The organism is Pseudomonas sp. ZL2, from assembly GCF_054788455.1.
In genome coordinates this window covers 1-57046 of the sequence record NZ_JBGOGX010000013.1, presented here as the reverse complement: position 1 = coordinate 57046, position 57046 = coordinate 1, and the positions used below count along the sequence as shown (strand labels likewise).

At 63.1% G+C, this 57046-nt stretch carries 51 protein-coding genes (1 of these 51 cut by a window edge); 31 read left to right on the top strand and 20 right to left on the bottom strand.

Annotated features, from left to right (window positions below; genetic code table 11):
* On the bottom strand, window positions 1–181 hold the 5' portion of the coding sequence (locus tag ABM562_RS12225; protein ID WP_115087029.1) for a histone deacetylase family protein. Its footprint begins 854 nt before the window's first position; only the first 181 of its 1035 coding nucleotides appear in the window; its start codon is at window positions 179–181; the stop codon falls past the left edge of the window.
* 119 nt (window positions 182–300) lie between these two features.
* On the opposite strand from ABM562_RS12225, the gene ABM562_RS12220 reads away from it, so the two are divergent.
* Together ABM562_RS12220 and ABM562_RS12215 are read left to right on the top strand one after the other, a co-directional pair.
* Window positions 301–822, top strand: coding sequence for an Lrp/AsnC family transcriptional regulator (locus ABM562_RS12220; protein WP_134062090.1), 522 nt, complete (start codon window positions 301–303; stop codon window positions 820–822).
* Between the two features lie 66 nt (window positions 823–888).
* On the top strand, window positions 889–1752 hold the full coding sequence (locus tag ABM562_RS12215) for a LysR family transcriptional regulator (protein ID WP_045196624.1): 864 nt from the start codon (window positions 889–891) through the stop codon (window positions 1750–1752).
* Here the strand turns inward: ABM562_RS12215 and ABM562_RS12210 are convergent.
* The 3 genes from ABM562_RS12210 to ABM562_RS12200 form a co-directional block, all read right to left on the bottom strand.
* Window positions 1726–2886: an HPP family protein gene (locus tag ABM562_RS12210; RefSeq protein ID WP_115087031.1), complete on the bottom strand. Its 1161-nt coding sequence runs from the start codon at window positions 2884–2886 to the stop codon at window positions 1726–1728. The two genes, ABM562_RS12215 and ABM562_RS12210, sit on opposite strands and share 27 nt — an antisense overlap.
* Window positions 2887–3224: 338 nt before the next feature.
* A complete protein-coding gene (locus ABM562_RS12205; RefSeq protein WP_233673674.1) occupies window positions 3225–4148 on the bottom strand; it encodes a hypothetical protein in 924 nt (307 codons plus the stop codon).
* Between the two features lie 292 nt (window positions 4149–4440).
* Entirely contained in the window at window positions 4441–5136 is a 696-nt protein-coding gene (locus ABM562_RS12200; RefSeq protein WP_134062096.1) for a winged helix-turn-helix transcriptional regulator, read from the bottom strand.
* Between the two features lie 103 nt (window positions 5137–5239).
* On the opposite strand from ABM562_RS12200, the gene ABM562_RS12195 reads away from it, so the two are divergent.
* Both ABM562_RS12195 and ABM562_RS12190 read left to right on the top strand, forming a co-directional pair.
* Entirely contained in the window at window positions 5240–6181 is a 942-nt protein-coding gene (locus tag ABM562_RS12195; RefSeq protein WP_460422101.1) for a carbon-nitrogen hydrolase family protein, read from the top strand.
* 71 nt (window positions 6182–6252) lie between these two features.
* Window positions 6253–6687 (top strand): GFA family protein, encoded by a 435-nt coding sequence (locus tag ABM562_RS12190; protein WP_115087035.1) that lies wholly within the window; start codon window positions 6253–6255, stop codon window positions 6685–6687.
* 53 nt (window positions 6688–6740) lie between these two features.
* On the opposite strand, the gene ABM562_RS12185 is transcribed toward ABM562_RS12190, so the two are convergent.
* Window positions 6741–7832 carry a DUF3616 domain-containing protein gene (locus ABM562_RS12185; protein ID WP_460422099.1) on the bottom strand — a complete coding sequence of 364 codons (1092 nt, stop codon included), beginning with the start codon at window positions 7830–7832 and terminating at the stop codon, window positions 6741–6743.
* A gap of 142 nt (window positions 7833–7974) precedes the next feature.
* A complete protein-coding gene (locus ABM562_RS12180; RefSeq protein ID WP_460422097.1) occupies window positions 7975–9030 on the bottom strand; it encodes an alpha/beta hydrolase family protein in 1056 nt (351 codons plus the stop codon).
* Between the two features lie 269 nt (window positions 9031–9299).
* Here ABM562_RS12180 and ABM562_RS12175 point away from each other — a divergent pair, with 269 nt between their 5' ends.
* On the top strand, window positions 9300–9851 hold the full coding sequence (locus tag ABM562_RS12175) for a P-loop NTPase family protein (protein ID WP_346617516.1): 552 nt from the start codon (window positions 9300–9302) through the stop codon (window positions 9849–9851).
* 12 nt (window positions 9852–9863) lie between these two features.
* On the opposite strand, the gene ABM562_RS12170 is transcribed toward ABM562_RS12175, so the two are convergent.
* Window positions 9864–10286 carry a MerR family transcriptional regulator gene (locus tag ABM562_RS12170; RefSeq protein WP_134062102.1) on the bottom strand — a complete coding sequence of 141 codons (423 nt, stop codon included), beginning with the start codon at window positions 10284–10286 and terminating at the stop codon, window positions 9864–9866.
* An 82-nt stretch (window positions 10287–10368) separates the two neighbouring features.
* Here ABM562_RS12170 and ABM562_RS12165 point away from each other — a divergent pair, with 82 nt between their 5' ends.
* The gene (locus ABM562_RS12165) at window positions 10369–11199 is read left to right on the top strand and encodes an alpha/beta fold hydrolase (RefSeq protein ID WP_134062104.1); all 831 of its coding nucleotides are present in this window, start codon (window positions 10369–10371) and stop codon (window positions 11197–11199) included.
* Between the two features lie 115 nt (window positions 11200–11314).
* Entirely contained in the window at window positions 11315–12547 is a 1233-nt protein-coding gene (locus ABM562_RS12160; protein ID WP_115087040.1) for an NADH:flavin oxidoreductase/NADH oxidase family protein, read from the top strand.
* A gap of 89 nt (window positions 12548–12636) precedes the next feature.
* On the opposite strand, the gene ABM562_RS12155 is transcribed toward ABM562_RS12160, so the two are convergent.
* Entirely contained in the window at window positions 12637–13167 is a 531-nt protein-coding gene (locus ABM562_RS12155; RefSeq protein WP_115087041.1) for a glyoxalase superfamily protein, read from the bottom strand.
* A 354-nt stretch (window positions 13168–13521) separates the two neighbouring features.
* On the opposite strand from ABM562_RS12155, the gene ABM562_RS12150 reads away from it, so the two are divergent.
* From ABM562_RS12150 to ABM562_RS12085, 14 genes are all read left to right on the top strand, one after another.
* Window positions 13522–14496 carry a fimbrial protein gene (locus tag ABM562_RS12150; RefSeq protein ID WP_460422094.1) on the top strand — a complete coding sequence of 325 codons (975 nt, stop codon included), beginning with the start codon at window positions 13522–13524 and terminating at the stop codon, window positions 14494–14496.
* A 54-nt stretch (window positions 14497–14550) separates the two neighbouring features.
* A complete protein-coding gene (locus ABM562_RS12145) occupies window positions 14551–17370 on the top strand; it encodes an ATP-binding protein (RefSeq protein WP_134062108.1) in 2820 nt (939 codons plus the stop codon).
* Window positions 17357–18544, top strand: coding sequence for a response regulator cyclic di-GMP phosphodiesterase PvrR (gene pvrR, locus ABM562_RS12140; RefSeq protein ID WP_115087044.1), 1188 nt, complete (start codon window positions 17357–17359; stop codon window positions 18542–18544). The genes ABM562_RS12145 and pvrR overlap by 14 nt, the downstream gene beginning before the upstream one ends.
* 85 nt (window positions 18545–18629) lie before the next feature.
* Complete coding sequence (locus ABM562_RS12135) at window positions 18630–21848, top strand: hybrid sensor histidine kinase/response regulator (RefSeq protein ID WP_460422092.1); 3219 nt, start codon at window positions 18630–18632, stop codon at window positions 21846–21848.
* Between the two features lie 41 nt (window positions 21849–21889).
* On the top strand, window positions 21890–22537 hold the full coding sequence (locus ABM562_RS12130; RefSeq protein ID WP_115087046.1) for a response regulator: 648 nt from the start codon (window positions 21890–21892) through the stop codon (window positions 22535–22537).
* A gap of 130 nt (window positions 22538–22667) precedes the next feature.
* A complete protein-coding gene (locus ABM562_RS12125) occupies window positions 22668–23255 on the top strand; it encodes a fimbrial protein (RefSeq protein ID WP_115087047.1) in 588 nt (195 codons plus the stop codon).
* A 73-nt stretch (window positions 23256–23328) separates the two neighbouring features.
* On the top strand, window positions 23329–24078 hold the full coding sequence (locus ABM562_RS12120; RefSeq protein ID WP_460422090.1) for a fimbrial biogenesis chaperone: 750 nt from the start codon (window positions 23329–23331) through the stop codon (window positions 24076–24078).
* Window positions 24079–24167: 89 nt separating this feature from the next.
* Window positions 24168–26750: a fimbria/pilus outer membrane usher protein gene (locus ABM562_RS12115; RefSeq protein ID WP_460422088.1), complete on the top strand. Its 2583-nt coding sequence runs from the start codon at window positions 24168–24170 to the stop codon at window positions 26748–26750.
* 98 nt (window positions 26751–26848) lie between these two features.
* On the top strand, window positions 26849–27556 hold the full coding sequence (locus ABM562_RS12110) for a class I SAM-dependent methyltransferase (protein WP_460422086.1): 708 nt from the start codon (window positions 26849–26851) through the stop codon (window positions 27554–27556).
* Window positions 27549–27767: a DUF4287 domain-containing protein gene (locus ABM562_RS12105; RefSeq protein WP_346617521.1), complete on the top strand. Its 219-nt coding sequence runs from the start codon at window positions 27549–27551 to the stop codon at window positions 27765–27767. The genes ABM562_RS12110 and ABM562_RS12105 overlap by 8 nt, the downstream gene beginning before the upstream one ends.
* A 256-nt stretch (window positions 27768–28023) precedes the next feature.
* Window positions 28024–28689 carry an ABC transporter ATP-binding protein gene (locus tag ABM562_RS12100; RefSeq protein WP_233673687.1) on the top strand — a complete coding sequence of 222 codons (666 nt, stop codon included), beginning with the start codon at window positions 28024–28026 and terminating at the stop codon, window positions 28687–28689.
* On the top strand, window positions 28689–31142 hold the full coding sequence (locus ABM562_RS12095) for an FtsX-like permease family protein (RefSeq protein ID WP_346617522.1): 2454 nt from the start codon (window positions 28689–28691) through the stop codon (window positions 31140–31142). Before ABM562_RS12100 ends, ABM562_RS12095 begins: the two co-directional genes overlap by 1 nt.
* Window positions 31132–32196 carry a lipocalin-like domain-containing protein gene (locus ABM562_RS12090; RefSeq protein ID WP_460422083.1) on the top strand — a complete coding sequence of 355 codons (1065 nt, stop codon included), beginning with the start codon at window positions 31132–31134 and terminating at the stop codon, window positions 32194–32196. The genes ABM562_RS12095 and ABM562_RS12090 overlap by 11 nt, the downstream gene beginning before the upstream one ends.
* A 256-nt stretch (window positions 32197–32452) precedes the next feature.
* Entirely contained in the window at window positions 32453–32845 is a 393-nt protein-coding gene (locus tag ABM562_RS12085) for a GFA family protein (protein ID WP_115087057.1), read from the top strand.
* Here ABM562_RS12085 and ABM562_RS12080 read toward each other — a convergent pair.
* A complete protein-coding gene (locus ABM562_RS12080) occupies window positions 32842–33345 on the bottom strand; it encodes a GNAT family N-acetyltransferase (protein WP_460422081.1) in 504 nt (167 codons plus the stop codon). The genes ABM562_RS12085 and ABM562_RS12080 overlap by 4 nt on opposite strands.
* Before the next feature lie 95 nt (window positions 33346–33440).
* On the opposite strand from ABM562_RS12080, the gene ABM562_RS12075 reads away from it, so the two are divergent.
* A complete protein-coding gene (locus ABM562_RS12075) occupies window positions 33441–34469 on the top strand; it encodes a DUF1176 domain-containing protein (RefSeq protein WP_115087059.1) in 1029 nt (342 codons plus the stop codon).
* Window position 34470: 1 nt separating this feature from the next.
* On the opposite strand, the gene ABM562_RS12070 is transcribed toward ABM562_RS12075, so the two are convergent.
* Window positions 34471–35400, bottom strand: coding sequence for a LysR family transcriptional regulator (locus tag ABM562_RS12070; protein WP_460422079.1), 930 nt, complete (start codon window positions 35398–35400; stop codon window positions 34471–34473).
* Window positions 35401–35540: 140 nt separating this feature from the next.
* Between ABM562_RS12070 and ABM562_RS12065 the strand changes: the two genes are divergently transcribed.
* Window positions 35541–36668, top strand: a complete 1128-nt coding sequence (locus tag ABM562_RS12065; protein ID WP_460422078.1) for an alkene reductase — start codon at window positions 35541–35543, stop codon at window positions 36666–36668.
* Window positions 36669–36780: 112 nt separating this feature from the next.
* Complete coding sequence (locus ABM562_RS12060) at window positions 36781–39198, top strand: TonB-dependent siderophore receptor (RefSeq protein WP_460422076.1); 2418 nt, start codon at window positions 36781–36783, stop codon at window positions 39196–39198.
* Between the two features lie 137 nt (window positions 39199–39335).
* Here ABM562_RS12060 and ABM562_RS12055 read toward each other — a convergent pair whose 3' ends face one another.
* Window positions 39336–39815 carry a VOC family protein gene (locus ABM562_RS12055; RefSeq protein ID WP_115087062.1) on the bottom strand — a complete coding sequence of 160 codons (480 nt, stop codon included), beginning with the start codon at window positions 39813–39815 and terminating at the stop codon, window positions 39336–39338.
* Window positions 39816–39893: 78 nt separating this feature from the next.
* Here ABM562_RS12055 and ABM562_RS12050 point away from each other — a divergent pair, with 78 nt between their 5' ends.
* Window positions 39894–40244 carry a hypothetical protein gene (locus tag ABM562_RS12050; protein WP_115087063.1) on the top strand — a complete coding sequence of 117 codons (351 nt, stop codon included), beginning with the start codon at window positions 39894–39896 and terminating at the stop codon, window positions 40242–40244.
* Between the two features lie 8 nt (window positions 40245–40252).
* Here the strand turns inward: ABM562_RS12050 and ABM562_RS12045 are convergent, their stop codons facing one another.
* Genes ABM562_RS12045 through ABM562_RS12035 form a run of 3 tightly spaced genes read right to left on the bottom strand, consistent with a single transcriptional unit; the run spans window position 40253 to window position 45047 of the window.
* Window positions 40253–41617 carry a TolC family protein gene (locus ABM562_RS12045; protein ID WP_115087064.1) on the bottom strand — a complete coding sequence of 455 codons (1365 nt, stop codon included), beginning with the start codon at window positions 41615–41617 and terminating at the stop codon, window positions 40253–40255.
* Window positions 41614–43749 carry a peptidase domain-containing ABC transporter gene (locus tag ABM562_RS12040; protein WP_460422106.1) on the bottom strand — a complete coding sequence of 712 codons (2136 nt, stop codon included), beginning with the start codon at window positions 43747–43749 and terminating at the stop codon, window positions 41614–41616. The genes ABM562_RS12045 and ABM562_RS12040 overlap by 4 nt, the downstream gene beginning before the upstream one ends.
* A 44-nt stretch (window positions 43750–43793) precedes the next feature.
* Complete coding sequence (locus ABM562_RS12035) at window positions 43794–45047, bottom strand: HlyD family secretion protein (protein ID WP_460422073.1); 1254 nt, start codon at window positions 45045–45047, stop codon at window positions 43794–43796.
* A 285-nt stretch (window positions 45048–45332) separates the two neighbouring features.
* Here ABM562_RS12035 and ABM562_RS12030 point away from each other — a divergent pair, with 285 nt between their 5' ends.
* Window positions 45333–45551: a hypothetical protein gene (locus ABM562_RS12030; RefSeq protein WP_115087066.1), complete on the top strand. Its 219-nt coding sequence runs from the start codon at window positions 45333–45335 to the stop codon at window positions 45549–45551.
* Window positions 45552–45624: 73 nt separating this feature from the next.
* Here ABM562_RS12030 and ABM562_RS12025 read toward each other — a convergent pair whose 3' ends face one another.
* Window positions 45625–45798 (bottom strand): hypothetical protein, encoded by a 174-nt coding sequence (locus ABM562_RS12025; RefSeq protein ID WP_166675674.1) that lies wholly within the window; start codon window positions 45796–45798, stop codon window positions 45625–45627.
* Between the two features lie 141 nt (window positions 45799–45939).
* On the opposite strand from ABM562_RS12025, the gene ABM562_RS12020 reads away from it, so the two are divergent.
* Both ABM562_RS12020 and ABM562_RS12015 read left to right on the top strand, forming a co-directional pair.
* The gene (locus tag ABM562_RS12020; protein ID WP_460422071.1) at window positions 45940–46965 is read left to right on the top strand and encodes a DUF1176 domain-containing protein; all 1026 of its coding nucleotides are present in this window, start codon (window positions 45940–45942) and stop codon (window positions 46963–46965) included.
* A 66-nt stretch (window positions 46966–47031) separates the two neighbouring features.
* Complete coding sequence (locus tag ABM562_RS12015) at window positions 47032–48189, top strand: hypothetical protein (protein WP_460422069.1); 1158 nt, start codon at window positions 47032–47034, stop codon at window positions 48187–48189.
* Between the two features lies 1 nt (window position 48190).
* Here the strand turns inward: ABM562_RS12015 and ABM562_RS12010 are convergent, their stop codons facing one another.
* Window positions 48191–48820 carry a DUF3885 domain-containing protein gene (locus ABM562_RS12010; RefSeq protein WP_233673696.1) on the bottom strand — a complete coding sequence of 210 codons (630 nt, stop codon included), beginning with the start codon at window positions 48818–48820 and terminating at the stop codon, window positions 48191–48193.
* Window positions 48821–48927: 107 nt separating this feature from the next.
* Between ABM562_RS12010 and ABM562_RS12005 the strand changes: the two genes are divergently transcribed.
* On the top strand, window positions 48928–49233 hold the full coding sequence (locus ABM562_RS12005; protein WP_134062143.1) for a chorismate mutase: 306 nt from the start codon (window positions 48928–48930) through the stop codon (window positions 49231–49233).
* A gap of 47 nt (window positions 49234–49280) precedes the next feature.
* On the opposite strand, the gene ABM562_RS12000 is transcribed toward ABM562_RS12005, so the two are convergent.
* The 4 genes from ABM562_RS12000 to ABM562_RS11985 all read right to left on the bottom strand — a co-directional run bounded on the left by ABM562_RS12000 (window position 49281) and on the right by ABM562_RS11985 (window position 54453).
* On the bottom strand, window positions 49281–51278 hold the full coding sequence (locus tag ABM562_RS12000) for a peptidase U32 family protein (RefSeq protein WP_460422067.1): 1998 nt from the start codon (window positions 51276–51278) through the stop codon (window positions 49281–49283).
* 190 nt (window positions 51279–51468) lie between these two features.
* Window positions 51469–51849 carry a RidA family protein gene (locus tag ABM562_RS11995; protein WP_115087072.1) on the bottom strand — a complete coding sequence of 127 codons (381 nt, stop codon included), beginning with the start codon at window positions 51847–51849 and terminating at the stop codon, window positions 51469–51471.
* Between the two features lie 51 nt (window positions 51850–51900).
* On the bottom strand, window positions 51901–53613 hold the full coding sequence (locus ABM562_RS11990) for an amidase (RefSeq protein WP_134062145.1): 1713 nt from the start codon (window positions 53611–53613) through the stop codon (window positions 51901–51903).
* 288 nt (window positions 53614–53901) lie between these two features.
* Entirely contained in the window at window positions 53902–54453 is a 552-nt protein-coding gene (locus ABM562_RS11985) for a hypothetical protein (RefSeq protein WP_233673697.1), read from the bottom strand.
* 280 nt (window positions 54454–54733) lie between these two features.
* On the opposite strand from ABM562_RS11985, the gene ABM562_RS11980 reads away from it, so the two are divergent.
* On the top strand, window positions 54734–55966 hold the full coding sequence (locus ABM562_RS11980) for a DUF1444 domain-containing protein (protein WP_460422064.1): 1233 nt from the start codon (window positions 54734–54736) through the stop codon (window positions 55964–55966).
* A 215-nt stretch (window positions 55967–56181) separates the two neighbouring features.
* Window positions 56182–56736: a UPF0149 family protein gene (locus tag ABM562_RS11975; protein ID WP_115087076.1), complete on the top strand. Its 555-nt coding sequence runs from the start codon at window positions 56182–56184 to the stop codon at window positions 56734–56736.
* The last annotated feature ends 310 nt before the right edge of the window (window positions 56737–57046 follow it).

Sequence of the window (57046 nt, the reverse complement as noted above, 5' to 3'; positions counted from 1 at the left end):
CTGCGACGTAACAGGCGCGGTCGAACGCGCGCGGCGAGACGACATCGCCCAGGCCAGTGAGCCTGACCCGTTCGCACACGGTATCGGCGCGGCTGGGTTGTTCGAACGAAGGTTTGAGCACCCCGTCCTTGAGTTCGGTGCCGTGGTGCAGGCGGTGGTCGGGGCTGAAGATGGTCAGCATGGCGCAGGTGCCTTGATCAGTGGGTGTGCAAATAGCCTATTCCGACGGCACTGATCTTTTTTTGCTTTATCTTCTCGTCGTGTTAGCGTTTTGAGGCGAATTATCCCCTTGAGGCAGCCATGGCGAAAAAATCATCCAGAAGCGTCACCCTAGACGACACCGACCGCGCCATCCTCGCCTTGCTCCAGGCGGACGCGAGCATGTCCAACGCCGAACTCAGCGAGCGCTTGTCATTGAGCCTCACCCCCTGCTGGCGCAGGCGCAGGCGTCTGGAAGAAGAAGGCGTGATCAAGGACTACCAGGCCAACCTCGACCGGCGTTTGCTGGGTCTGGAAATCATGGCCTTCGTCCAGGTCCGTTTCGCCACCCACAGCGACCAGGCGCCGGATGATTTCGAAGCGGTGGTACTGCAACTGCCGGAGGTGATCGCCTGCCACAAGATCACCGGCGATGCCGACTACCTGCTGCAAGTACTGGCCACCGACCTGGACGCCTACAGCGACTTCATCGAGCAGGTGCTGCGCCGACAACTGGGCATTGCCTCGATCCAGTCGAGCCTGGCCCTGCGCGAGGTCAAGTCCACCCACCGCGTGGCCATTCCTGGATGCAGGAGCGGGCTTGTCCCGCGATCTAGTGCCTAGTACTTGTCTCGCCCCAAACCGGTGCAATACCACTAGAATAAGCCACCCCAGAACCAGGCTACCCCCATGGATATCGAGCTGGCCCGCACCTTCCTTGAAATCGTTCGCACCGGCAGCCTGGTGTCCGCCGCCGAGCGCCTGCACGTGACCCAGACGGCCATCACCGCCCGGGTACAAAAGCTCGAACAGCAACTCGCCTGCCAGCTGTTCATCCGCAGCCGCAGCGGCGCCAGCCTCACCGCCGACGGCGAGGCCTTCGTGGTTTACGCCAACCAGCTGGTGCAAACCTGGGAAGCCGCGCGCCGCGACCTGCCCTTGCCCGAAGGCTGCCACCAGGTGCTGCACATCGGCGGCGAAGTCAGCCTCGGCAACCCCATGGTGCTTGGCTGGGTCAGCGCCCTGCACCGGGAAATGCCCGGCCACGCCATTCGTAGCGAAGTCAGCGACGGCGAATCCTTGCTGCACAAAGTGGAAATGGGCGTGCTCGATGCCGTGCTGGTCTACCAGCCCACCTACGGCCCGGGCCTGCAGGTGGAGCAGTTGATGGAAGAAAAGCTCATCCGGATCCGCCGCAAGGACAAACCCGAGCCCTACGTGTACATCGACTGGGGCCAGGCCTTCCGCCGCCGCCACGACGCCGCCCTGCCCGAATGCGCGCGCCCGGCACTGAGCTTCAACCTCGGACCGCTGGCGCTGCAGTACATCCTCGAACACGGCGGCAGCGGCTACTTTCGGACCCGCGTAGTGCAGGCATACCTGGACAGCGGCGTGTTCGAACGCGTGCCGCAAGCACCGGAGTTCACCTACCCCACCTACCTGGTGTATGCCCGCGAGCGCGACAGCGAGGCATTGCAGCAGGCGTTCAGGGTGCTGCGCGAGGTGGTGGCCGGTGAGAGTGACTGGTCACAGCGCTGGGATCCGGTGATCTGAGCGCGCCACCTCACTCAACAACTGTCGCTTGAGCCCGGCAATCAGATCCGTCTGGGTAATCACCCCCACCAGCACCTCGCCGTCCATTACCGGCAAACAATGCAGGCCCTGCTCGCTGAGCAACGGAATCAGCGCCACCGCCGGCTCGTCACTGCGCACGGTGATCACCGGCCGGCTCATGATCTGCTCCAGCAGCACCTTGGGCCGGCGCCCGAACAACCCGCGCCAGCTGAAACGCCCCAGAGTCATGGCCGGGCCGACCAGGTCAGTCAGGCTGACAATCCCCACCAGCCGCCGCGCGTCATCCAGCACCGGCAAGGTGTGCAAATGGTGGCTCGACAACAGCTGCCAGGCCTGCTGCAAGGTGGTCTGCGGCGTCGCCAGCTGCACGTCCCGCGACATCACCGAAGCGGCGGTAATGCCGCCCAGGCTGCGCTTGAGCGCGTGTTGCTCGGTGGCCATGATGATGCGTTCGAGCTCATCGCGGGTGACGTCGACAAACTCGCCGAGCTCTTCCAGCGCCTGGTCAAGGTCCTCGCCACTGACCCCGACCCGCTCACCCGGCAACACATCGGCGGTGTGGTGCAGGTCTTTGCGCGGCGCGGCGGTTTTCGGGTAGCGCACCCCGGTCAGGCGGTTGTAGATCACCGCAACCGCTACCAGTACCAGGGCATTGAGCATGATCGGCTCGAACACCTGGTCACCCAGCGCCGCCAGCGATGAGTCCGCCAACACCACACTCACCGCCACGCCGCCACCCGGCGGGTGCAGGCAGCGCAGCAGGCACATCACCAGGATCGCCACGCCCAGGGCCAGCGCCGCGACCCACAAGGCCGAACCAAAGCAGTGATGCAGCACCAGCCCCACCGCTGTCGCGCTGGCATAGCTGCCAACAAAGGGCCAGGGCTGCGCCAGCGCCCCGGAGTGCACGGCAAACAGCAGCACTGCCGACGCCGCCAGCGGCCCGAGCAGGTGCAGTGCCACTGTCGGGCCAAAGGCCAGGCTGCAGGCAAAACCTGCGAGAAACAGACCGAGCAACGCACCGACACCTGCACGTAGCCATTCTTTCGGGGGGATGTTCAGAGAGGCCGGCAGCAGCCGGCTGAACCAGTTGTTCAGACCGCGGGTAGACATGGGTAAATCGGGCACCTGGGCAGTAAAAAAAGCCCGGCCAAAATGGCTGGGCTGAGTATTGCGAGGGGCAATACCAATGGGCTCCGTCCGTGGAGATGGAATTTTTTGGGTGTTGCGTGGGCGGGGATTTTGCCGGGGTTGGGCTGGCGGGTGGTAATTCAAAAAAGTGAGGGGTGGCTGCAGTTTTTTTGAGGGATGGCGCGGGAGTACAGGTGTCGGCGGCAAGGCCGCCGACATCGCCTGGCAATCAATGCATAAACAGTGCGATCAGGATGATCACGGGAATAGGCACACCCAACATGAACAACAGTAGCGAACGCATGATAGTTCTCCTCGGTTCAACGGACTCGGGCGTTGATATAGTCATCGACCGGCATCACCGCATCGCGACGGCGGCCACCATAGGTTGCGGCGAGACTGGCGAAAAATGCCCCGCACAACAAAGCGATGAACATCCACAATGCCGACACCGCAGCCACCTTGCTGGCGGCATCGGCCGCTTCACGGGCAACCCTTTTGGCGTCGTCTATTGCCTGACGCGCCTGGGCGAACACCTCGTCGACCCGCTGCTCGGCTTGGGCCGGGGTCAGGTTGGTGCGCTGGCTGACCAGTTGCGCCAGGTACAGTCGGTCTTCGGCCTTAAGCTGCCCGCCGCTGCGCAACGAGCGAGTCATGATCCGGGTTACCACCCCCTGGGTTGCATCCTCATTGACCGCTACAGTGCTATCGCCACGAAAAAGGCTGTCGACAAAGTAGCCATAGGGGTCGCTGTCCGTGGTGCTAGCGGCAGCCGACGCTGCTGACGTGATGCCGCCTGCGGCGCCCGCTGCAACTTGAGCACCTGCCTGCACCCCACCGCCCACGATACTGCTGACCGAACCGACCACCAGCGTTGCCGTTACCAGCGTGGCAACGGCCCATGCCAGAAAGCCATGGGCCGTATCGCGAAAGTAAACCTCATCACCCTGCACGCTCGCCCACTTGACCCGCAGGCGACCCGCCAGGTACCCCCCCAGGCCGGAAGCGATAATCTGGGTCAGCGCCAGCCAGACAATCGTGGATATTCCCAGGCTCTTGGCGCTCATTCCGTCGCCAGGCCACGGAGAAACGGCCGAAAAGCCCAGCCCAAAACCGAGCAGTACCAGTATCAGCGACAACGCCGCCGCACCTGCCGCGCCTGCAAAAATTGCCGGCCATGACACGCCGGAGCGGTTTTCCACTTCGGCGATGGTGGTCGAGTGGGTTTCTGATGTTGTAATCATTGTTTTTGAGCTCCCGTGAGGAACATCGAATGTTCAGTAGAACGGGTGCATGCCCTGTGCCAAGCCTGCTCAATTGGTAATGCCTGTGAATTCAATATGTTGCAGCGATTGCAGAGCATTCCCATCATGCAAAGTGCATGATCGGGAAGCCGCTAGCGGGTGTTCTGCATACCCGGGCAGCGATTTGCAGAAACTGCTGTGGGTGATGGGCAGCCAAGGGGTGTTGGCGAGCAGTCGTGACAGGCTGCTAACGGCCAGAAGCGGACGGTCGAACGCTTACCTTTCTCGATGGCTATTGCACAGGCTGGATTGCAGCGCTCCGGGTACCGGCGAACGCACTCGTGCCAAGCCAGCGCCACAAGTTTTCCGCATCCTGCTCAGCGCCGTCTACACGCAACTCCCGCGACTGAAGCACCTCCCTGGGTGTGCGGTCGCCTGTCCACACTTCGGTCAACGCGCGCACGCTTGAGTCCACGACGAGCGTGAGTTCGCGTCCCGGGTCGTCGCGGCACAGATCTGCCACACCCTGTTCGACCACCAGCCACCACGCTTGCTCGCCGGAGCGCGCGTCTCGGAACCTGAAGTGGATGACCACCGACCGGGACGGGAACAGCTCGATGCGCGCAAACCGGCGCACGTCCCACATGAGCAGGCCCGCGTCGAGTTCGTTATCGCGAAGGCGACTCCCTATCCAGCGCGCCCCCCAATGGCCTAGCGCCATTATGATGGGGCGCAAATCCTCGCCTGCCTCGGTCAGGCTGTACTCCCAGACTTTGCCTGCGGCCGTGCGATGTACGACACCGATAGCTTCCAAGTGGCGCAGCCGCTGTGCCAGCAAGCTGGTGGACATCCGTGGTACGCCGCGGTGCAGTTCATTGAAGCGCTTGCTGCCGCATAGCAGCTCGCGCACGACCAAAGGCGTCCAGCGCTCGCACAGTGCTTCGGCACCGCGCGCGACCGTGCAGAACTGACCGTAGCTTTCATCCATCGCCTGTACTCCGCAACTACAACGCTTCAGATTCTGAACTAGCCTCGTGCCTTCGACGCGTGCACGCTGAAACCTGTGAAAGCCACCGCCTCAGGAGAACGCCATGACCAAGATAGCCATTATTCAGCGTCCGCCCGTGCTGCTCGATCGCAGCGCGACCATCGCCCGGGCCGTGCAATCGGTCGCTGAGGCCGCGGCGGCGGGCGCCTCGCTGATCGTTTTGCCCGAATCGTACATTCCAGGTTACCCGTCGTGGATCTGGCGGCTGGCGGCGGGAAAAGACGGGGCTGTAATCGGCCAGTTGCACACGCGTCTGCTGGCCAACGCCGTTGATATCGCCAACGGCGACCTGAACGAATTGTGCGAGGCCGCCAGCGCTAACGCCGTGACAATCGTATGCGGTATCAATGAATGCGACCGGCGTAATGGCGGCGGCACGCTCTACAACAGCGTAGTCGTTATCGGTACGAACGGCGAAGTGCTCAACCGGCATCGCAAGCTGATGCCAACGAACCCCGAGCGCATGGTCCATGGTTTCGGTGATGCGTCAGGGTTGCGTACGGTCGATACACCCATCGGGCGCATTGGTGCGCTCATCTGCTGGGAAAACTACATGCCCTTGGCGCGCTATTCTTTGTATGCCCAAGGAGTGGAAATCTACGTCGCCCCCACGTACGACACCGGCGAGGGCTGGATCAGCACGATGCGTCACATTGCACTCGAAGGTCGATGCTGGGTGCTCGGCAGTGGCACCGCGTTGCGCGGCAGCGACATTCCCGATGACTTTCCGGCGCGCACGCAACTGTTTCCCGATCCGCAAGAGTGGATCAACGACGGCGACTCGGTGGTGGTCAACCCGCAAGGCCGGATCACAGCCGGTCCATTACACCGAGAGGCAGGCATTCTGTATGCAGACATTGACGTGTCACTCGTGGCGCCGGCGCGGCGGGCGCTTGACGTCACCGGGCACTATGCGCGCCCTGACATTTTCCAGTTGCAGGTGCGACGCACGCCGGCGACAGCGGTGCGCTTCACCGACGGATGAAGCTAACCGACCCTCAGGCGATCCATTCCCACTTCAGCGATGTGTGTAGCAACTGATCAAGGAGTCATTCCATGAGCATTCAAAAGTCTTACAAGGGCAGTTGTTTTTGCGGCGCAGTCGAGTTCACCGTCAGCGGTGAGCCAGCCGCAATGGGCTATTGCCATTGCGAGTCGTGTCGACATTGGTCAGCCGCGCCGGTCAATGCCTTCACGCTGTGGAAACCCGAGGCAGTGCAAGTAACGCGGGGGGCTGAGAACATTGGCACTTACAACAAGACACCGCAGAGTTTTCGCAAATGGTGCAAGCATTGCGGCGGGCATATTTTCACCGAACACCCGGGGATGGGGCTCATCGACGTGTATGCCGCCGTCATCCCGGATTTCGCGTATTCGCCAGGCGTTCACGTCCACTATCAGGAGACCCACCTGCGCATCAAAGACGGGTTGCCCAAGCTGAAGGATGTCCCTAGCGAATTAGGCGGATCGGGTGTCAGCGTGGACGAATAGCGCTAGCACGATAGTGTGCGGCGCTCCGACCTTGCCTGGCGAGTGCGCCGCCGTTAATCGAGGGTAAACAGGTCCCCTTCGACACTCCGGTCACCGTGTTTACGACGCTGCGCGGCAGCGTCGTAAACGATCAGCAAAAGCTCCCTGCTCTCCTCAGCCGATTTGAACAAACACATGCCCTCTGCATGGTCGTCGCCTTTGCCGAACGGCGCCTCCAGCACCGTCTCCAATTGATCGGCGAACACCACCTGCTCTTCATCGGCTGCGAAGCCGCCGCGCCAACGGAACACCGTGACCGGGCCGTCCAGGTCCATGGTCGGCCCCGCCAGAATCAGCAGGTCGTCGCCGCGGGTGCACAGGTCTCGCACCCCCAGGCCATTGAGCGAAAAAAAGTGTTTGCGGTAGCGACGCCCACCCGGGCCGATCTTCTTCAGCACCAGGGTGTCGGTCGAGTCGCCGTCGGCTTCGGGTTCGATCTCCAGCAGCACGGTCCAGCCGCGCAGCACTGGCCCCCGAAGCCCCAACAGCAGGCGCGAGCCGATGACGGCCAAGCCTTCAATGTCGAAACCGTTGTCTTTGCCCGGGATGCGCAGAAAGTCGCGTAGCTGATCGTCCTTGGCGATTTCCGCGGTCAGGTCGTTGCCGAGCGCGTTGCCATGCAACTGCGCCGCCGTACGTCCATCGCCATCCACCTTTTCGGCGAGCTCATAGCGGTCGTTCTGCTGCACCACAGGGAGACGCGCCAGCAGAAAGCGATTGCCGTCAGCCTCTACGGTCGACAGGCGCTTGATGTTCTTCTGCGCGGATTTGTCGGCATCCGCCTTCTTGCGCTTGAGGCTATGGGAGCCGACGACCCAGAGATACCCCCCGTCAGGGGCATAGGCCAGGCCCTCGATGTCGATCTCGGCGTCTGGATCGGGTATGGGCAGGCTCAGGTATTCCATGAGCGGGAAGGCGTGGTGCTCATCGCACATCACAGCCTCGCCGGGTGCTGCGGACTGGATGGTCAGGCGTTCCAGACTGGTGGTTTCGTCGTTGGCCAGCCACAGCGTGTCGCCGATCTGCAGGGCAACCGAAAGGCCGTCACGCAATGACGCAAATGCCGGATCAAAGCGCAGCATCACGGTATTGCCTGGCTTGCTCATGGGTGCTCTCCTGCCTTGAGGGGGTGACGCGAAGCTGGGTAAAGGCTAGTGGTTACCCGTCAACAATCAAGGCTATTCGCCAGGTTCCCAGCCTGCAGTGCAGGCTTTGTAGACAAGCACCGCCCCCCCTAATACTGATGGTTTACAACATGTCCTCGCTGTTGCCAGATGACTGCGTCAGAAACTCAGTGATCAGCGAGGTAATCTGCTGCTGGATCAACCCACGTGGGCGGCCGTTGTCGCCATCTCGGCAGATGATGCCATCGCCTGGTACTGCTTCTTCGAGCACTGCCACCGCACCAGGTTTACACACCGACATGAAGCTGAAGTGGCTTGCGTCGCTGATTTCGACGTAACGGCTTGACGCTTGGGGCAGGCGTTTGGCCAAGTTGGCGGACTCCAACTGAGCGGGGAGCTCTTGCGACGGTACGCCGGCAGCGATCACTAGCGCTGGTACCGGCAGCGCCGCAAGGCTTTCATCGGTCAGCCCGCGTGAAAGGCCCAGGTCCAGTGTAACCACCGCAGTGACGCGTTTATCGCGCAAATCACCGGCCAACCCGGCCTTCAATGCTGAAGTGCTTTCGGCGTTCATCTGTTGATAAACGGTGCAACTGACCAACTGCGGGTGGGCTTTGCAGTCACGGTCAAATCGGTCTGGGTCGAAACGAGCCCCGACGATCTCCATGGCGGTCCAGCCACCCAGTGAATGGCCCACTACCGCAATTCGGCGCTCCGCGACCTGGCCAAATTTTTCAGGTTGAGTCGTGACCGCTTCAATGGCTCGGCTCAGATCCACGGGCCGTTGCCATAACTGCGCCGCTGCTTGAGGGCTACGGTCACGGCTAGTGGTGCCGGGGTGGTTGACCGCGGCGACGATGTAACCCTTGTGGGCCAGCGCACTGGCAAGCCAGGTCTGGTTGCCCCAGTTGCCCCCAAAACCATGGGAGAGCACTACCAATGGGTGTTCGCCAGCAGCCGGTGGCGTGTTACGAACGGCAGAGGCACCGACAAACACTGCATTATCGGCGATCAATTGCGTGGTGGCGGTGGTTGCACTGGGGTACCAGACGACCATCTCCAGCGTGCGATTATTATGCGTGTCCAGCAGCGTGGAGGACTGGAAGCCAACCGGGTTATCGTCAGCGAATGCGCTGGCAGTCAGGCAGATCAGAAACAGGGCGCCGAAAGCTGTTTTCAATGTTGTTATCTTCCTTGATCGGACAAGCGCATAGCATTCTGAAGCGGGCTGTTGGGCCCCTCTCGCATGCGGTCGAAATCCAATGTTGAGCACAGGTGCGTTGCACGGACATTAAAGCCCATATTCGCGCCGACGTGCATGGGACTTTCATCGTTAGCGCAACGGCATCACACCACCACAGCGGCGATGGCGTGCCGCCAGTCCTTGTTTAATTTCCCCGGCAAAACCGGCACAATCGCCGGCTTTTTTTCCCGACAAGGTAGTCCCTCATGCAACGGATCGTCATTCTGGGCAACGCTGGCAGCGGAAAGTCCACCCTCGCCCGCGCCCTCGGCAAACAACTGGGCTTGCCGGTGGTGCACCTGGACAGGCTGTTCTGGGAACCCGGCTGGGTCGAACCCGATGCCGAGCAGTTCCGCTCGCGGGTGCGCGAGGCGGTGTCGCAGGACACCTGGGTGTGTGAAGGCAACTATGCGCGACGCACGTTTGACCTGCGCCTGCCCCGGGCTGACCTGGTGATCTGGCTGGATACGCCGCGCCTGACCTGCTTGATGCGGGTGATCAAGCGCAGTGTGTTGAATCGCCCTCGGCCTGACCTGGCGGACGGCTGCAGCGAAAAGCTCGACCGGGCGTTTCTGACTTTCTTGAAGTTTGTCTGGACCTTCAATCGCGGTTATCGCCCGGGGATCGAGGCGGTGCGCGAGGCCATCGGCCCGCAGGTACCGGTGGTGCATGTGCGCGGCAGCCGCCAGATTGCGGCATTTGTCGAAGGGTTGCCGGCTGGCGCGGTTGGCGCAGAGGGGCTGCAGCGTCAGCGCTGATCCCCAAAGCATTCACGCCTGCCCCGCTCGCCCCTGTTCCAGCAGCCGTTCCATCAGCATCCTGGCATTGTCGGTGCAGTCGCGGTCCTCGGGGCGGTTTTCGATACTGTCGATGGCCACCAGCAACTGCTCGCGGTTCTGCGCCAGTTGCGCTTGCAGTACTTCGATCTCGGCGACCTTGCGCTTGAGCCCGGCCAGCAGCGCGTCATGCTGCCAGCCGTCGGCATTGGCCGGCAGCAGCTGACGAATCTCCTCAAGGCTAAACCCTGCGCCCTGGGCGCTGGTGATGATCTGCAGGGTCCACAGCGCTTGCGGGGCGTAGTCGCGATAGCCGTTGGCCTTGCGCACCACCGATCTGATCAGGCCGCTGGTCTCGTAAAAGCGAATTCGCGAGGCACTCAGGCCGCTGCGTTTCGCCAGTTCTCCTATTCTCATAGCTCGCCTTCAACAGGGCAGTGACCTTAAACCTTACTTTAACCCTAGGACGCAGCAAACACATCACAGAGGAGCAACGAACATGGCATTCGTCACAACCAAAGACGGCGTTGAAATCTTCTATAAGGACTGGGGCCCGCGCGACGCCCAGGTGATTTTCTTCCACCACGGTTGGCCGCTCAGCGGTGACGACTGGGATGCGCAGATGCTGTTCTTCCTGGCCCAGGGTTATCGGGTTATCGCCCATGACCGCCGCGGCCACGGGCGCTCCAGCCAGGTCTGGGATGGCCACGACATGGACCATTACGCCGATGACGTGGCGGCGCTGGTCGATCACCTGGGGGTACGCGGCGCAGTGCATGTCGGACATTCCACCGGCGGCGGCGAGGTGGTGCATTACCTGGCCCGCCACGGCCAGGACCGCGCCAGCAAGGCGGCGATCCTGGCGGCGGTGCCACCGTTGATGGTGCAGACCGCCAGCAACCCCGGCGGCCTGCCCAAGTCGGTGTTCGACGACCTGCAGGCGCAACTGGCGGCCAACCGCGCGCAGTTCTACCACGACATTCCCGCCGGGCCGTTTTACGGCTACAACCGCCCCGGGGCGACACCTTCGCAAGGGGTGATCCTCAACTGGTGGCGCCAGGGCATGATGGGCAGCGCCAAGGCCCACTACGACGGCATCGTCGCCTTCTCGCAGACCGACTTTACCGAGGACTTGAAGCGCCTCACCCTGCCAGTGCTGGTGATGCACGGCGACGATGACCAGATCGTGCCCTATGAAAATTCAGGCCTGCTGTCGGCCAGGCTGCTCAGCAACAGTACCCTGAAAACCTACAAGGGCTACCCCCACGGCATGCCCACCACCCATGCCGATATCATCAACGCCGACCTGCTGGCCTTCATACGCAGCTGATACTGCGGTGCCAGGGCCCTGCCCTGGCACCCTGCTTCACCCCCTGAAAAAGCCTGTTGACATTAAAGTTAACTTTAAGGTTATGGTTTGAACACGATCAAACGAGGCACTCCCCATGAACGTGTTCGACAAGCTGACATTGCCCAACGCAAGCGTGATCCCCAACCGCCTGGCCAAGGCCGCGATGGAAGAGAACATGGCCGACGCCGACCAGGCGCCGTCCGCAGAGTTGCTGCGTTTGTACCAGGCCTGGGCCGACGGTGGCGCGGGCCTGCTGATCAGCGGCAATGTGATGGTCGACAGCCGCGCCATGACCGGCCCGGGCGGTGTGGTGCTCGAAGATGACCGGCAACTGGCCAAGTTCAAGCGCTGGGCCAGCGTCGGCCGTAGCCATGGGGCGCAGTTCTGGCTGCAGATCAACCACCCCGGGCGGCAGATGCCGGCCAACCTCGGTCAACCGACCTGGGCACCTTCGGCGGTGGCGCTGGAAATGGGCAAACTGTCCAAACACTTCAACACGCCCCAGGCGATGACCGAAGCGGTGATCGTCGAGGTCATCCAGCGCTTTGCCCGTACCGCGCAACTGGCCGAACAGGCCGGCTTCACCGGGGTTGAGATTCATGCCGCGCATGGTTACCTGCTGAGCCAGTTCCTCTCGCCGCTGAGCAACAAGCGCAACGACGCCTGGGGCGGCTCGCTGGAAAACCGTGCACGGCTGCTGCTGGAGATCGTCAAGGCGGTGCGCGCCGTGGTGGCGCCGCAGTTTGCCGTGGCGGTCAAGCTCAACTCCGCCGACTTTCAACGCGGCGGCTTCAGTGCCGACGATGCCCGCCAGGTGGTGCAACTGCTCAACGGCCGGGGCGTCGACCTGGTGGAATTGTCCGGTGGCAGTTACGAAGCCCCGGCCATGCAGGGCGAGGCTCGCGACGGACGCACCCTGGCCCGGGAAGCCTACTTCCTGGAGTTCGCCCGCGACGTACAGAAGGTGGCGAGCATGCCGCTGATGGTCACTGGCGGCATCCGTCGCCTGCCGGTGGCCCAGCAGGTGGTCGACAGTGGCGTGGCCATGGTCGGCATCGGCACGGCGCTGGCCATCGACCCCAACCTGCCCCGCGCCTGGCAGCAAGGCAAGGGCACGGCGCCGGCGCTGGCGCCGATCACCTGGAAGAACAAGCCGCTGGCATCGCTGGCCAACATGGCCCTGGTCAAGTTCCAGCTGCGCAAGCTCAGCCAGGGCAAGGCGCCCCGCCCGCAGGTATCGCCGCTGTGGGCGCTGATCGGCCAGCAACTGGGCAATGCGCTGCGCGCCCGCCAGTACCGGCAGTGGATTGCCCAGCGCGTGCGTTGAGCCACTTCGCGCTCAATCGCGGGTCAAGCTCGCTCCTGTAGGAGCGGGCTTGACCCGCGATGAGGCCAGCACAGCTCTATCAGGGTCCATCAGCTCTGGCAGAAGCGAATCCGGTTGCCAAACGGATCATAGACCTCCAGCACCTTGCCCCAGCCCTGCTCGACGATGTCCGGCCGGCCATAGCCGTAGCGCTTGGCCTGCAGTTCGTCGCGCAGTTGCTCGATATTGTGCATGGGCACGAAGATCGTCGCCCCCGGGCTGGCATCGCCGTGATGCTCGGACAGGTGCAACTGCAGGCCATCGCGGTTGATGCCCAGGTACAGCGGCAAATCGGCCTCGAAGCGGTGCTCGAACTCGACGCTGAAACCGAGAAAACCCAGGTAGAACTCGCGGGCCTTGGCTTCGTCGAAACTGCGCAGGATGGGGATGGGCTTGTCGAAGCGGATCGCCGCTGGCGGGGTGTCTGGGGGCAACAGCGCGGCGGCGGTGTTCCAGTCCTTGTAGCCCAGTTGCTGCGCCACCAGTTCCAGCGCAGCAGCGTGTGAAAGCGCTGGGCTATGCGCTTGCAGCGACACGCGCAGGCGCTTGGCCATCTGTTTGGCTTGCTCGTTTGAAATCATCGTTCCTCCTGAAGCCGAGGCCGTGTGGTGCTCGCGTTGCCAAACCTCGACTGCAAGAAAAGCGACAGGGTTCGGGTGCTTCTTTACATGCTTTCACCATGCCCTTGTGGGCGCGAGCGGCAGGCAGCATTGGCCTGGGCGCGATAGTACACAGATGATCGGCGCGCTGTCGATTTCACCCTTGCCCAGCGGTGTGCTGGTGGCGCGTTATGTACGGGGCGGCGAGGTACGCACGGGGTCGTTTGCCTAGTTGCGCCAACAGCGGCGATACACTCTAAGAATCGCCTGATGTTCGCGTCTGGGCATGGACACTAGAGATGCATCGCATCTTCATCACCGTGTACCGTCATCACCATGGATTTTTCAACCTGGCAGCGCGTTTTATTGGGCATCGCTTGTGTAGTCGCATGGGCAGTCGGCCCCGATGCAATGGCTGCCAATTGCACCTTTGTCTATAGTGACAAGTACAACAAAGAGGTCACGCTGAACTTCGGCGCCGGTTTGACCGCTGACAGCTTGACGATCCCCCAGGACGCCCCCATTGGCACTATCGTTTATCAGCAAAGCCTTAACTCAGCAGAGCATGTCTTCACGTGTGCGGCAGCAACACGATACGGATTCGCCATAAACCCTGCCCTGGGTGTACCGGTAGACAGTACTTACCCCCTGGGCAAGAGCGGGCTTTCATTTCGCGTGGGCACCCCCAACCCGAACATCCCCTACATGCCACCGCTGTTTAGCTTGGGCGCAGGGATCTATACAACCAACGGCGGTAACTACACGCTCGAAGTGTTCAAATCCGGCGATTTGTCAGCGACCAACGAAATTCCCGCCGGTTTTCTGGGCAACCTGCAAGTTACTGACCTGGTGTTCATCAAGTTCAACCTGCTCAAGCCCATTCACCTGAATACCGCCTCCTGCCAAACACCCTCGGTGCCGGTATCGATGGGTGACGACTACCGCCTGCAGGAATTCGAAAAAAGTGGCGATACCCCGCGGGTGATCAAGTTCAACATTGCCCTGAACCAGTGCCAGCGCGGCATCAAGAAAGTGACGTACCAACTCAAGGCCACCACTCGGGTCATCGATGCAAAAAACGGTGTCGTGGCACTGAATGGCGAATCCACGGCCAAGGGCATCGGCTTGCAGTTGATGAACGATTCAGGACAACCCATTGCCCTGGACACCTCGTATCCGTTCAATGGCTTCGACCCCTTGGGTACCGACTTCAAGATCCCCTTGGCCGCCGCCTACTACCGCCTGGCCGAAGACCACCTTGAAGCAGGCAGCGCCAACACTGCCGTGACCTTCATCATGAGCTACCTGTAGTCAATTAAGGATCGTCTTATATCGCCGGCACCCCCGCGTGCCTAAAGTGCCGGCATGAGATTGAAGACGTACCTGCATCAGATCAACCCGATCCTTTCCACCCCCCATGCGGCGCGACGCTTGTTGCGCATTTTCGCTGTGGTGTTGCTGATCGGCATTCTGGGCGGGGTGTACAACTTTTTGTTGTTCACCTTCACCAATGAAGTGTCGCAGCGTCGCGGCTACATGAGCAGCGCGATCGCCGAGGCCCATACGTTTTTCACCACCCGCCAGGCCCTGCTCGAGAGCCTCAGCCTGTCGGCCACGCGTAAATCCCGAAGCGTGCCACCGATGTCCGATGAAGAAATCCACCTGCTGCTGGGCACCACGCCCGGCAAGCAGTGGCGCATCGGGCTGACCCAGCGCATGCGCGACAACTTGAAAGCCAAGCAGGTCAATCTGATTTACGTCAGCAGCGGCACCGACGCACAGGTAAAACGCCTGTACACCGCGACGCCGATGCCGAGAACCTTTCCTCAGGCGATGCTCAAAAGCCTGGAAACCTTGAAGCGCGAAAACAACTCACCCCACGAAGAGCTTTGGCTGACTCATCAATCGGCCAAGCATGCACAGCTGTACATTTTCATCCGTCTGGACGAACGTGACGTGGACTCCGGCTGGCTGGGCCTGGAAATGGATGGCCGTAAAGTCTCCAGCGCCTTGAACGACCAGAGCGCCGGCGAGTTCATGATGTTCAACGCCCAGGGCATGCTGTTGTTTACCAATAGCCACAGCGCACACTTGAGCCAGAACCTGTTGCAACTGCAGCGCGAGAACTTCTTCGGGCTGGTTGGCGAACGCTGGCTGCCCGATCACCTGGTGATTCGCAAACAACTCAAGTCATCCGACTGGCAACTGGTGTATTCCATCAGTCTGCAGGCGCTGCTCGCCGCGCTGGTATCGCAACTGTTGGGCGCCCTGCTGTTCTGCCTGCTGAGTATCAGCCTGGTGTGGCTGCTGATCCGGCGCCTGGAGCATCGTTTCATCACCCCGACCATCCACCGGATCCAGGCCGTGGTCGAAAGCGAGCTGTTCAGCCGCGACGTGATCCAGACCGCCCCTGTGGCGCTGTGCGTACTGCGCCGCGCCGATGGCCAGGTGGTGCTGGAAAACACTCTGTCCCAACAGTGGCTGGGCCAGGGCGGTGAGCGCGAGCAGTTGTGCCCCGGCTGGATTTGCCAGGCCTTTGCTGGCACGTCGGCGACCTTCACCGACTATTTTGAAACCGCCGATGGCCGCCACCTGTACTTGAGCAGCTCGCCCACCCGCTACAAGGGCGAGGACGTGCTGTTGTGCGCCTTCAGCGACATCAGCGCCCGTACCCAGATCGAAGAGGCGCTGCAACAGGCGCGGCAACTGGCCGATGCCGCCAACGAAGCCAAGACGTTGTTCCTGGCAACCATGAGCCACGAAATCCGCACCCCGCTGTACGGTGTGCTGGGCACCCTGGAACTGCTCGCGCGTACGCCACTGGACGTCCAGCAGCGCGACTATCTGCGGGCGATCGAAGGCTCCTCGGCAACCTTGTTGCAGTTGATCTGCGATGTGCTGGACGTGTCGAAAATCGAAGCGGGCCAGTTGGTGCTGGAGTCGAGCGAGTTCTGCCCGCTGGGGCTGGTACAGGAAGTCATCCAGAGCTATGCCGCCGCCGCCCGCAGCAAAGGCTTGCAGCTGTATGCCTGCCTGGACCCGCAGTTGCCGGAGCGGGTTATCGGCGATGCCACGAGAATCCGCCAGATCCTCAACAACCTGCTGAACAACGCCGTAAAGTTCACCGACGCCGGACGGGTGGTCCTGCGGGTCAGGCTGCTGTGCCGCGAAGGCGAGCGCGCTACCTTGCAATGGCAAGTCTCGGACACCGGCAAAGGGATCAGCCAGGACGATCAGGCGTTGATTTTCGATCCGTTCTACCAGATCGATGGCAACACCAATGTGGTGGCGGGTACGGGGCTTGGTCTGCCCATCTGCCAGCGCCTGACCCATTTGATGAACGGCAGTATCCGCATGGTCAGCGAACTGGGGCTGGGCAGCAGTTTTTCCCTGACCCTGCCACTGGAGCAACCCTCGGGCAATACCCTGCCAAGCACCATGCCCAGCCTGCTGCCGGAGATCGTCCATGTGGTTTCACCGATCCGCGAACTGGCCGAGGTCGTCAGTGGCTGGTTGCGTCGCTGGGGCGCCCGTCCGCAAATCGGTCGCCCGCCCAGCGCCGACCTTGCCACGCAAAGTGTCCTGATCGAACTGCACGCCAGCGCTTTCGAGCAGCGCCTGGAGCCTCATTGGCTCGGCCCGCTGGTGCTGGCCTGCGGCGATGGCAGCAACGAACCGCAGATCATGTCCGGCGCCTGGAAGGTCAACCTCAACGACTTGCCGGCCATTCACCAGGCCGTCAGCCTGGCCCAAGGGCTGTGGGTGGCAAGCCCCCGGGAGGCGTTCGATCCGTTCGACCTCAAGCAGCTGAACCTGCACATCCTGGTCGCCGAAGACAACGTGATCAATCAACTGATCCTGCGCGATCAACTGGAAGAGCTCGGCTGCACCGTGGAGCTGGCCGCCAATGGCAACGAGGCCTTGTCGCTCTGGGACAACGGAAAATTCGACGCGGTCCTCAGCGACGTCAACATGCCTGGGCTCAATGGTTACGAGCTGGCTCGGGAGCTGCGTCGCCTGGGCTGCACGGCGCCCATCATCGGTGCCACCGCCAACGCCCTGCGCGGTGAAGCGGCCTTGTGCCTGGCGGCGGGTATGAACCACTGCCTGGTCAAGCCTTTCACGCTCAGAGCCCTGTTCAATTACCTGGCGCCTTATGAAAGAACTCCCCATGAAGCCCTGTAGCATTCTGATTGTCGAAGACCACCCCTTCCAGCACCTGTACCTGCAACACCTGTTCAGCGAACTGGGTGATTTCCATCTGGAGGTGGCATGCGATGGCGCCGAAGCGCTCGCGCGCTTGAAGCGACGTCAGTTCGACCTGGTCCTCACCGACCTGCTGATGCCCGGCATGGATGGCGTGCAGTTCATCCAGGGCCTGGCAGCCCTGCGCTGCAGGCCAGCCCTGGCAATCATGAGTGCAACCTCGCGGCGTATGCTGATGGCGGCCAGCCTGGTGGCGCGCAACCTGGGAGTGAAGGTCATCGGCCTGATCTCGAAACCGGTCAAGGCCGCCGCCCTGCGCAGCCTGACCGATCAACTCATGGGCTTGCGCAATGCCGCGCAGCCCGAGCCCACCCCGGGCTTCGAGCGCCAGGCGATCCTCGATGCCCTCGACAACGGTCAGCTGCAGGCCTGGTTTCAACCCAAGAAGGCCCTGGCCAATGGTCGCATCGTCGCCGCCGAGGCACTGGTGCGCTGGATGCACCCCGAGTACGGGGTGCTGTTGCCGGGCATGTTCCTCACCGCGCTCAAGCTTTACGGCCTGGAAGAACCCCTGTTGTGGCACGTGCTGGGCCAGGCGATCAAGGCCCAGGCGCAGTGGCGTGAGCAGGGCTATGACATTCCGGTGTCCATCAACCTGCCCACCCACCTGCTCAACAGCCATGACCTGGCCGATCGCATTCTGGCGTTTGTTCACGATCAGCAAGGGGTACCGGGGAAAATCTGCTTCGAGCTGATGGAGTGCTCGGTACCGCAGGACATCAGCAATTTCTACGCCGGCGCCTGCCGGCTGCGGATCATGGGGTTCGGCCTGTCGCAAGATGATTTCGGCAAGGGCTACAGCTCCTACATGAACCTGGTGTCGACGCCTTTTACCGAGCTGAAGATCGATCGGGCGCTGGTCCAGGGCTGCAACGAGAACGAAGAGCTGGCCCAGGCGTTGACCAGCATTGTCGCACTGGGCCGGCAATTGGGGCTGACCGTCGTGGCCGAAGGTGTAGAAACCGCGCAGGAACTTGCTCTGTTGCGTAAAATCGACTGCACTCAGGTCCAGGGTTTCCTGATTTCCCAAGCCGTGTCTTCGAGTCAGTTCCAGCAGTTGTTGACCCATGACGGTCCGGCAAGCGCGTATTGACCCGCAGGCATGTGCGTTTGAACGTCTCTTGCTTCGAGGTCTCCGTGCACAACCGCTTTGCGCTCACCTACCGGGTGGCCCCGCGATGAATCATCCCAACGCTTTCTTCGAGAAGCTGGCCAACAGCTCGCTGCGCCTGAACAGAGGCCTGACCGTGCTGTGCACCACCGTACTGCTGTTGATGGGCATCAGCTATTGGGGGGTGCAGCGCACGCTCGAAGAACAGCACGACACGGTGCGGTTCCACTTTGCCCGGGTGCTGGAAAACCTGCGCGAGCAGGAAGCCTTTCTCGACACGGTGTCTGCGCAGAGTGCCAAAGGTGAGCTGCTGGACTCACTGGTCTCACCCATATCGCTGCAAAAGGCACTGCCCGATGAGGGCCCTGACATCTATCAGGGGCAACAGTTTTCGTTCTCGTTGCCGTTCAGCGTGAAGATCAACCCGGACAGTGTTGCACCGAGCCAACAGGCGAAAGTCTTTACCCTCGGGGCGCACCTGGCCGATTACTACAGCGCCTTCTGGTCTGCCTCGCACTTTCAGTCACCACAGGTGTTCCTGTTCAACGTTCCGGACAACTTCGACATTGCCGTGCCCGCCGCCGGACGCTTGCGCGACGCAGGTCAGATACAGGGTGGCGAGTTCGTCGCAGTGATGAAGCAGGTGCTGCAGCGGCTGCACGACAACAATCCCAAGCCGCTGGACAACCAGGTTCACTGGGTGCAGTACAACGAAGCATCCGATAACGTTGCCATCCCGTCCGTGCTCGGCTACGTCAATCTCGACCTGTCCTCGACTCATCTGAACATCCAGGGTGCCAGCCCCTGGGTGGTAGTCGCGTCTCTGCTGAACCTGTCCCAGGTCAACGACGTCGAGCGGATCATGCAGTGGACGATCTACGACCATTTCACCCTGATCGCCCCCTCCGGCGAAGCGCTGATCGGTGCGGTGAAGCCTGAACTGCACCTGCATGAAGGGCTGAACTTCAACAGTGACGGGCTGGTGTTCAAGGTATCCAGCACCCAGGGGCAACCCTGGACGGGGATCTACGTCATCAGTATCAATAGTTTCCTCAATTACGCCCGTTGGCCGTTGCTTGGCCTGTTGCTGGCGCTGCTGGCGGCGCTGGGCGGCGGCTGGGCCTTCAACCGCTGGTACAAACGCCGGGTGGTGCTGCCGGCCCACCAGGCCCATGAGAGCATCGCCGAAAGCGAGGCGTTCAGCCGCACGGTCATCGACACCGCGCCGACCGGCCTGTGCGTGGTCCGCCGCAGCGATCATCAGGTGTTGATGGAGAACCCGCGCGCCCAGCAATGGCAGGACAGTGCCAAGCTGATCAACGCCCTCAACCGCCAGCACGACCTTACCCGCTCCGGGCAGACCGACCTTGAGGTCGACGGCCGTCACCTGCACGTCGATTTCATTTCCACCCGCTATCACGGCCAGGATGTCTGGCTGTGCGCCATCCATGATGTCACCCGCCGGGTCGAGGACGCCGTGGCGCTGGAACAGGCACGCAAAGCCGCCGACTCGGCCAACGAAGCCAAGACCCGGTTCCTGGCGACCATGAGCCACGAGATCCGCACGCCGCTGTACGGCGTGCTGGGCACCCTCGAATTGCTGGGGCTGACGGCGCTTGAGCCGCGTCAGCAGCAGTACCTGGACACCATCCAGCGTTCCTCGGCAACCTTGTTCCAGTTGATCAGCGATGTACTGGACGTGTCGAAGATCGAGTCCGGGCAAATGACCCTGGAAGCCCAGGACTTCTGCCCCCTGGAACTGACCGAAGACACCGTGCGCACCTACAGCGCCTCCGCCCAGGCCAAGGGGTTGCAGCTCTATGCCTGCATTGACGCCACACTCCCTGACCGGGTGCGCGGCGATCCGCTGCGCATCCGGCAAATCCTCAATAACCTCTTGAGCAACGCGATCAAGTTCACCGATCACGGCCGGGTGGTGCTGCGCCTGCGGGTACTGCAACGCAGTGGCGAGGAAGCCAGCCTGCAGTGGCAGGTCAGCGACTCGGGCATCGGTATTTCCCAGGCCCAGCAGGCGCAGTTGTTCGATCCGTTCTACCAGGTGCGCGACGCCTCCAGTGAAGCCGGTGCAGGGTTGGGCCTGGCAATTTGCTGGTGGCTGTGTGAATTGATGGCCGGCCAGCTCAAGGTCGTCAGCGAACCTGGCCTGGGCAGCAGTTTTTCCCTGCAACTGGCACTTGAGTGCCGACCGGGCGAGCTGGCCGATTGCCCGGCGTTCGAGCCGGGCGCTGCGCCGGTTTGCGTGCGTGCTCCGACCCAGGAGCTGGCGCAGCACCTGTGCACCTGGCTCAATCGCCTGGGCGCACAAGCCTGGCCCGCAGGTGCCGAGATGAAACCGGCAGCGGCCTCGACACTGTTGGTGGATATGTTGCCGCTGGGCAACGAAACGCCCTGGCCCGGAGCGCGGATTATCGCCGCCGCAGGCGCCCGTAACCCGCCGCAGCATTCGGCCCAAGGCTGGGAAGTCGATGCCCACGATGTGCGCGCTATCGCCTGGGCGGTCTACCTGGCGCAGCAAGGGGGCAACCCCCAACACCAGGCACCGGTGCCGCACCAGGCCCTGGCCCTGAACCTGCGGGTACTGGTGGCTGAAGACAATCCGATCAACCAGGCGATCATCAAGGAACAACTGGAAGCGCTGGGTTGTACCGTAACGGTTGCCGACAATGGTGAACAGGCGCTGGCCCAATGGCTGCCCGGGCGGTTCGACCTGGTCCTGACCGACGTCAACATGCCAATCACCAATGGCTACGAACTGGCCTCGGCCTTGCGCCAACGGGATACTCAGGTGCCCATTATCGGCGTCACTGCCAATGCCCTGCGCGAGGAAGGTGAACGCTGCGCGGCCGTGGGCATGAATGCCTGGCTGGTCAAGCCGCTGAACCTGCAGACCTTGCGCACGCAATTGCTCAAGCACTGCAGAGCGAACCAGTCGGCGCATGCCATCGGCGCCACCCTCCCCCCGCTCCCGCAAGCGCCTGCAACACCGCTGCAGTTGTCAGCGAAGATGCGGGCGCTGTTTGTCAGTACCCTGCAACAGGACATGCAGGACACCCGCACCGCGCTTGAGCGTGGCGATGCCGACGGCGTGGCGCAGAAACTTCACAGCATCGCCGGGTCATTGGCCGTGGTGCAGGCCCTTGCCCTGGCGCAGACCTGCGCCGAGCTCGAGTGCCGGCTGACCGGGCTGACCATCACCCCGGCCCTGGCGCAGGAGGTGCTTGACGTCCTTGAAGCGCTGGGCGCTGTGCTGCTCGCCGTCGAATGACTACCCCCCACTTTTTCAGCAAACCTTACGGACGACCGGTCATGAAAAAACTAAACGTTGTCATCGCTGACGATCACCCTATCGTGTTGCTCGGCGTACGCGAACTGGTAGAGCGCGATGTGCATTTCAGCGTGGTCGGCGAAGCCGTCAGCTCCGTCGGCCTGATCGAGCTGCTGGAACAGCAGCCGGTCGACCTGGTGATCACCGACTTCAACATGCCCGCCGACTCCCCCTACGGCGATGGCCTGAAGCTCGTGGGGTATTTACAGCGACACTTCCCGAACGTGCAGGTCCTGGTGCTGACCATGATCTCCAACCCGTTGATCCTGACCCGGCTCCATGAGCTGGGTGTACTCGGGGTTATCCAGAAGAGCCAGTTGCACAACGAAATTGAAATCGCGCTCAAGGCCGTCGCCAGCGGCAAGCCGTTTCACAGCGCCGGGGCCGCCCCCACGTCGGTGGTGGAGTCCAGCACCGCCCTGGACGAACGCTTTGCCCGGCTGTCGCCCAAGGAACATGAAATATTGCGCCTATTTGTCGCCGGGCTGAGTGTCAATGAAATTGCCCGCAGCCAGAATAGAAGCGCCAAGACGATCAGTGCGCAGAAGGTTGCGGCCATGCGCAAACTGGAAGTTGCCAGTGACCAGGACTTATTGGCGTACTGCCTGGAGCGCAAACTGTTCAATTAACCGGCGTTATCGAGCCTGCCGAAACCAGCCGTTAGTGCTTATAAGGATCGTCTGATTCTTTCTTCCGATTGGCCTCCGTATTGTGTAACTGCACTTTCATGCAGCACTTAAAACACCTATGGAAATCAGAATGAAGAAGTTCACCCTGGCCTTTATGACCCTCTCGATCCTCGCCGCCACTGGTCACGCGCTCGCCGCCGACCCCGTGCCGACCAAAGCCGGTTCCGGCACCATCAACTTCACTGGCAAAATCAACAACGACGCCTGCTCTGTTGAAAGCTCGGACATGAGCAAGACTATTTCCGTGCCCATGGGTGAAGTGTCGATCAAAGACATGGGCACCGCCGCCGCGCCGATTGGCAGCGGCAAGCTGAGCGCGGAAAACTTCGACATGAAGATCAACTGCAACAAGGGCACCAAAGTGTCGATGATCTTCCAACCGAAAAAAGCCGACGGTTCTGGCCTGGTCGAAGGCACCAAAGTACTGAGACTGATTGATGGTCTGGGCGCGGCGAAAAACGTCGGTATTGCCCTGCTCGACGCCAATGGCGCGCTGATCGACCTGACTTCCGACGCCACCGCCCGCGTCGAGAACACCCTGCAGGATGGCAACACCACCCTGAAATTCTCCGCTGCCTACGTCACCACCGGGGCCCTGGACACTGTCGTTGCCGGTCGCGGTGACGCCACCCTGCCATTCGTTCTGCAATACGAATAACTCCAGAGCAGGCTCTGACCCGGAGCGGGGCAGCTCGCCCCGCTTTTTTCTTGGCAATGACGCGGTAAATATCATGTTGGTTCGTCAACCCCTTTCCTTCTGCCTGGGCATCCTCGGCATGCTCGCGGTTGCCCAGGCCTCGGCCGGCATCTCTTTGAGCGGCACTCGCCTGGTCTTTGATGGCAAGCACAAAGAGGCCGGCATCACCGTGCGCAACACCGGTGATGACGTGCTGATCCAGTCTTGGGTCGACAGCGATGGCCCTGACTCGACGCCAGTGCCGTTCGCGGTTACGCCGCCCCTGGCGCGGGTTACCGGCAACGAGCAGCAGTTGTTGCGGGTGATCTATGAAGGCACCGGCATGCCGTCGGATAAAGAGTCTGTGGTCTGGCTCAACGTCCAGGAAATCCCCCAGGCGGCAAAAACCGAAAACACCTTGCAGCTCGCGGTTCGCCAGCGCATCAAAGTGTTCTTTCGCCCATCAGGCCTGACCGCCAACGCCTATCTGGCCCCCACAGAACTGCAATGGCAATTGCGCGAGCGCGCAGGGAAAACCGTCCTGGGGATTGATAACCCCGGCCTCTACCACGTGTCCATGGGGGATATAAAACTGCAATCCGGCCAATCAACGGAAATCGTCGTTGATTCCATGATGATCGCCCCGGGTGAACACAAAGAGTTAGCGGTAAAGCAATTCAACGCAGCCGGCACGGCAAACTTGTCATTCACCAGTATTAACGATTATGGCGCCCAAGAGCATTACACCACGCAACTTGTCAATGCCACGGCAACAAAGGCCAGCCTGACGAAAGCGTCACCTTGAGCCACCGGTTTGACTATTCATCGTACTTCCACCGCACTTTACTTCGCTCCGCACCGTTACTCGTATCGGGGGTGATATAGGTTATTTGCATGTCTTTACTCACTGGCAGCAAACACGATCATGGCGTAAACCAGCCAAAGCGACCGGCAACGCCCCCCACCCTATTACACCCGTCGACCCTTTGCCCCCTGCTCATCGCCATCGTCTCATGCCTGCCCACGACAGCGGGCGCAGCCACCCCCGCAGCCAGCGATATTGAGCAGGAACAGTTCAACACCTCGTTCCTCCAGGGCGCCCAGTCGTCGGTGGACCTGCAATTGCTACTCTCGGCCAACAGCGTGCTACCGGGTAACTACCGGGTCGACCTTTACAGCAACGAAGTACTGGTTGGCCGTCGTGATATTGAATTCCGGCGCACACCCAGCACCGGCAAAGTCGAGGCCTGCCTGACCCTGGACCTGCTCCGGCAACTGGGCATCGACATGAAAAAGCTGGAAGCCACGAACAAGCTCACCCCGGCTGAGCCAGAGGCCTGCTACGACCTGTCCGCGCTGATCGACAAAGCCACCCAGCGCTATGACGTCAGCCGGCTGCGCTTGATGGTGAGCGTGCCGCAAGTCGCCATGCAACGCGGCATGCGCGGGTATGTCGACCCGGCGCTGTGGGATGACGGCGTATCGGCGGCGTTCATCAATTACCAGTTGAGCAGCAACCGCAACAGTACGGACACCGCCACCACGCTGTCCAACAACCTGGGCCTGCGCAACGGTATCAACCTGGGCGCCTGGCGACTGCGTAACGAGTCGAACTTCAGCAGCAGTACCGATCAGCCCAACAGGTTCAAGAGCAACCGCAGCTACGTTCAGCATGATGTGACCGCGTTGAAGGGGCAATTCAGTGCCGGCGATATCTTCTCCGACGCCGACCTGTTCGACAGCGTGCGCTATCGCGGCCTGAAACTGGCCTCGGACGAAGGCATGCGCGCCGACAGCGAGCGCGGCTACGCGCCGATCATCCGCGGCGTGGCGCAAACCAGCGCCACGGTCGAGATCCGCCAGAACAACTACATCCTCTACACCGCCAACGTACCGCCGGGCCCGTTTGAAATCAGTGATATCTATCCCAGCGGCTCGAACGGTGACCTGCAAGTGACCATCATCGAGGCCGATGGCAGTCGTCGGGTTAGCGTGCAGGCGTTCTCCAGCTTGCCGATCATGGTTCGTGAAGGCCAGCTGAAGTACAGCGTCTCGGCGGGCAAGTACAACAGCAACAGCGAGGGCCTGGCGTCGCCGAAATTTGTCAGCAGTACCCTGGCCTATGGCATCAGCAGCAACCTGAGTGGCATCGTCGGCGTCCAGGCCAGCGACAACTTCCAGGCGCTGGCACTCGGTGCCGGGCGCAACACTGCCATTGGCGCGGTCTCGGTCGACCTGACCCACTCCTCCAGCCGTACCCCGGGCCAGTCGGTCCGGGGCAATAGCCTGCGGGCGCTGTACGCGAAAACCTTCACTGGCACCGACACCAGCTTCACCCTGGCCGCCTACCGTTACTCGACCGAGGGCTACCGGACCCTGACCAACCATGTCGAAGAGCTCGATACCGATAGCCCCAAGCGTACCGGCAACTCGAAAACCCGTACCGACCTCACCATCAACCAGAGCCTCGGCCGCAACCAGCAATATGGCAGCGTCTACCTCAATGCCAGCGATCAGCGCTATTGGGGCCGGGGCGGTTCCCAGAGCCTGTCCGCCGGTTACAGCAACTATTGGGGTGAGCTGAGCTACAACCTTGGCGCCACCTACAGCAAAGACGTCGGTGATTACGGCCCCTCGAACAATGACACCCTGGTCAACCTGTCCGTGTCCTTCCCGCTGGGCTCCAAGCCCCGGGCGCCGCGCGCCTTCGTCTCGGCCAGCACCCAGAAGAACAGCGACAGCACGCAAGTTGGCATCAACGGCTACCTGTCGCAAGACAGCGACACTTACTACTCGCTGCAAGGCGGCAACAGCAGCACTGGCGGCAGCTCGGCTTCAGCCAACATCACCACCCGCACCAGCGTTGCCGATATCGGTGTCGGCTACAGCCAGGGACGTGGCTACAACTCGCAAAACCTCAACCTGGCCGGTTCCGTCGTCGCCCATGCCGGCGGCATCAACCTTGGCCAGACGGTGGGTGAAACCTTCGCCCTGGCTGAAGTTCCCGGTGTTGCAGGGGTCAAGATCGGCAGTTACAGCGGCGCGCAAACCGGCGCCAACGGCTTTACCGTGGTGCCGAACGCGCAACCCTATCGGGTCAACTGGATCAGCCTGGATACCCGCGACCTGGGCGCCGACATCGAGATGGACAACGCCACCCGGCAAGTGGTGCCAAGGCGCGGTGCCGTGGTGCTGGCCCGCTACGCCAGCAAGAGCGGCAGACGGGTGCAATTCGAGCTGTTCGATGCTCAGCACCAGCGCATCCCGTTCGGCGCCTCGGTTGAAGACCAAGCTGGCAAACAGCTGGCAATCTCTGACCCTGGCGGCAACGCCCTGGCCCTGGTCGAAAAGGATTCGGCCACGCTCCTGATCAAATGGAATGACCAGCAATGCACGACGTCCTACGCGCTCCCCGAGCGCAACCCGGCACTGAACTACGAGCGCGTGCCGCTGGTGTGTCAACCGGCGTTGCCTTGATCACGGGGCAAGCCTGCTGCGCTTACTGACGCAAATGTTCGTCGAAGGTCCTCCATAGTTGTCCTATCCTTGTGGGCAACTCCACCCCGGACAGCGCCATGGCCACCCCCGATGCCGAACTTCTGCAGAGCTGGCAACACAATGCCCGCGCCTGGATAGAGGCCGTCCGTAGCGGCGCCATCGAAAGCCGCCTCAAGGTCACCGACCAGGCAATTCTGCTGGCCGTGCTCTGCCGCCAGCCCGAGCGCGTGCTCGACCTGGGCTGCGGCGAAGGTTGGCTGTTGCGGGCGCTGGCCGAACGGGGCATCGAGGCCGTGGGGGTGGATGGCGACCCGACGCTGGTCGAGGCCGCACGAGCGGCAGGCAATTCATCGGTGCATCTGGCCAGCTACCAGGCATTGGCAGACGCAAAGGTGGATATCGGCAGCAACTACCATGTGATCTGCGCCAATTTCGCCCTGCTGCACCAGGACATCATCCCCCTGCTCGCCGCCATGAACGCCCTGCTCGCCCCTGGCGGTGCCCTGGTGATCCAGACCCTGCACCCGTGGACGGCAGCCGCAGAGGTCTACCAGGATGGCTGGCGCAAGGAGGACTTCGCCGGTTTCCAGGGCCAGTGGCAACCCATGCCCTGGTACCTGCGCACCCTGTCCAGCTGGTTCAATGCGCTGGACATGGCGGGTTTCAAATGGGTCGGTTTGCAAGAGCCGCAACATCCGCAAAGCGCCGTGCCGCAGTCATTGTTGTTGGTGGCTGAGGCGACAATGCCAGTCAATTCGCTTGAAAGGAGCCTGGATCATGAGTGAGGAGCAAAAAGTAAAAGGACCCGCCTCGTACTTCCCTTCGATCGAGAAGAAGTACGGGCAACCCATAAGCCACTGGCTGACGCTGCTCGGCTCAGTCAGCGCCAGGAAGCATATGGAGATGGTGGCCTGGCTCAAGGCCGAACACGGCATGGGCCATGGCCATGCCAATGCGCTGGTTGCGCACTTTCTGGCAGCCGCTAGAAAGGGCTGAAGGTTGGCTGCCGCGCCCCCCGGTCAATGCTTGCTGAAAGCGCTTTTCGCGCATTGACCGGGAGGCGACAAGCCATCGCTAGAAGAGGTCAATCAACCGGTCGGCACAACGTTGGGCGTCATGACCGATGTGCCGCACTCTTACTGTCGATCCTTGGCCGCCCCGGATCGGCGGCGAAAGCTAAACTGTGGGTTGCGGATCTGCGCAACAACCGCAGCCCCGCACCAGATGGGCCTTCGCAAGGAACCCCCAGCCAATGCTGGTCATCGAGCAACTGTACAAGTCCTTCAGCACCGCCCAAGGCCCGCTAGCGGTTTTGCAGGGCGTCGACTTGCAGTTGGCCCAGGGCGGCAGCCTGGCGTTGATGGGCGAGTCCGGCAGCGGCAAAAGCACCCTGCTGCACCTGGTCGCCGGCCTCGATCGCGCCGACCGCGGGCGCATCCTGATCGATGGCCAGGCCCTCGACGGTCATTCGGAGTCAGCCTTGTCACGCTGGCGCCGGCAAGGCATCGGCCTGGTGTTCCAGCAGTACAACCTGATCAACAGCCTCGACGTGGCGGCCAATCTTGCCTTTCAGGCCAGGTTGGCGGCGCGGCTTGACCGCCAGTGGCTGGATTACCTGACAACCCGCCTGGGCCTCGCCAGCCTGTTGCCGCGTTACCCGGAGCAGTTGTCCGGCGGCCAGCAGCAGCGGGTCGCCATTGGCCGGGCGCTGGCCGCCCGCCCGGCGCTGGTGCTGGCCGACGAACCCACCGGCAGCCTCGACGAGGCCACCAGCGATGAAGTACTGGCGCTGATGCTGCAGCTGGTCGGCGAGGCCGGCAGCAGCCTGCTGATGGTGACCCACAGCCCGCGCCTGGCTGCGCGTCTTGAGCAGCGCTGCGTCCTGCGCGCCGGGCGTGTGCAGGTCGAGGCGCGCTGATGAGCCCGCTGCTGATTGCCTTGCAGGCGCTGCTCAGCCACTGGCGGCGCCATCGCTTGCAGTTTTTCAGCATCTTTACCGGCTTGTGGCTGGCCACCGCGCTATGGACCGGGGTACAGGCGCTCAACAGTCAGGCCCGGGCCGACTACGCCCGCGCCAGCGCGGTGTTGACCGGCCCCGCGCAAGCGCAGCTGGTGGCCCGCAGCGGTGAACGCTTCGAGCAATCGCTGTATCTGCAACTGCGCAAGCTCGGTTGGCAGGTATCGCCGGTGCTGGAAGGCCGCTTGCGCTTTGCCGGGGAGCAGCCGCTGACGGTACGCTTGATCGGTATCGAGCCGCTGAGCCTGCCACCGGCAATGACCGTCGCCGGCACCCCGTTGCAAGGGTTCGACTTGCAGGCATTCATTGGCACGCCCGGGCAAGCCTGGATTGGCCCCGATACCCTGCGGCAACTGGCTGTGGATGCTGCCGGGCAAGCGACCAGCAGTGACGGCCAGAGATTGCCGCCGTTGGTTGTGCAGCCACAGTTGGCACCGGGCGTGATTGTCGTGGATATCGGCCATGCACAAGCGTTGCTGCACGCTTCGGGGCAACTGTCGCGATTACTGTCGAGCGATGAGGCCAGGCCCTTGCCGGCAGAGATCGCCGAGCGCCTGACCCTGCAAGCGCCCAGCGACGACGGCGACCTGCAGCGCCTGACCGACAGCTTTCACCTCAACCTCACCGCCCTCGGCCTGCTGGCCTTCGTCGTCGGGCTATTCATTGCCCACGCCGCCATCGGCCTGGCCCTCGAACAGCGCCGTGGCCTGATTCGCAACCTGCGCGCCTGCGGCATCAGCTTGAAAACCCTGTTGCTCGGCCTGGCGCTGGAGCTAGGCGTTTTCGCCGTACTCGGCGGCCTGGCCGGGGTCGCCAGCGGGTATGGGCTCGCCGCCTTGTTGCTGCCTGATGTCGCCGCCAGCTTGCGTGGCCTGTACGGCGCGCAGGTTGCCGGGCAACTGAGCCTGCCGGCCTGGTGGTGGCTGGCAGGGATCGTGGTGAGCGTGCTTGGCGCCTTGCTAGCCGGCGCCAGCAGCGTGCTGCGCGCCGCCCGTTTGCCGCTGCTGGCCCTGGCCCAGCCGCAGGCCTGGCGCCTGGCTCAAGGGCCCTGGTTGCACCGTCAGGCACTGGTAGCGGCACTTTTGCTGGTGGTCGCGCTGGGTTGCTGGCAATGGGGCAACAGCCTGACCAGCGCCTTGATCCTGCTTGCGGCGCTGTTGTTGGCGGCAGCGTTGCTGCTGCCCGCCCTGCTCGACGGCACACTGGCCTGGCTGGCACGTGTGTGCCACGGCCCGCTGAAGGAATGGTTTATCGCCGACAGCCGCCAGCAGCTTCCCGCGCTGAGCCTGGCGTTGATGGCGCTGTTGTTGGCCTTGGCCGCCAGCGTCGGCGTGGGCAGCATGACCGAGGGTTTTCGCAAGACCTTCAGCGGTTGGCTCGACCAGCGCCTTTCAGCCGATCTTTACCTCACCCCGCAGGACACGACACAAGCCCTGCAAATCAGCGACTGGCTCGCCCGGCAACCGGCCGTCACTACACTGTTGCCCAGCTGGCGTGCAGAAATACGCTTGCAACAGTGGCCGGTGCAGGTCCAGGGCATCATCGATCACCCCGCCTACCCCGCGCGCTGGCCATTGCTGGAACAAAGCCCGCAGGCCTGGGCGCAACTGGCCAGCGGGCGGGCAGTTATGCTCAGTGAACAACTGGCCCGGCGCCTGAACTTGCACCTGGGCGACAAACTACAGTTAGCCAATCAAGCCATGACCGTCGTAGGCCTCTATGCCGACTATGGCAACCCCAAGGGCCACCTGCTGGTCAATGCCGACTGGCTGCGCGGGCACCTGGCGCAGGCGAAGCTGAGCAATATCAGCCTGAACCTTGCGCCCGATCGCGTTGCGGCGCTGAGGGCCGACTTGCAACAACGCTTCGCCCTGGACGACAGCCGCGTGGTCGAGCAAGCCACCTTGAAGCGCTGGTCCAGCGAGATCTTCAGCCGCACCTTCGCCGCCACCACGGCGCTCAACAGCCTGACCCTGGGGGTGGCGGGCATCGCCTTGTTCATCAGCCTGCTGACCTTGAGCCAGAGCCGCCTGGGCCAGTTGGCACCGCTCTGGGCGTTGGGCGTGCGGCGAACGCAACTGGTGTGGTTGTCGCTGGGACAGACCCTGATGCTGAGCAGCCTGACCGTGCTGTTGGCAATCCCCCTGGGGCTGTTGCTGGCCTGGTGCCTGGTGGCGGTGGTGAATGTCCAGGCCTTCGGCTGGCGCCTGCCGCTGCATGTATTTGCCGCGCAACTGCTGCAGCTGGCGGTGCTCGGCCTGTTGACCAGCCTGCTGGCCAGCGCCTGGCCGCTGTGGCAACTGGCGCGACGCCAGCCCAGCGAGCTGTTGAGGCAATTTGCCGATGAAATTTAACGTCTGCGTGTTGATCGGCCTGTTGCTGCTGGGCGGATGTGACCCGCCTGCGCCAGTGCCCAAAAGTTTTGCCGGGTTGGATCAGGACGCTGCGGCCTTCAAGCAGGTGACGCGCAATCATCCGCTGGTGTTCCCCCTCGACCACGCTGCCCACAATGGCTTTCGCATCGAGTGGTGGTACGTCACCGCCAACCTCAGGGATCGCCAGGGGCGTGACTGGGGCGCGCAGTGGACGCTGTTCCGCTCGGCCCTGCGAGCGGGCCCGGAAACTAGCGACTGGGACAGCCCGAACCTGTGGATGGGCCATGCGGCACTGACCGGCCCCGGCGGCCACCAGGTCAGCGAAAGCCTGGCTCGGGGCGGTATAGGCCAGGCGGGGGTCGAAGCCCAGCCATTCCGGGCCTGGATCAACGATTGGTCACTGCAAGGCAGCGACGACATCAGCCACTTGCAGATGACCGCAAGCGGCAAGGGCTTTGCCTACCGCCTGAACCTGGTCAGCCCCGGCCCGCTGGTGCTGCATGGCGCCCGGGGCTACAGCGAAAAATCCGGCAAGGGCCAGGCGTCGTACTATTACAGCCAGCCGTTCTACCAGGTCAGCGGCGAGGTGGAACGCGACGGCCAACGCCTGACGGTCACCGGCAACGCCTGGCTCGACCGCGAGTGGAGCAGCCAGCCCCTGGCGGCCGGGCAGTCGGGTTGGGACTGGTTTTCCCTGCACCTGGACAGCGGCGCCAAACTGATGCTGTTTCGCGTGCGCGAGACCCAAGGCACACCTTACCGCGCAGGTACCTGGATCAGTGCCGAGGGTAGCGCCCAGGCACTGCAGGGTGAGCAGATCCAGCTGCAGGAGCTGGCCTGGAGCAAGCAGGAAAACGGCCGCGAGGTGCCTACCCGCTGGCGCGTGCAGGTGCCGGCGCATGACGTGGATGTGCAGGTCGATGCACTGGAGCCGAACGCATGGATGTCTACGCGCTTTCCGTACTGGGAAGGGCCGGTGCGCTTTAATGGAAGTGTGAGCGGCAAGGGCTACCTGGAGATGACCGGCTACTGACTTTGCAGGAGCGGGCTTGCCCCGCGACAGCATTGTGTCAGCCACATCGCATCGCGGGGCAAGCCCGCTCCCACTCTGGCCCTGCATGCACCCAACCCTGTGGGAGCCGGACTTGCCGGCGATCGAGCGCGTAGCGGTCGTAGTTCGGCCAGCAGCTGATGTGCTGGCCGTACCGGCCTCATCGCTGGTAAGGCCCGCGCCCACCAAGGGCAGTTTCTCCCACACCATGCCACGAACACACAACAGGAGACGCACCATGGACCACTTCACCGGCGGTTGCCTGTGCGGCAACGTGCGATTTGCAGCCTCGGGACGTCCCTATCGGGTCGGCCTTTGTCACTGCCTGGACTGCCGCAAACACCACGGCGCGCTGTTTCATGCTTCGGCGATCTTCCCCGAGGATGCGCTCAGCATCGAAGGCGAAACCCGTGACTACGCCGGGCGCTATTTTTGCCCCCGTTGCGGCTCGTCGGTGTTCGCCCGCTCAGGCGATGAAGTCGAAGTGAACCTCGGCTCGCTGGATGCCCCGGACCTGCTCACGCCCACCTACGAAAGCTGGACCCTGCGCCGCGAGTCCTGGCTGCCGCCCTTCCCGCTCAGCAGGCACTATGAACGGGATCGCGACCCTTCAGGGCGCTTCGAGGATTAAGCGCTCATCTGTCGCTGCATCCCCTGCGACATCAGGCTGGAACCCTCGCGCAGTGGCTCCGGCGCGCCGACCGGCTGGAAGCCATGGGCCTGGTACAAGCGCATCGCCGGGCTATCGGCGAGGGTCACGCCCAGGCCAACCCGGCGCACCGCAACGCTGGTAGCCCAGTCCAATGCCGCCTTGAGCAAGGCACCGCCAGCGCCCAGGCCGCGCGCAGCCGGGTCGACCCACATCTGATAGATGTCAGCCACACCCGGCTCGGCGGCGGACAATTTGCACCAGACCAGCCCGCATACCACGTCGCCATTAACCGCGAAAAACGCCCGGTCGTTGCCGCTGGCATGGGCCGCCGCAATCCGCGCCGCCCAGTTTTCATCGGTTCGTTGCGACTCTGCTGCGAAGGTGCTGCCAAACGCATCCGGCGAATCCTGCAATGCCTGCAGGCGCAGGTCGCGGTAGGTTGGCCATTCATGGGGTGAAACGGGACGGATGGAGATCACAAGGCTTCCTGCGCTGATTGCCCCTAAACAGCTGCCAGACTACCACCAAGGTGCGATCATGCCGCCCTTCATCGACACCGCAGGATCAACCCACGATGTTTTCAGCAAGATGGACCTGGCTGGCCCTTACCCTGTTACCCGCCCTGACCCAGGCCGCAACACCGGAACCGGTGCCACTGACCCGGGTGTTCCAGGACTGGCGCGTGGCCTGCGACAACACCCGCCGCTGCACCGCCGTATCGGGCAGCACCGACAATCCGGGGATGGGCCTGTACATCGTTCGCGAAGCCGGTGCCAAGGGCAGCACCCGGCTCAGCGCGATCAGCTACGACGACGTCGCCCTGCGTTACGAATTTCACCTCGATGGCCGCCCCACCGAACCCTGGAAATACGGCTCGAAGGGCCGTGAGTACTATTACCTGGAAAACGACGCCGCCGTTGAGAAGCTGCGCGAGCTGCGCAACAGCGACACCCTGAGTTCCAACAGCAACTTTGGCGAACGCCGGGTATCGCTGCAGGGCTTGAGTGCCGCCTTGTTGCTGATGGATTCGGTGCAAGGCCGCATCGGCCACCCCAGTGCCTTCGTGCGCCCTGGCTACCAGGCGGACAGCCGGGTGCCGCCGGCCCCGGCCATTCCCAAGCTGCCACGCTTCACCCTGGCGCCGGCCTTGAGCGAGGCCGAGCAACAGGCGATCGGCGACTACATGATTGCCCTGAGCAAAGACGAGTTGAGCGCCGCGCCTCATCAAAACTGGCAGGCCCAGGCCGAGGTTTACTCTCTGGACCCGACCCACGCCCTGGTGCGCCTGCGTTACGGCTGCGCCGAGGACGGCTGCAACCACAGCCTCTACCGCGTCTCGCGCACGGCGCCTTACCAGGCGACGCCGCTGGAGCTCAAAGCGGCCCCCGAGGCTGATGTTGCCCCTGAACTGTACGGGCAGATCAGCTTCAACCCGGTCAGCGGCCAGTTGAAGATTTTCCGCGAGATGGGCAAGGACTGCGGCGATAGCTCGATCTGGCAATACGACGGTACGGCCATGCAGCTCAAGGACCGCCGGACCATGTGGCGCTGCGACAGCATCAACGAGGACTATTGGCCGGTGACCTGGCGCGCCAAGGGTTGACTCAAGCGCCCAGGTCATCCCAGTACGGCGGCGTGCCGATGGCGTCGAGAAAGTAGTCCCACACCCGCCGCACCTTCTGCGAGCGCAGGCGGTTTTCCGGTGACAGCAGGTGGATCCGGCTCGGCGTCGCCTCCACGGCGCCTTCCCAGTCGGGCAACAGTTGCACCAGGGCCTTGCTGGTAAAGCTGTGCTTGCTGAACAGCCAGGACGGAAAGAACACGATACCCCGTCCGGCCAGGGCCGCCTCGACCAGCACCTGGGCGTTGTTGCTGCGCAGCGGCCCGTGCACGTCGACCACTTCAACGGTATCGCTGCCCGGGCGGCGCAAGTGCCAGCGCTGCGCCCCGCCGGTGCCTTTGTAGACCAGGCAGCAGTGCTGGCGCAGGTCCTGCGCGGACGTCGGCTGGCCATATCTGTGCAGGTAATCGGGACTTGCGCACAACACATACCGCTGGGTGCAGATCTGCCGCCCGATCAGCCCCGAATCCTCCAGGTGGCCAACGCGGAAGGTGATGTCGGCGCCCTCCTGCACCGGGTCGATATAGGCATCGGTGGCCGTCAGTTCCACGGTCAGCTCCGGGTACTGCTCATGCAAGCCATTGAGCAGCCGGACGATGTGCAAATGGGCGAAGGCCACCGGCGCGTTGATCCGCACCAGGCCGCGAATGTCGCCGGTCTTGCCGCTGATCGATTCGTCGGCGGCATCCAGCAGCTCCAGCACTTCGCGAATCTGCAGGTAATAGCGCTCGCCGGCGTCAGTCAGCTTGACCGCACGGGTGTTGCGGTACAGCAACTGCTGCCCGACCTCGCGCTCGAGCGCGGCGATGAAGCGCGACACCGATGAGGCCGGCACCTGAAAGTGCCGGGCGGTGGCGGAGAAGCTGCCGGTTACCGCCACCATGGCGAAGAAGCGGTGGGCTTTGAGGTGCATGGGCGGCTCCTGCGACGGGAAATCCGCCCAGTATAGGGGCATAAATTGCTGTAGCAGCAATAGTGTTTTGCCATTTGCCTTGATTGTGGCTGTTTTCGCAAGACCCTAGGATGGCGCCATTCCACCGAGAGGCCCCACTCATGAATGACCTGTTTGCCCCTTATGACCTCGGCTCGCTGCAACTGAGCAACCGTTTCGTCATGGCGCCGATGACTCGCTCACGCGCCCCCGAAGACATCGCCACCGAACAGATCGCCCTGCATTACACCCAACGCGGCACCGCCGGTTTGATCGTCTCCGAAGGCACGCCAATTTCCCGCGAAGGCCAGGGTTACCTGTTCAACCCGGGCATTTTCACCGAGCAGCAAGTCCAGGGCTGGAAGCTGGTGACCGACTCGGTGCACAGCGTCGGCGGCAAGATCTTTGCCCAGCTGTGGCATGTCGGCCGGGTGTCGCACACCTCGATCCAGCGCGATGGCCAGGCCCCGGTCAGCGCCACCAGCAAGGTCGCCCAGGGCGCGATTGCCTTCGGCTACACCGACAGCGGCGAGCCCGGCTTTGTCTCGACTTCGACACCGCGCCCGCTGAACACTGAAGAAGTCGGCCGGGTAGTCGAAGACTTCGCCCAGGCCGCCGCCAACGCCATTGCCGCAGGCTTCGACGGCGTGGAAATCCACGGCGCCAACGGTTACTTGATCGAGCAGTTCCTCAACCCGCTGGTCAACGACCGCAGCGACCGTTACGCCGCAGACACCCTGGAAAACCGCCTGCGCTTCGTTTTTGAAGTGGTCGATGCCGTCGTCAGGCGCATCGGCGCCGACAAGGTCGGCATCCGCATCTCGCCGTACGGCCAGCTGTTCGACATGCCGATCTACGCGCAAATCGACGAGACCTACTCGGCCCTCTGCGCCGGCATGGGTCAACGCTGCATCGCCTATGTGCATGTGATGGACCAGACCCACTTCTTCCTCGCCAGCGAAGGCGCGGTGGCCCAGGAGCAGGCACTGCGTGAGCTGCTGGCGCAGTGCAAGGCGCAACTGGGCCAGACCGCGCTGATCCTGGCCGGGGACATGACCGTGGAGCGTGCCCAGGACCTGGTGGACGCAGGCTTGATCGACCTGGCGGGCTTTGGCCAGCCGTTCATCGCCAACCCCGACCTGGTTGCCCGTCTGAAAAACGGCTGGCCGTTGACCGCGCCGGATCGCGACACCTACTACGGTGGCGGCGCCAAAGGTTACCTGGACTACGCCCCGTACGTCCCGGCCTGAACCGCGAACAGCCCCGCCCTCGTCATGCGTGGCATTATTTGCGCAAACCTCTGTCCCCTTTTGTTCGCTCGCTTGTCATCAAGGGCATGTGAACCTAAAAGAGAGCGCAACAATGCCCGCACTGACACGCCACCGAACGCGCCTGGCGTCTTCGTTTTCGTCCCCTACCCTGTGCCTGATGCTCGGCCTGGCGTCGTTGGCCCCGCTAGCGGCGCTGGCCGACAGCGCCACCCGCAGCTACCAGGTACCGGCTGGCGAACTGGGTGCGGCGCTGACCCGTTTCGCCGCCCAGGCCGGGGTCAGCCTGTCGGTGGACCCGGGCCTGGTCAATGGCCGGCGCAGTGCCGGTCTGAATGGCAGTTTCAGTGTGGATGAAGGTTTTGCCCGGCTGCTGCAGGGCTCTGGCCTGCAACTGCAACCGGTGGCTGCGGGCGCCTACACCTTGGTGCCTGCCCCGCAAAGTGGCGACGCCGTGGAAATCGCCCCGACCAGCATCCTCGGGGCCCATAACGGTGCTGACGACGATGGCCAGCGCTATGCCGGTGGCCAGGTCGCCCGCCGTGGTTCGCAAGGCTTGCTGGGCTCGCGGGACTTCATGGAAACGCCCTTCAGCATGACCACCTATACCAGCGAGGCGATCAAGGGCCAGCAGGCGCGGACCCTCGGCGACCTGATCGCCAGCGACCCGTCGGTGCGCGCCACCAACCCCGCCGGTGGGCGCTTCGAGCAATTCACCATTCGCGGCTTCAGCCTGTTCAACAGCGATGTCGCCTACAACGGCCTGTATGGCATCCTGCCGACCTATTCCATCGACATGGAAATGGCCGACCGCGTCGACATCATCAAAGGCCCCAGCCAACTGATCAACGGCATCTCGCCGCGGGGCAGCGTCGGCGGCGGTATCAACGTGGTGCCCAAGCGCGCCAGCGACAAACCGATCACCGAGCTCACCGGCAGCTACGCCTCAGACAGCCAGCTCGGCGGCGCCGTGGACATCGGCCGGCGCTTTGGTGAGGACGGCAAGTTCGGCCTGCGCTTCAATGGCGTCAAGCAAGCTGGCGACACCGAATGGGACCAGCAGAGCGTCGACCGCGAGATGGCCGTGCTCGGCCTGGACTTTCGTGGCGAGCGGCTGCGCCTGTCCACCGATATCGGCCATACCGAGCGCAACACCGATGCGCCCCAGGAGCGGGTGATCGTTGGCGCCAATGCCAAGGTGCCGGATGCCGAGGAGGTGCGGCGCAACTACGCCCAGGCCTGGAGCAAGGCGCGCACCAACGATACCTTCGGCACAGTGAACGCCGAATACGACATCAACGACTCGCTGATGGCCTACGGCGCGGTCGGCGCGCGCAAGAGCAACCACGACTTCCTCCGCCATAACGTGCCGGTCTCCAACGATGCCGGCGACTTCAGCGTCCAGCCGCGCGACTTCACCCGCGACGAAAACGTGCGCACCGCCACCGCCGGCCTGCGCAACTGGTTCGAAACCGGCCCGGTGAGCCACGAGGTCAACCTGGCGGCCAACTATTTCTACATGGACTTCGAGAACGGCGGTGGGCGTTATGCGGCCGGTCCGAGCAACCTCTACAACCCGCGCCCTACCCCCACCCCCGGCACCCTGCTGCGCTCGGACCCCAAGGTCTATACCGAGAACCGCTTCAGCGGCGTGGCGTTGTCCGACACCTTGGGCTTTTTCGACCAGCGCCTGTTGCTGACCCTGGGCGCGCGCTGGCAGCGGGTCCAGGTCGATGACTGGAGCGACGGCATCAAGGGCGACACTGCCTATGATGAAGAGAAGCTCTCGCCCTCGGGCGGCATCCTGTTCAAGCTCACCGACCAGCTCTCGCTGTATGCCAACTACATGGAAGGCCTGAGCCAGGGCAAGATCGCCCCGTCGACTTCGATCAACGAAGACCAGATCTTTGCGCCGTTCATCAGCCGCCAGGTGGAAGTCGGCGCCAAGTATGACCTGGGCAGCTTCGCCCTGACCGCCAGCGCCTTTCGCATCAAGCAGCCGGCCTACGAGACCAACGCCACTACCCGGGTGTTCGGTCCCAACGGCAAGCGCGAGAACAAGGGCGTCGAGCTCAACGTGTTTGGCGAGCCGCTCAAGGGCTTTCGCTTGCTGGGTGGGGTGATGTACATCGACAGCGAACTGACCGACACCGTCGGCGGCAGCTTCGACGGCAACCGCGCCCCGGCAACACCGGAGTACAACGTCAGCCTGGGCGCCGAGTATGACGTGCCTGCCCTCGCCGGCCTGACCCTGACGGCTCGTGGCCTGCATTCCAGCTCGCAATACCTGGACCAGGCCAACAGCAAGCAGATCGACGGCTGGGAGCGCTACGACCTCGGTGCGCGCTATGCCTTCAAGGTCGATAACAAGGACATCACCCTGCGCGCCAGTGTCGAGAACGTGCTGGACGACCGCTACTGGGCTTCGGCGGGTGCCTCGGATGACAGTGAGGCGGGGCTGACCCTGTCGACGCCGCGGACCTACCTGGTGTCAGCGACCCTGGGTTTTTGAGGGCACAGCGGTTAGCTGCAACAGGATCCCTGTGGGAGCTGGCTTGCCAGCGATGAGGCCGGTCCAGTCAATACATCAAGTGCTGACCGGACTACGACCGCTGCGCGCTCGATCGCTGGCAAGCCAGCTCCCACAGTTCAACCCCTGACCGCCGCCTCAATCACCGCAATATCAATCTTGCGCATCCCCATCATCGCCTCGAAGGCGCGCTTGGCCGCGGCGCGGTCTGGGCTGGTCACCGCCTCGACCAGCACCCGTGGCGAGATCTGCCACGACAGCCCCCACTTGTCCTTGCACCAGCCGCAGGCGCTTTCCTGGCCGCCATTGCCGACAATGGCATTCCACAAGCGATCGGTTTCCGCCTGGTCTTCGGTCGCGACCTGGAACGAGAACGCCTCGTTATGCTGGAACATCGGGCCACCGTTGAGCCCCACGCAGGGGATGCCCAACACGGTAAACTCCACGGTCAGCACATCCCCCTCCTTGCCTGAGGGGAAGTCGCCCGGCGCCCGGTGCACCGCACCGACCTTGCTGTCGGGGAAGGTTTGCGCGTAAAAGGTCGCAGCCTCCAGTGCGGTGCCGTCGTACCAGAGGCAGAGGGTCGTTTTATGGCTCATCCTGGTTCTCCACGGTTGGTGAATGGCAGGTTGATTCTAGTCAGGAAGACAGCGGACATACGTGAGGATTTATACAGCATGACCAGAATCAGCATTGCCTGCGCCTCACCCAGCAGTGACCTGGAAATCGCCAAATTTCTGCATCAACGCTTGAAGATGTCGATCAGTGGCGCACGCCAACTGCTGGCCAGCGGCGCCCAGGGCTGTTTCTTCAGCGCCGAACTCTATGGCAATGATCATGTCCAGCGCGATCAGGACATTCGCGACATCCTCGCCTTCTTCCGGCAACAGCAACTGCCCCTGCTGCTGGTTGAAAGCGACGAGGGCCAGGCGCCGGAGGCGCTGCCTGCAGAGGATCTGGAGCAATACTCAATCGCAGAAGAGCACCTGCTCAATGCGCTGGATGCGGCCCAAGGGCGTTACTGCTAGCGCGCGGTTCACAACGCGCCATTCAACTGCCCCAGGTCCGCCGCCAGTTGCAACCTGGCGGTGTACCAGTTGACCAGCGACTCCACTCGCCGCTGCTCGGCGATGGCCAGTTCATTCTGCGCCCTGAGCAGTTCGATAATGCTGCCCACCCCGGCCTTGTAGCGCCCCAACGCGACCTGATGGGATTGTCCGGCACTGGCGACGAAGCTGCGGCTGAGCGCCAGGGCGCGGGTGCGCGCATCCAGGGCCTGGCGGCTTTTCCAGACGTTGAGAGCGACGCTGCGTTCGGTCTGCTCCAGCGCCTGCTCGCGGGCGCCGGCTTCGTAGTCGGCGGCGCGGGCACGACGACGGCTGAGGAAGCCGTCGAAGATCGGCACGGTGATCTGTACACCCACGCTCCAGGTCTCGATCTGCTGACGCGTCGACACCTGGTCGATCGGCGTGTCCTCCTGCTGGTAGCTGCTGAACAGCGACACCTTCGGGCGCCCTTCGGCACGCGCTTCATCCGCCTTGGCGCGCGTGGCGAACCAATCCGCGCGGGCCTTTTCGATAGCCGGATGCTGGGCCTTGGCCTGCGCCATCAGGGCATCGACACTGGCCATGAACTCGCCCTCCTGTCCCGCCGGCTCGTTCATGGCGCTGAGCGTCAGCGGTGCCGAGGGTGACAGCCCGAGGGCACTGGCCAGGGCGCCCTGGGCCGCAGCGTACTCACCCTCGGCCAGCACCCGTTCAAGCTGCGCCTGGTCGTGGGTGGCCTGGGCCTGCAGGCGGTCGGTCTGCTCGCCGGCCCCGGCCTGGTATTTGGCCGTGGCCGCCTTGAGGCTGTTGGCCGCCAGGGATTCGGCGCTGCGCTTGGCCTCGAGCAACGCGGCGTTGGCCTGGACCTGGTAGAAGGCTTTGCTGGTGTCGAGCACCGTGGCCTGGATTTTCTCCACGCGACTGCTGCTGGCAGCGTTCAACAACTGGCGGGCGCCCTCGACTTTCGCCGCCCGCAGGCCAAAGTCATACAGCACCCAGCTCAGATTCAGGCCATAGCTGTTGGTGCGGGTGTTCAAGGTCGAGTCAGCTTCGGGAAAGTTGTCAAAGCGCGTCTTGCGGCTTGCTCGTCCGCTGCTGGCCTGGGCTTGCACGGTCGGCCAATAGGCCGAGTACTCGGCATCGAGGCTGGCCTGGCTGCTCAGTTGCGACAGCCAGGCTTCACGCACTTCAGGATCGGCGCACAGGGCGATGGCCACGGCACTGGACAACGCCAGCGGCTCTGCCGGGCTTAACCTGCCCGGGCAGGCATCGAGGGGTTCGGCGGCCATGCCCGGCGCGACCCTCCAGACTGCCAGCAAGGCAGCCAGACACAACCTCAGCAGGTGGTGGTTCATGACGAAGACGCCGCACCACGGGCAACTTCACCTGGCTCGGCTGGCGCCTGCTCATCCGCCTCGATCAGCGGCCCGTCATAGACCACTCGGCCGTTGTCCAGCGCCAGCACCCGGCGTGCCGAGCGAATGGTATCGGGGCGATGGGCGACAATGATGCGGGTGATATTCAGCGCTTGCAGGGCATGGTTGACCGCCGCCTCCCTGGCGATGTCGAGGTGGCTGGTGGCCTCGTCGAGAAACAGCAGCTTGGGCCGCCGGTACAGCGCCCGGGCCAGCAGGATGCGTTGCTTCTGCCCACCCGACAGCACCGTGCCCATGTCGCCCACCAGGGTGTTGTAGGCCATGGGCATCTGCGCGATGTCGTCATGCACCGCCGCCATGCGCGCGCACTGCTCGACCCAGCGCGGGTTGGCCTCGGCGCTGAAAAAACTGATGTTGTCGGCAATCGAGCCGGCAAACAGCACATCATCCTGCAGCACCGTGGCGCTGACCCGTCGCAGCCGCTCCAGGTTATGGCTATCGATGGCAACACCGTCGAGCAGCACGCTGCCGCTGCTGGGGGCCAGAATGCCGAGCATGACGTTGAGCAAGGTGGTCTTGCCGCCACCCGAAGGGCCGACAATCGCCAGCGAGTCCCCGGCTTCGATACGCACCGACACGTCATCGAGCACATAGGGCTCGTGCTCGGAATAACGGAACTTGAGCTGGCGCACTTCCAGGCTCGGCACGCTGTCGACGGCGTCATTGTCGTCAACGGACGGGGACTGCCTGGGCTCGGGCACCTGCAGGAGGATATCGGCCAGGCGCTCGCCATGCAGGCGCAGCATCAGCACATCCACCAGCTTGTCGATCAGCCCGGCCACACGGCTGTTGAACTGCTCCTTGTAGGCGTTGAAGGCAATCAGCATGCCGGCGCTGAACTGGCCATCGAGCACCAGCCTGGCGCCGAGCCAGATCACCAGCACGGTCACCAGGCCGAACAGCAGGCCATTGAAGGCACGGTAGGCCAGCTCCAGCTTTTGCGGGCGCAAACCGGCGTTGATTTCCTCGACCAACAGGCTGCCCCAGGCGCTGGCACGTTGCTCCTGATGGCCGAACAACTTGATGGTGCGCACCCCGCGCATGCTTTCCAGAAAGTAGCTCTGCTGCCGGGCGGCATGCACCAGTTGCTCTTCGCTGGCGCGGCGCAACGGGCCGAACCAGGCCCAGCGGGCCAGCGCATAGACAACCATGGCCAGCAGCGCGATCAGTGCCAACGGCGGGCTGTAGGCGAACATCAGGCCGAGGGTCACCAGGGTCATCAGGCCGTCGAGCAGGGCTTCGACAAACGAGGTGGTCAGGGTGTGCTGGATCGATTTCAACGAGCCAAAGCGCGAGACGATATCGCCCAGGTGGCGGCGCTCGAAGAAGGCCACGGGTAAGCGCACCAGGTGGCTGAAGACGTTGATCTGCCATTGCGCGCTGAGCATGGTGCCCAGGTACATCAATGCCCAGGAACGGCCCAGCGCCAGGGTTTGCTGCATTACCAGCAACAGGCCGAAGCCGATCGCCAGCACCGCCAGCAGGTCCAGGTCGGCGCTGACCAGCACCTTGTCGATCACCGTTTGCAAAAAAAACGGGCTGAGTACCATGCACAGCTCCAGCGCCGCCGCCAGCAACAGCACGTGGCGCAGTACCCCGCCAAAGCCTTGCACCCGGCCCAGCAACTGACGCAACCGCAGCGGCGGGTTGGCCGGCCCCGGCTGGAAATCGCTCTGTGGCCACAACTCCAGGGCCACGCCGGTGAAGGCTGCCGAGACTTCATCGAACGACAGTTGGCAAACGCCGCGCCCCGGATCGTGCAGGGTCACCCCGCGCGGGCCGACCTCCTTGAGCACCACGAAGTGGTTGAAGTTCCAGTGCAGCACACAGGGCAAGCGCAATTGCCCCAGCGCTTGCAATTCCAGACGCAACGGCCGGCTGGCCAGGCCCAACTGGCTGGCCATGGCCATCAACTGCTTGAGGGTTGCGCCCTTCATCGACGGCGACAGTTTCTGGCGCAGCGAGAACAGGTCGTGGCGCTGGCCGTGGAAGCCGGCGATCATCGCCAGGCAGGCCTGGCCGCACTCGGCGGCTTCGGCCTGGAGCACCATGGGCAGCTTGCGGCCGATGCCGAAAGCCAGCGGTTGGCGAATGTTCAAAGGCGTTTCCCTATGCCGCGCAGGGGTTCAAGCAGCCACTCGTAGAGGGGCATGTTTTCCTGCAGGATGTCTGCGTCCAGTTGCATGCCCGAACGCAAGCGCTCGTTCAGCCCGCGCCCGCGCATGTCTTGTTGTTCGAGGGTGACCCTGACCCGGTACATCGGGCCCAGCTCGCGCTGCTGCTCGGAGACGCCGCCCACGCTCATGATTTCATCGGCCGGCAGCGCGCTGCGTGACACCGACGCTACCGTGCCGCGGGCCAGGCCGAAGTGCTGGTAGGGATAGGCCTGATAGCGCAGCAGCACCGCATCGCCGGCACGTACGAAGCCCGCCGCACGGCTGGGCACATAGAGTTCGGCATACAGCTGGGCATCCGTGGGCACGATGCTCAGCAACGGCCGGTTGCTGTCGGCGCGGGTGCCATTGACCACGCCAACGGCCGTCACCTCACCACTGGCCGGCGCGGTAATCACCACCTGGCGTTTGACTTCGCTTTCCAGCAGGCTGCCCTGGCTCTCCGACAAGCGCCGCTCAAGCTCGGCCAGTTGCTTGCCCTGGTTGAACGGCAACTCGGCAAGTTCGGCGCGCAAGGTCGCGATATCGTTACGCAACGACAACAACGAACGGCTCAGTTCCTCGCTACGCAGGCGCACTTCCAGCACGGCATCCTGCTTTTCCTGCAACTGGTCGCGGGACACATAGTCCTGACGTTGCAGGTCGGCATAGCGCGCGGCAATACCCTGGGCCAGCCCCAGGCGCTGGCGGCTTATGTCCATTTGCGTGACGATTTTCTGCTGCTCGCTTTCCAGCACCGCCAGGCGTCGGCGCTTGCCCTCCAGCTCCTGCAGGTGCAGCGCGCGGGTGGTAGCGATTTCGTCTGTCAGGCTGTCGTTACGGCGCTTGATCAAGCGGCTGATGGCGACGTGCGCACCACCGGCCTCGGCGTACAGGTCACTGCCCAGCGCCATCAGCGTAGCGCCCGCGGCAACGGTCTGCCCCTCGGCTGCGGCAAGGTCTTGGACAACTCCCGGCTGTGGCGCAAATACCTTGATCAGGCCACCCTGGGGCACCAGCACGCCGGTCACGGTGGCGCGGCGGGTATAGGTGGCGCAGGCCAGAAACACCATCAACAACACGCTGAACAGCAGCGCAGCAAGTGCCGCCCAGCGCAGGGGCACGGGCGCCACCAGCAGCACACTGCCCAACTCCTTGTCACGCCGTGCATGCACGGCTTCGCTCCTGAATAACATGCCAATCCATGACCCGGCGGATAACGTTAATAACACTGAACAGACCATTCAGCTGAGTCCGTAGCAGCATAACGGCGGATTAATCCGCAGGCACTAGCACACTTGTACTATTGCACTTTGATCCGGGGCATCACTAACTTGTCCGGGGATCGAAACAGCGAACAACTGTAATTAAAACTGTGATCGGTCTCTCATTTTTAAAATGAGTAATACGTTGCGCCCAGGCCCTCTCCTGGGGGGGATCAACCTAGGACGAACCCACTGTATCAACGAGGTAACTATCTCATGACCCATGCCCAAAACATCGACATGACCACCGCCACGCCAGCCGCCCTGCGGGTGCTGGACGATCAGGAAGTAGACCAGGTAAGCGGCGGATTTTCCGTCAGCGCAGGCTCCTGGACACTGACCGGTGGTTCCTACAACTTCGGCGCTGGCGCCGGTTACCGCTTTGACTTGTACAAAGGCGGCGCCCATCAGGGCAGTTACACCATGTGCAAATAAACTCAGCGATTATATGAGTTTGAAGTAAGCGAAGGGCCATTGCGGCCCTTCGTTCTATATACAAGGATGATAGTTAATTGCCATCAGCTACCTTGCGTTCAATCTCGGCGATCTTGCGGCTGAGCTCTTCGGCGGCGTCTGCCTGGGTACGATGGGTGGTCGGGGTGATCGGCCGGTTGGCAGGGTCGTTGTCTTCAGCAGGCTTGTCCGTCTCGTTGGCGGGCTTGTCGCGGTCATGGCTGTTCATTGCAGTTACCTCCCGTGTCATACCCGTTGGATAGCACGCCAGCCTCGGAGTTCTCATCGGCAACGGCTTGAAGTTGGCCAGGCTTCTGCGATGATGCGCGGCCAAAACGCACGTTCGCTTACCCCGCAGGATTGAAACCCAATGGTTGACGCAAGATGGAACTGGCTGCCCTTGATGCTCCTGCCCGCCCTGACCCTGGCCGCGCCCGAACCGGAGCCGGTGCTCAAGCAGTTCAAGGAATGGGTCGTGGGCTGCGACAACACCCTGCGCTGTACCGCCGTTTCACGTAGCGTCGACCAGGGCGCGGGCCTTGAGCTTGTGCGCGAAGCCGGGGCCGAAGGTGCCACCGCCTTGACCCTGTTCACCGACGCCAGTGTCGACCTGGGCGCCAGGCTGCTGGTCGACGGCGGCCCGGCGCCAACGGGATTTCGCCCAGGCTCCCAAGGGCAAATGCGCTATCACGCAAAAGGCGACGTCGCGGTACGGTTGTTGCGCCAACTGCGCAACGGCCAGACCCTGACCTTGGACACTACCAACGGCCAGCACCCGGTATCACTGCAGGGCCTGAGTGCATCCTTGCTGTTTATCGATTCGCTGCAAGGACGTATCGGTCACCCCAGCGCCTTTGTAAACCCCGGCACGCGGCCAGACAGTCAACTGCCGCCAGCACCGCCGACGCCCATGCTTGCCCCCTTCACCCCGGCGCCAGGCTTGAGCGACGCCGAGCAACAAGCCATCGCTGACGCAGTCATTGCCATCACCCGGCTTGAGTGGAGCGAGCCCGAGCATGACAACTGGCAAGCCGAAGCCGAGGTCTCGCCGCTGGACGCGACCCATGTGCTGGTAGGCCTGCGTTACGGCTGTGGGACCCAGGGCTGCATGTACAGCTACTACCGCGCCTTGCGAACAGCGCCCTATCAACCCACCGCGCTGCACATCTCGGTCCCCAAACATGATGTACTGGGCGGCGAGATGTATGGCTTTTTCAAGTTCGACCCGGCCCGCGGCGAGCTGACCCAGTTGCAGCCGGGAGGGCGCTACTGCGGCGCCAATGCAACCTGGCGCTATGACGGCGCGGTGATGCAGCTCAAGGCATTTAGCCGGATGAGCTGGTGCGACAGTGTCGATACCGCCCATTGGCCACAGATCTGGCGTACCGAGGGATAGCGCCAGGCATACAGCTTGGCGCAGGCATTCGGTACACTCCGCGCTTTGACCCTAGAGCTCATGCGCATGGATGCCCTCGCCCGCTTCGTCCTCAAGCCGCTTGCTGCGGGCCTCGGTGTGTTCACCCTGACCGCTTGCAGTCTCATCCCAGCAGGTGGCGAGACCGAGCCGCCAGGCGACGGCCACCTGCCCATGCACCAGCGTCAGGCTCCCGACTGGCGAGCCCTGAACCTGGACGCGGATCAGGACTGGCTGCTGATCGACCTAAACAGCCTGCAGCATGAGGGCGGCATTACCTACGCCTGGACCGGCATCCAGCGCCACCGCTATCCGATGCAATACGGCCACGCGGTGATGGCCCTGCACAGCCGCGAGCACCTGGCGTTTTATTGCGAGCGCCAGCTCATCAGCCGGCAAAGCCAGTTCTTCCTCGACAACGACAACCGCGTAGACAGCACCCGGCTCAAGTCGCAGCCCTTCAGCGCGTTCTACCGGCAGGCCCCGCTGTACTATCAGCAGTTGTTCAACGCCGCCTGCCAACCGCCGGCCGAGCTTGCCAAGCTTGCGCCGCTCAAAGCCCGTACGCCGTTGCCGCCGCCGTTCCTGCCGCCCAGGGCCAGGCCTGAAGTGCTTGCGGTCATCGCCGCCCTGCAGCTGCCGGCGCCACGCCTGCCCCTGCACAGGCTGGACTATCGCTACGAGGCGAAGCTGACCGACGGGAACGCTACCGTCGACAGGCCGCGCCAGGTGTTCCTCAGCACCAACAGCCGCTCCGGCCAGTTGTTGCTACAGGCCGTGGACCCGACGATAGCGCAACAGCTGCAACTGAGCTTTCGCGGCCTGTTCGATCTGGCCGCACGCGGTATCGACATCATGACCGGGCAGGAACAGGACGCCAGCGACAGCTTGACCGCGCTGTCATTCACCGGCGCCTGGCAAACCCTGCCCGCCCATGCGCAACTGAGCTACACCATCAGCTATGCCGGGCAAACCGCGAGCATTACCCGCACCACCCACTGCCAGGTCGGCAAGGCGCGACCGGCCAGCACCTTGCACCCGGCCCTGCAGGGCAGCGCCAAGCCGTTGACCTGCACCTGGCAGAGCCCACGCGGCAACCGTTGGGTCGAAGGCTACAGCTACCTGAGCGACTATGGCGTGTTCGTCCGTACCCGAGAAGACAACCCGCTGGGCACCTGGCGCTGGAAAATCGAGTCGCTGCAGTGAGTCAATGCAGGACGGTGGCGAAAGTCGCGTCCATGCGCTCGCGGTCGTAGTCCAGCAGCCACGGCTGGTGCTGGCGGTACAACAGCGAGAGCACGTCGTGGTTGGGGCCCACCACATCCATGCCCCGATCGTCATAGGGCAAGGCCATCAACCGCTGGTTGAGGTTGAACAGGTAGACACCGCAGCAAGGGTTCGGGCGAATAGTCCCCGGATTATCGGCCAATGCGCACCAGAGCACCGGTTGCAGCAGCGACAGTGGCGCCTCGAAGGCGAGGTGCAGCCAGTACTCGGGCTGATGCTCTTCGAACCAGTCGTCCGGGTCCAGCCGCTGGCTCCACAGCGAGCGCTGGGCGGGGATGCGAATACCGGCGGCACGCAGGTCGCGCAACACGTCGCGATGGGCAAAACCGTTACCGTTGGAGTGCACGCGCAGGCACACCACCATCGATTGCTCGCCGGCAAACAGGTCGCGGCACACCGTGGTTGCCTTGCTGACCGCCAGCAGAAACCGTTCGATGTCGCTACCGCCTTCGGCCAGCTCGAAGCGCAGGCCTTGCGGGTAGGTATAGAAAAGCGGCCTGGCGAAGGCCAGGCCGCTGAAAATGTGCTGGATTTGCAGTTGTAGAGTCACGATACCTTCCTGGCTGTCGGCCCCACACTTCAGGGGCCAGAGTCCGTTCAGGCATACTACTGGAAATCAGCCGGCCACTGCCACGCTGTCAACGGGAAGGGGTTCACATGGACGTACGCTGCACATCGATTGAAGAAGTTCGCGAGCACATTGATCGCATCGACCGCGAACTGGTCGCCCTGCTCGCCCGGCGCGGCAACCTGGTCAACCAGGCGGCGGCGTTCAAGAAAACCCGCGACGACGTCCGCGCCCCGGCGCGGGTCGAACAGGTGATCACCAAAGTGCGCGCCCTGGCCACGGAATCTGGCGCGCCCGGTGACGTGGTCGAGCGGGTTTATCGGGCGATGATCGCGGCCTTCATCGAGGAAGAGCTAAAGGCGCATGCGGCGTTGCCAGGGCAGCCAGCACCTTAGGACGATCGCGGGGCAAGCCCGCTCCCACAGGCCCCGCGATGCCTCACTCAGTGCGGTGCGCGCGGGATGGTTTTGAGCAGGTCTTCAGGGCTGATATGCCCGACCACCTGCTGCACGCTGCCCGGTTGCGGCAGGCCAAGAATGTGGCCTTTCATCTTGCCGATCACGTGCATCTCGCACGGCTTGCAGTCGAACTTCAGGGTCAGCACTTCATCGCCGTGAATCAGCTGCATCGGCGCCACCTTGGTGCGCACGCCGGTGACGCCCTTGGCCTGCTTGGGGCACAGGTTGAAGGAGAAACGCAGGCAGTGCTTGGTGATCATCACCGGCACTTCGCCCGCCTCTTCGTGGGCCTCGTAGGCGGCGTCGATCAGCTTGACCCCGTGACGGTGATAGAAGTCGCGGGCCTTCTGGTTGTAGACGTTGGCCAGGAACGACAGGTGCGACTCCGGATACACCGGCGGCGGGTTGGTCTCGGCCTTGCGGCCACCGCGCGGGTGGGCCTGGATACGCGCTGCAGTCAGTGCTTCGATGACCTCGCGGCGCAGCGCCTTGAGCTGCGAATTGGGGATGAAGTACGCCTGCGGTGCATCGAGCTGAACGGCGGTGGCGTGATACTCGGTGGTCCCCAGCTGGCCGAGCAGGTCGCGCAGTTGCTCCAGCGCCTGCTCCGGCTTGTTGGCCAGGCCGAACGGGCCGTCCAGGGCGACGCTGGCACTGATGCCCTCCTCGCTGGTGGCGGTCAGGACCAGACGCTGTTCGTCCAGCTTGGCGACCCAGGCCAGGCCGATACGGCGCTCAGCCGAAGTCTTCTGCAGGGCCTGCTGCCAGTTGTGGTCGAGGTTGCGGCTCAGCGGATGGTTGGGCCGCAGCTGGTGCATGCCCTTGGGCATCTCGTTGGGTTCGACGCGGTAGCGGTAGCGCTTCTCGCCGTCTTCATCGAACTCGCCTTTGGCCTCGGCGATGTTGGCACGGAACCCCACCACTTCGCGCTTGACCAGCACATTGAGGCCGTCGCCGTTGGACAGCGGCTCATGGGTGACCACCTGCAGGTCGCGCTTGCCGACTTTCTCGACCACGCCCACCGGCAGGCCGGTGAAGGTCGGCGAGTCGAAGGCGCCGATGTCGATCTTGCGCTCGCTGACAAAGTAGTCGGTGCTGCCGCGGTGGAAGGTCTTGTCCGGGTCGGGCAGGAAGAAGTGCGCGGTGCGCCCGCTGGAGGCGCGGGCCAGGTCCGGGCGGTCTTCGAGCACGGCGTCCAGGCGCTGGCGGTAGTAGGCGGTGATGTTCTTCACATAGCCCATGTCCTTGTAGCGCCCTTCGATCTTGAACGAGCGCACGCCGGCTTCGACCAGGGCGCGAATGTTGGCGCTCTGGTTGTTGTCCTTCATCGACAGCAGGTGCTTTTCGTAGGCGATCACCCCGCCCTTTTCGTCCTTGAGGGTGTACGGCAGACGGCAGGCCTGGGAGCAGTCGCCACGGTTGGCGCTGCGGCCGGTCTGGGCGTGGGAGATGTTGCACTGGCCGGAGAAGGCCACGCACAGGGCGCCGTGGATGAAGAACTCGATCGCCGCTTCGGTTTCGTCGGCGATGGCACGGATTTCCTGCAGGTTCAGCTCACGGGCCAGAACCAGCTGGGAAAAGCCGGCCTGGTCGAGGAACTTGGCCCGGGCCAGGGTACGGATGTCGGTCTGGGTGCTGGCGTGCAGCTCGATCGGCGGGATGTCCAGTTCCATCACCCCCAGGTCCTGGACGATCAGCGCGTCGACGCCGGCATCGTACAGTTCGTGGATCAGCTTGCGCGCCGGCTCCAGCTCGTTGTCGTGGAGGATGGTGTTGATGGTGGTGAACACCCGGGCGTGGTAGCGACGGGCGAATTCCACCAGTTGGGCGATATCGCTGACTTCGTTGCAGGCGTTATGGCGGGCGCCAAAGCTCGGGCCGCCGAGGTACACGGCGTCGGCGCCATGCAGGATGGCCTCGCGGGCGATGGCGACATCGCGGGCGGGGCTGAGCAATTCCAGGTGATGCTTGGGCAGGGACATGTTTTTTTAGTCAGGCTGTCACGGTCGAGGCGCGCATTGTAGCGGCGAAACGCCCGATCGGCACCCGTAGCCTGCCCGGTGGCCTGTGTAGGCCAATCGCTGGCAAGCCAGCTCCCACAGGTTCGGCGGGCGCAAGACCTGTAGGAGCGGGCTTGACCCGCGATGAGGCCAGCCCAGCCGCCGCAACAACTCAGGCCTTGGCCGCCATCGCCGTCACTTCCACACGCATCCCTTCAACCGCCAGCGAAGCCACGCCAACCGCGGCGCGTACCGGCCAGGGCTTGGCGAAGAAGCGCTGGTACACCTCGTTGAAGGCGGCCCGCTCGGCCATGTCGGTGAGGTAGATGGTCAGGTGCAATACCCGGTCCATGGAGCTGCCGGCGCGCTCCAGGGCGACCTTCAGCGCCTGCAGGGTGCACTCGCTCTGGGCAGTGATGTCGCCCAGTTCCAGGCTGCCGTCGGCACGGGTGGGGATCTGGGTCGAGACCAGGATGCCACCGAAACCGGCAACGTCGGAGGAGATCGAGTCGGCGTCCGGGTCGGGGATGAAGCTGATGTCTTGGTTAGCCATGGGTATCTCGTGTCTGGGGAAATAAAAAGGGCGGTCGCCCGCCCCTTTTTGTTACTTGCCGCTGGCCAGCGCTGGCGTACGCGGTGGCACCAGGCGCTTGGACCCGGTCGACTCGAATGCAGCCGCCAGGCGCAGCAACGACGAATCGTCGTAGGCGCGACCGGCAAAGGTCAAGCCCACCGGCATGCCGATATCGGCCATCACGCCCATCGGCACGGTCACCGTCGGCACGCCCAGGTGACGGATCGCCAGGTTGCCGTTGGCCACCCACACGCCGTTGCTCCAGGCAATGTCGGCGGACGCCGGGTCGACATCGGCGTTGGCCGGGCCAACGTCGGCGACGGTCGGGAAGATCACCACGTCGAGCTTGAGCGCATCCATCCAGTCTTCAAGGTCAATGCGGCGGGTCTGTTCCAGGCCGCGCAGGCCATCCGGCACGGTGCTGATCTGGTCCCACGGGGTGATGCCGCGCTCGGCCATGCGCACGTACTCGTCCATACCAGCGGCCAGGTCGCCTTCGCGGTTGGGCAGCGTGCCCGGATCATGCGGGAAAATCTTCGGCCCGTCGACGTCGACCAGGCGGTTGAGTTTGGGGTCGCCGTTGGCCTGGAGGAAATCATCGAAGGCCCAGGCGGTCAGGTCCCATAGTTCATGGTGGAGGAATTCCTTGGACACCAGGCCGCGGTTGAACACGGTCGGCGCGCCCGGGCGGTCGCCCTCGCAGTTGGACACCAGCGGGAAGTCGACTTCGATCACTTCGGCGCCGGCCGCTTCCAGCGCCTTGCGCGCCTGCTCCCACAGGGCGATCACCGATGGCCGGGTGTTGATCCGCTGCCCGGTCGGGCCACCGATGCCGGGGGCTTCGCTGGTGCCGGCTTCAGGGTCGGCGTTGATGTACATGCGCGGCACGCCGAAACGCTTGCCCTTGAGCGCTTCGGCATCGGCCGCCAGCTCGTGATAGGACGCCGGGCGCACCGAGTCGACGCTGGGGATTGGCACCCAGGGCTGCAGGCGCCACAGGTCGCCGCGTTTGTCCGGGTCTTCGGCGACGACGATGTCGAGCACTTCCAGCAGGTCGGCCATGGTCCGCGCAAAGGGCACCACCACGTCCATGGTCGGCGTCAGCGGCCAGTTGCCGCGCACCGAGATGACCCCGCGCGACGGCGTGTAGGCGCACAGGCCGTTGTTCGACGCCGGGCCACGACCACTCGACCAGGTTTCTTCCGCCAGGCCGAAGGCCGCGAAGCTGGCGGCGGTGGCGGTACCGGCACCGTTGGACGAGCCGGAGGCGAACGGTGCGGTCAGGTAATCGGCGTTGTACGGGCTTTCGGCGCGGCCATAGACACCGCGCTGCATGCCGCCGTTGGCCATCGGCGGCATATTGGTCTTGCCCAGGCAGATGGCGCCGGCAGCGCGCAGGCGCTCAACGGTGAAGGCGTCGCGGTAGGCCACAAGGTCAGCGAAGGCCGGGCTGCCGGAGGCGGCAGTCAGGCCCTTGACCAGGTAGCTGTCCTTGGCGGTGTAAGGAATGCCGTCGAGCGGGCCGAGGGTCTGGCCCTTGGCGCGGCGTTCGTCGCTAGCTTGTGCTTCTTTCAGGGCTTCGAGGTTGCGCACCACCACGGCGTTGAGCTTGGTGGCGGTATTCGGGCCGTCGTAGGCGTCGATGCGCGCCAGATAGGCCTGGACCAGTTCAACCGCGGTGGTCTGGCCGGACTCGAGCGCAGCGCGCAGCTGGGCAATGGAAACCTCTGTGACTTCGATCATGCTGCTACCGCCGACTGTTGATGGGTGACTGGATGAAGGCTTCCATCACAAGGGGTCTGGAGCACAGGGACTTCACGAATTTCAAGATGGGTTGTCATAGTTGTTCTCATTGCACGGCATGACGCGGCAGGGTCTGGACGAATTACCTGAGCGGCCTATTTAGCACCAAAAATGCCCACAGAGGAACGGGGGCCCAGTGGGCAGCGGTGCATTGAGCCAAGTGCGAGGCTGCACAATCAGCCCAAGCGCGATCTACCGGGGTGACTTCGCGTCAGAAGACCGTACGGTTCAACGAGTAGCACGCCAATAGACATACTGAGGCAGAAGAGCGACCACATAAGCAATACCAAAACACCCGAGCACCAAGGCGTAGTCCTTGCTTCCAAAGAAATGCAAGTCCAATGCGACGCCAAGTACAACACCTGTCACGGCCGTCCCGGCCTTGGCCGACAACCACTCAAAGAGCCAGAAGAGAGAAAGCAACGCATAGGTGGCCTTACCCAACACTTTTGCTTTGCTCAGCGGAAAGAGCATGCCGAATGAAAAGTCCTTATTAGCCCGCAATACAGCTCGACACTGCGCAAAATGTTTCGGGTCCCGCTTGTTAATGCCATACAGCAACGCAGTAATGCCCAACCCTGGCAACATGCAGACAATAAGTATTGTGGCGGCGACTTTCGTATTCAAAGCCTCTTCGATAAAAAACTGATTTGCGCCACACAGATAACTTGAAAAACACGGCAACCACCAACCTTGGGCACAACCGCGAGTCAGGACAAACGTAAGGATGGCCGTTCCGAGAAAAGCCAGAATCAAAAAACGCTTGGGAATTAAACGCACACAGGCTCCAACATCCAACAACAATCAAATCACGACCCACGGGCAAATCTGGAGCCATTGTTCAAACGCGGAGTATTCCAATGCAACAGCACGACCGTAATCACCGAACACAAGCGTGCCACAAGTAATAGCCAAATGCCAGTAAGTGCATTTTGCTTGCGCCAGTATTCAACCCTGCAATGGCGTACGGTTTAAGCCACCAGAGTTCGGCATGTTCAGCTTTACCCCTCCCGACGCAACAAGCATCATGCACAGTTCACGCTCACGGAGGATTTCGCACATGTTCAGGGCACTTTTCGACAGGCTCTTCAAGCGCACACCTACCGAGGATGAGTTTGCCCGGACCTTCATCAAGGCCGCTCGCACAGGCGGTTATGGCGAGCCTCTCGAGTACCTGGCAGATGAATTTCGCCTGCGCTACGGCGACAGCGGCTACTTCAACCTGCACAACGCCTACCGCGACTACCTGAACGCCGACAAATCGCGCAAAGCCGACGTGCTCAACAGTTACCTGCGCGCCCTGATCGACACCCGCAACACCAGTGCAGCACAGACCCTGGAGCAGGTTCGCCCGCTGCTGCGGCCGGTGATCCGCAACCTGGCCATGCTCGAAGAGATCCGCCTGCACCATGTGCGCAGCGAAGGCTGGGACTCGCCCTGCCCGCTGGCCTGGCAACCGCTCTCGGAGGATTGCGCGACCTTGCTGGCAGTCGATCACCCCGACACCACCTCGACCCAGACCATGGGCCCGCCAAAGGATTGGGGCATTACCCTTGAGCAAGCATTGGCAATCGCTCTCGACAACCTGCGCGACGCCAGCCCCGATGCCTTCGAACCGATCCTGCCCGGTTTGTACCAGGGCGCCTGGAAGGACGGCTACGACACCAGCCGGGTGCTGCTGCCCGACGTGCTGCAGCGCGCGCCGGTTTTGGGCCAGCCGGTGTTCATGATGCCCAGTCGTGATGTGTTGATGGTCACTGGTGACAAAGATGACGAAGGCTTGCGCCAGATGGTCGAGCTGAGCTTCCACGCGCTGGAGAACGGCCGTGCGCAGTCCAGCCAGATCTACACCTATCACGACCGCCGGATCGTCCCGTTCCAGGTGCAGGATGCGCACCTGCAAGCGCGCCTCGGCGACTTGCAGCGCCTGTTGCGCCACGGCATCTATAGCTCGCAGAAAGAGTTTCTCGACAAGATCCACGAAGCCCATCCGGAGGACATCTTCGTCGCCACCCACAGGCTCTACAGCGATGCCGACCACCCCGGCGGCAGCTTTTCGATAGCGGCCTGGACCGAGGGCGTGTTCACCTCGTTGCCGAAAACCGACCGGGTGATCCTGGTCCAGCCTCAGGCAAACGGTTCGGCACACACCCGGGTGGTTGCCTGGTATGAGGTCGAGTCGCTGCTGGGCGAGCTGCTGACTAAAGACGGCGAGCTCTATCCACCACGCTTTCGCACCCTCGGTTTTCCCAGCGCCGAGCAGTTGAGCCAGCTGACGCCCATGGGTGAATAAACGGCGTTGTGGACGGCGGCGTGGCAGTTGGACCTGCAGACCGTACGATGCCCAGGCTAAAACCGTCGGCCACCGCCTGGTCCTGGCGGTGGGCAGCCAACTGATGCGAGCGGCCCTGGGCGAGGCCAGCGATGAGCTGGGGCTGGATAAAAGTGGCACAAAGCGCCATCCTCCCCGCCTTTTGCCTGCGCGCCTGACCTGCCAAGGAGATTCCCATGCACGACCTGCCACTTGCCGCCGCCGACTTCGAGTTCCTCGAAGCTACCTTGCAGAGGTACGGCGATGACCATTCGGTGCTCAACGCCTCGGAGCTCGACGGTTATTTCACCGCGCTGGTTTCGAGCCCGGTGCAGGTGGACATCAGCGAGTGGTTCCCGGCCATCTGGGGTGGCCAGAACCCGGAATGGCAAAGCGCGCAGGAGTGCCAGCGCTTTGTCGAACTGTGTGCCCGTCATTTGAACAGCCTGGCGACCCAGCTGGTTGAGGCGCCACAGGCGTTTGCGCCTCGTCTGGAGCAGACTGAACACCTGGGCCAGCCACTGCCGCTGGCGGAGGAATGGTGCTTTGGTTACCTGCGCGGCATGGCCATCGCCAACTGGCCTGCGCTACCGGCGCCACAGGCGCAGGCGTTGCAGGTGATTACCGGGTGGGCCGAGCAGGATGAATTCGAGCTGCCGGCGGATCTGGACGTGACCTTGCACCGTCAGCGGGTAGTGGCGATTGCCCCGGCGGCGCGGGCGTTGCATGACTACTGGCTGGCGCAGCGCTAGAACGCTTGTGCCTGTGTCGCCTGGATTGCGACCGCTGTGGGAGCTGGCCTTGCCGGCGATGAGGCCGGTACAGCCAGCACATCAGGTGTGGCCTGGATTACGACCTCTGTGGGAGCTGGCCTTGCCAGCGATGAGGCCGGTACAGCCAGCACATCAGGTGGTGTCTGGATTACGACCGCTGCGCGCTCGATCGCTGGCAAAGCCAGCTCCCACAGGTTCGGCGTACACAAATCCACTGTGGGAGCTGGCTTGCCGGCGATGAGGCCGGTACAGCCAGCACATCAGGTGTCGCCTGGATTGCGACCGCTGC

What these genes read in the sequence shown, in the direction of transcription:
- ABM562_RS12220 (WP_134062090.1), top strand. Translation starts at nt 301, where the DNA reads ATGGCGAAAAAATCATCCAGAAGCGTCACCCTAGACGACACCGACCGC.
- ABM562_RS12215 (WP_045196624.1), top strand. Translation starts at nt 889, where the DNA reads ATGGATATCGAGCTGGCCCGCACCTTCCTTGAAATCGTTCGCACCGGC.
- ABM562_RS12210 (WP_115087031.1), bottom strand. Translation starts at nt 2,886, where the DNA reads ATGTCTACCCGCGGTCTGAACAACTGGTTCAGCCGGCTGCTGCCGGCC.
- ABM562_RS12205 (WP_233673674.1), bottom strand. Translation starts at nt 4,148, where the DNA reads ATGATTACAACATCAGAAACCCACTCGACCACCATCGCCGAAGTGGAA.
- ABM562_RS12200 (WP_134062096.1), bottom strand. Translation starts at nt 5,136, where the DNA reads ATGGATGAAAGCTACGGTCAGTTCTGCACGGTCGCGCGCGGTGCCGAA.
- ABM562_RS12195 (WP_460422101.1), top strand. Translation starts at nt 5,240, where the DNA reads ATGACCAAGATAGCCATTATTCAGCGTCCGCCCGTGCTGCTCGATCGC.
- ABM562_RS12190 (WP_115087035.1), top strand. Translation starts at nt 6,253, where the DNA reads ATGAGCATTCAAAAGTCTTACAAGGGCAGTTGTTTTTGCGGCGCAGTC.
- ABM562_RS12185 (WP_460422099.1), bottom strand. Translation starts at nt 7,832, where the DNA reads ATGAGCAAGCCAGGCAATACCGTGATGCTGCGCTTTGATCCGGCATTT.
- ABM562_RS12175 (WP_346617516.1), top strand. Translation starts at nt 9,300, where the DNA reads ATGCAACGGATCGTCATTCTGGGCAACGCTGGCAGCGGAAAGTCCACC.
- ABM562_RS12170 (WP_134062102.1), bottom strand. Translation starts at nt 10,286, where the DNA reads ATGAGAATAGGAGAACTGGCGAAACGCAGCGGCCTGAGTGCCTCGCGA.
- ABM562_RS12165 (WP_134062104.1), top strand. Translation starts at nt 10,369, where the DNA reads ATGGCATTCGTCACAACCAAAGACGGCGTTGAAATCTTCTATAAGGAC.
- ABM562_RS12160 (WP_115087040.1), top strand. Translation starts at nt 11,315, where the DNA reads ATGAACGTGTTCGACAAGCTGACATTGCCCAACGCAAGCGTGATCCCC.
- ABM562_RS12155 (WP_115087041.1), bottom strand. Translation starts at nt 13,167, where the DNA reads ATGATTTCAAACGAGCAAGCCAAACAGATGGCCAAGCGCCTGCGCGTG.
- ABM562_RS12150 (WP_460422094.1), top strand. Translation starts at nt 13,522, where the DNA reads ATGGATTTTTCAACCTGGCAGCGCGTTTTATTGGGCATCGCTTGTGTA.
- ABM562_RS12145 (WP_134062108.1), top strand. Translation starts at nt 14,551, where the DNA reads ATGAGATTGAAGACGTACCTGCATCAGATCAACCCGATCCTTTCCACC.
- pvrR (WP_115087044.1), top strand. Translation starts at nt 17,357, where the DNA reads ATGAAGCCCTGTAGCATTCTGATTGTCGAAGACCACCCCTTCCAGCAC.
- ABM562_RS12135 (WP_460422092.1), top strand. Translation starts at nt 18,630, where the DNA reads ATGAATCATCCCAACGCTTTCTTCGAGAAGCTGGCCAACAGCTCGCTG.
- ABM562_RS12130 (WP_115087046.1), top strand. Translation starts at nt 21,890, where the DNA reads ATGAAAAAACTAAACGTTGTCATCGCTGACGATCACCCTATCGTGTTG.
- ABM562_RS12125 (WP_115087047.1), top strand. Translation starts at nt 22,668, where the DNA reads ATGAAGAAGTTCACCCTGGCCTTTATGACCCTCTCGATCCTCGCCGCC.
- ABM562_RS12120 (WP_460422090.1), top strand. Translation starts at nt 23,329, where the DNA reads ATGTTGGTTCGTCAACCCCTTTCCTTCTGCCTGGGCATCCTCGGCATG.
- ABM562_RS12115 (WP_460422088.1), top strand. Translation starts at nt 24,168, where the DNA reads ATGTCTTTACTCACTGGCAGCAAACACGATCATGGCGTAAACCAGCCA.
- ABM562_RS12110 (WP_460422086.1), top strand. Translation starts at nt 26,849, where the DNA reads ATGGCCACCCCCGATGCCGAACTTCTGCAGAGCTGGCAACACAATGCC.
- ABM562_RS12105 (WP_346617521.1), top strand. Translation starts at nt 27,549, where the DNA reads ATGAGTGAGGAGCAAAAAGTAAAAGGACCCGCCTCGTACTTCCCTTCG.
- ABM562_RS12100 (WP_233673687.1), top strand. Translation starts at nt 28,024, where the DNA reads ATGCTGGTCATCGAGCAACTGTACAAGTCCTTCAGCACCGCCCAAGGC.
- ABM562_RS12095 (WP_346617522.1), top strand. Translation starts at nt 28,689, where the DNA reads ATGAGCCCGCTGCTGATTGCCTTGCAGGCGCTGCTCAGCCACTGGCGG.
- ABM562_RS12090 (WP_460422083.1), top strand. Translation starts at nt 31,132, where the DNA reads ATGAAATTTAACGTCTGCGTGTTGATCGGCCTGTTGCTGCTGGGCGGA.
- ABM562_RS12085 (WP_115087057.1), top strand. Translation starts at nt 32,453, where the DNA reads ATGGACCACTTCACCGGCGGTTGCCTGTGCGGCAACGTGCGATTTGCA.
- ABM562_RS12075 (WP_115087059.1), top strand. Translation starts at nt 33,441, where the DNA reads ATGTTTTCAGCAAGATGGACCTGGCTGGCCCTTACCCTGTTACCCGCC.
- ABM562_RS12070 (WP_460422079.1), bottom strand. Translation starts at nt 35,400, where the DNA reads ATGCACCTCAAAGCCCACCGCTTCTTCGCCATGGTGGCGGTAACCGGC.
- ABM562_RS12065 (WP_460422078.1), top strand. Translation starts at nt 35,541, where the DNA reads ATGAATGACCTGTTTGCCCCTTATGACCTCGGCTCGCTGCAACTGAGC.
- ABM562_RS12060 (WP_460422076.1), top strand. Translation starts at nt 36,781, where the DNA reads ATGCCCGCACTGACACGCCACCGAACGCGCCTGGCGTCTTCGTTTTCG.
- ABM562_RS12055 (WP_115087062.1), bottom strand. Translation starts at nt 39,815, where the DNA reads ATGAGCCATAAAACGACCCTCTGCCTCTGGTACGACGGCACCGCACTG.
- ABM562_RS12050 (WP_115087063.1), top strand. Translation starts at nt 39,894, where the DNA reads ATGACCAGAATCAGCATTGCCTGCGCCTCACCCAGCAGTGACCTGGAA.
- ABM562_RS12045 (WP_115087064.1), bottom strand. Translation starts at nt 41,617, where the DNA reads ATGAACCACCACCTGCTGAGGTTGTGTCTGGCTGCCTTGCTGGCAGTC.
- ABM562_RS12040 (WP_460422106.1), bottom strand. Translation starts at nt 43,749, where the DNA reads ATGGTGCTCCAGGCCGAAGCCGCCGAGTGCGGCCAGGCCTGCCTGGCG.
- ABM562_RS12035 (WP_460422073.1), bottom strand. Translation starts at nt 45,047, where the DNA reads ATGTTATTCAGGAGCGAAGCCGTGCATGCACGGCGTGACAAGGAGTTG.
- ABM562_RS12030 (WP_115087066.1), top strand. Translation starts at nt 45,333, where the DNA reads ATGACCCATGCCCAAAACATCGACATGACCACCGCCACGCCAGCCGCC.
- ABM562_RS12025 (WP_166675674.1), bottom strand. Translation starts at nt 45,798, where the DNA reads ATGAACAGCCATGACCGCGACAAGCCCGCCAACGAGACGGACAAGCCT.
- ABM562_RS12020 (WP_460422071.1), top strand. Translation starts at nt 45,940, where the DNA reads ATGGTTGACGCAAGATGGAACTGGCTGCCCTTGATGCTCCTGCCCGCC.
- ABM562_RS12015 (WP_460422069.1), top strand. Translation starts at nt 47,032, where the DNA reads ATGGATGCCCTCGCCCGCTTCGTCCTCAAGCCGCTTGCTGCGGGCCTC.
- ABM562_RS12005 (WP_134062143.1), top strand. Translation starts at nt 48,928, where the DNA reads ATGGACGTACGCTGCACATCGATTGAAGAAGTTCGCGAGCACATTGAT.
- ABM562_RS12000 (WP_460422067.1), bottom strand. Translation starts at nt 51,278, where the DNA reads ATGTCCCTGCCCAAGCATCACCTGGAATTGCTCAGCCCCGCCCGCGAT.
- ABM562_RS11995 (WP_115087072.1), bottom strand. Translation starts at nt 51,849, where the DNA reads ATGGCTAACCAAGACATCAGCTTCATCCCCGACCCGGACGCCGACTCG.
- ABM562_RS11990 (WP_134062145.1), bottom strand. Translation starts at nt 53,613, where the DNA reads ATGATCGAAGTCACAGAGGTTTCCATTGCCCAGCTGCGCGCTGCGCTC.
- ABM562_RS11980 (WP_460422064.1), top strand. Translation starts at nt 54,734, where the DNA reads ATGTTCAGGGCACTTTTCGACAGGCTCTTCAAGCGCACACCTACCGAG.
- ABM562_RS11975 (WP_115087076.1), top strand. Translation starts at nt 56,182, where the DNA reads ATGCACGACCTGCCACTTGCCGCCGCCGACTTCGAGTTCCTCGAAGCT.